The sequence below is a fragment of the Flavobacterium calami genome, from assembly GCF_038290035.1.
Classification (GTDB): Bacteria; Bacteroidota; Bacteroidia; order Flavobacteriales; family Flavobacteriaceae; genus Flavobacterium; species Flavobacterium calami.
Window position 1 is genome coordinate 173,015 of record NZ_JBBYHS010000007.1, and the last position, 57,671, is coordinate 230,685.

A 57,671-nucleotide genomic window follows, 5' to 3' on the forward strand; every position below is an offset into this window, starting at 1 on the left:
ATAATTTCACATTTGGCAAAATTATATCTGGATGGAATTGATATTGACACAAGCCAATTTATTTCTGACAATGAAGTTGAACAATTACAAAAAGCCAAAATTGAACTTGAAAATCCAAACGCCTTAAAACCTTATTTTGAACATTTTGAAGAAAAAATGGGTTACGAAAAAATTAGATTTGGTCTTGCTATCCTGGAAAAAAACAAACAATAAAGTTAAAAAACAAACAATAAAAAAAACCAAATTCCAAACTGATTGTTTCAGTTTTGAATTTGGTTTTTATATTTTAAAATTTAAGCTTTGAAGTTTACTTCAAAGTTTTAGCATTCTTCACATTCTGATCTGTCAAAGCAAGTGCTAAAACTTCACTCATTTCTTTCACATAATGAAAACTCAGACCTTCTAAATATTCTGCTTTAATTTCATCAATATCAGATTTGTTTTCATGGCACAAGATAATTTCTTTAATACCTGCTCTTTTTGCCGCTAAAATTTTCTCTTTAATTCCACCAACCGGCAAAACTTTTCCACGAAGTGTAATTTCGCCAGTCATAGCGAGACTTTTCTTCACTCTCTTTTGCGTTAACAAAGAAACAAGAGAAGTCAGCATTGCAATACCTGCACTTGGACCATCTTTTGGTGTAGCGCCTTCAGGAACATGAAGGTGAATATTATATTTTTGAAATAAGGTTGAATCAAGCCCAAGTTTTTTAGCATTTGCTTTAATATATTCTAAAGCAATTGTAGCCGATTCCTTCATTACAGTACCAAGATTTCCTGTAATGCTCAAAGCTCCTTTACCTTCAGAAATTAACGATTCTATAAACAAAATATCTCCACCGACACTTGTCCAGGCAAGACCTGTAACTACTCCGGCAACATCATTATTTTCATATTTATCACGTTCTAATCTAGGAACACCTAAAACTTTTACAATATCCTCGTCAGTAACTTTCTTGTTGTATTCCTCTTCCATCGCAACTGCTTTTGCAGCGTTACGAATTACCTGAGCAATTTTAGTTTCCAGATTACGAACTCCTGATTCACGTGTATATCCTTCTACAATTTTTTCTAATTGTTTTTTACCAATTGTCAAATCTTTAGCCGTTAATCCGTGAGCTTCTAATTGTTTTGGAAAAAGATGTCTTTTAGCAATTTCTACTTTTTCTTCAATAGTATAACCTGACATTTTGATTACTTCCATTCTGTCACGCAATGCTGGCTGAATGGCTGCCATGTTATTTGAAGTGGCAATAAACATTACTTTAGACAAGTCATACCCCATTTCAAGAAAATTATCATAAAAAGCATTGTTTTGTTCCGGATCTAAAACTTCTAATAAAGCTGAAGATGGATCACCGCTGTTTCCGTTTGATAATTTATCGATTTCATCCAGAATAAAAACCGGATTTGATGTTCCTGCTTTTTTCAAACTTTGAATGATTCTTCCCGGCATTGCACCAATATAGGTTTTTCTGTGTCCGCGAATCTCTGCTTCGTCCCGTAAACCACCTAATGAAATACGAACGTATTCACGTCCAAGAGCTTCTGCTACAGAGCGTCCGATAGATGTTTTACCGACACCCGGAGGGCCTGTTAAACATATAATTGGTGATTTCATATCATTTCGCAATTTTAAAACTGCTAAATGTTCAATCATTCTTTTCTTCACTTCATCAAGTCCGAAATGATCTTTATCTAATACTTTCTGAGCGAATTTTAAATCAAATTTGTCTTTAGAATATTCGCCCCAAGGCAATTCTAAAAACAATTCTAAATAGTTTCGCTGAATTCCAAAGTCAGGAGACTGCGGGTTCATACGACGCATTTTTGACAATTCTTTTTCGAAATGTTTCTGCGTTTTTTCGTCCCATTTTTTGGTTTTCGCCTTCTGCCCCATTTCGTCCATTTCTTCCTCCTGCGAAACACCTCCCAGTTCTTCCTGAATGGTTTTCATTTGCTGGTGCAGAAAATACTCACGTTGCTGCTGATCTAAATCAAAACGAACTTTCGACTGGATATCATTCTTCAGTTCTAATTTCTGAAGCTCAATATTCATATAACGCAATGTTTCTAAAGCACGTTCTTTCAATCCATTTATCGATAAAAGACCTTGTTTTTCTTTTACGGATAAATTCATATTTGAAGAAACAAAATTGATTAGAAACGATTGGCTTTCAATATTTTTAATCGCAAATGTAGCTTCAGAAGGAATATTTGGGCTTTCCTTAATAATCTGAATTGCCAATTCCTTTACAGAGTCGAGAATCGCTGTAAATTCAGTATCATCTTCTGTTGGGCGTTCTTCTGAAACTTCTTTAATTGTAGCTGTCAGATAAGGTTCTTCAGAAACAACTTCATCAATTTCAAAACGTTTTTTTCCTTGTAGAATAACGGTTACATTTCCGTCAGGCATTTTTAAAACGCGTAGAATTCTGGCAACAGTACCAATTTTATGGATATCATCTTTTGAAGGATCTTCGTCTTCTTCATTAATTTGAGAAACTACCCCGATAATTTTTCCTCCGGCATTCGCATCGTTAATCAGTCTTATCGATTTATCTCTCCCTGCCGAAATCGGAATAACAACACCTGGAAACAGAACCGTATTTCGTAAAGGCAAAATTGGAAGCGAAACAGGAAGTTCTTCATTGTTCATTTCCTCCTCATCTTCCGGAGTTAATAATGGAATTAATTCTGCTTCTGAATCCAATTCCTGAAGTGACAGATTGTCAATAGTAAGTATTTTATGATTTGACATAATAATATATAAGTCGTTTTGTCATTAAATGATTTGTTCTAATCTCAAACACAAGCTAAGAAAGCCGTATTTTAAACAAAAATATGCTAAAAATTGCCTTTGAAAATCAGGTCATAAAAATAGACAATCATTGTGCCAAAAACAAAGACAATTAATTTGAAATTTAATTTCAACAATGATCCTACATAAGAATTACGGTGATTTCTAAAAAAAAACACATTTAATTTTACAAAAACTGTAACAAACCAAAAAAAGCAAAGTCATTATAAGAAACCAGCAATCATTAATTGAATATAACCAGTCAAAATATCGAAGAATTAATCACACTTTGTAAAGAGAATAATCAAAAAGCACAATTTGAAATTTACAATCGTTACTGCAAGGCTATGTATAATGTAGCTTTCAGAATTGTAAAAGACGAACATTTTGCACAAGACGTCATGCAGGAAGGCTTCCTGAGAGCTTTTACAAAAATTAACGATTACAAACAGGAAGTTGCATTTGGAGCCTGGCTCAAAAAAATCATTGTGAATTACAGCATCGATTTTTATAAAAAAAACAATGCTTTTCAGATGGAGGATCTGAACAAAACACTTTACAAAATGGAAGAAAATGATACTTTGTTTTCTGAAAGCATCGATTTGAATTCACTCAAAGTAAGACAGGTTTTGGATGCTATATCGGTTTTAAAAGATAGTTACCGTATGGTGTTGACTCTCTTTTATATTGAAGGTTATGATCAGGAAGAAATTAGCGAAATCTTAAATATCAGTTATGCCAATTGCAGAACTACATTGAGCAGGGCTAAAGAAAGTTTGCGAAAAAAATTAGAAGAAGATATATGAAAAAGGAAAATGACAACTTAGACGAGTTATTTAAAAAATTTGAGAATCAATGGGATATTGAAGAAATAAATACAGACCATCAATTAAATTTTTTAAACAAACTAAACAAAAAACAGCCTAAGAAAAAAAATTATGCTGTTTGGGCAATTGCGGCTTCAATAGTCCTATTATTAGGTGTATCCGTTTTTTACAATAACAACGAAAAACCTAAGGAATTTAAATTTGCATCCAAAGAAACCAAACAAACAGATTCTATTTTCAGCATTTTAATTGAAAATGAACTAGTTAAATTGAAAGAGAAAAGTTCTCCGGAGAATGAGCAAATTATAAACGACGCCTTGAAACAAATGAAAGTTTTTGATGCCGATTATGAAAAAATTATAAAAGAAGTTCAGAAAAACGGTGAAAACAAACAAATTATTTATGCAATGATTAGCAATCTGCAGACACGAATATCTTTTTTACAAACGGTTTTGCAGCGTATTGAAGAAAATGAAAACTTAAAAAATACCACACATGAAGAAACCTTATAACATACTCATTTTATTTATTTTAATTCCTTTTTTAGGATTTTCAAATGATGACACTTTCATTTCAAAACAAAAAAGCATCAAGAAAACCTATATCGTTAATTCGAATGCAGGAATAGATATAGACAACAAATACGGAAACATAACCGTATCGACATGGGATGAAGACAAAATCGACCTCGACATTACTATAAAAGTTACCGGAGCAAATGAAAATTGGGTAAACGAAAAACTAAACAGCATTGATGTTGATATCACAGCCCTTAAATCGATGGTTACAGCGATTACTAAAATTGGAAGTTCATCTTTAAAAGGAAAAGGAAGTAGTAACAGCTTCGAAATTAATTATGTAATTAAAATTCCTAAAAGCGGAACAGTAAAACTCAATAATAAATATGGTAACATTAGCACTCTTGCTTTAGAATCTACAACAGATATTTCCTGCAAATACGGAAAAATTACACTGGGAAAACTAAACGGACCAAGCAATCGTATTCAAATTGAATATTGCCAAAATTCAGCTATTGATTATATTAAAAACGGAATCATTCAGGCGCATTATTCAGGTTTAAAAATAACTGATTCGGGAAATTTAACTTTAGATACAAATTACACAGATTTAGTTATTTCTGATGGTCAAACCGTTAAATACGACTGTAATTACGGAAATTTTAAATTTCAAAAAATAAATTCTCTCTCAGGATCTGGTAATTACCTCACAATCAATGTAGCCGAAATTTCAGACAACATCAATATTGATGCTAATTATAGCAAGATAAATGTTGGAATTATTACAGAAAAAGCTAATAATGTAAATATTAATACCGGTTATTCTGATGTTCATCTGGGGTATGACACCAATTATACATTTGATTTTAATATAAATACCAAATACGGAAATATCAAAAAAGACAATTCTTTAGATATTTCATTAACCGAAAATAAATCCACTTCAAAAAAAATTAGTGGTTATAACAAAAGAAAAGGCCAAAATAAAGTCACTGTCAATTCTAATTACGGAAATGTAAGCTTAATCAAAAAACAATAATATTTTTAGAACAGTTTTCAATCATTAAAACACTGGTAAATAAATACAGGTGTTTTTTTTTGACAGAATGCCATATAAAATTTTAGTTTGCATGAACTGGTTCAGCTTTTGCCATTCCTTTAAAAATTACTATTTTTGCACTCTAAATTTTATGTCATGCCGAAAAGAAAATATAAAATAGCCGTTATTCAGTTAAACCTAAATGACGTTGCCGAAAATAATCTTAAAAAATGCATCAGTTGGGTAAAAGATGCCGCTGCTAAAGGTGCAGAAGTTATTCTTTTGCCAGAATTATATAGCAGCCATTATTTTTGCCAAAGCGAAGATGTAGAAAATTTTGCACTGGCAGAACCACTTTACAGCACTTCATTCATAGCTTTTAGCGAACTGGCAAAAGAATTAGGAGTAGTGATTATTGTTCCTTTCTTCGAAAAAAGAATGGCCGGTATTTATCACAATAGCGCCTACATTATTGATACTGATGGAACTGAAGCCGGTTTATACCGTAAAATGCACATTCCTGATGATCCGCATTTTTATGAAAAATTCTATTTTACCCCGGGCGATCTAGGTTTTCAGGCAATCGAAACCAAAAAAGGCACTATAGGTACACTTATCTGTTGGGATCAATGGTATCCGGAAGCAGCCCGTATTACAGCCTTAAAAGGTGCCGAAGTATTATTCTACCCTACAGCGATTGGATGGCATCCAAAAGAAAAAGAACAATACGGTGAAAATCAATATGGGGCATGGATGAACGTAATGAAAGGACACGCTGTTGCAAACGGGGTGTTCGTAGCAGCAGCAAACCGAATTGGTTTAGAAAAATATATTGAAGGAACTGAAGGAATTCAGTTTTGGGGAGCATCATTTATTGCTGGACCTCAGGGTGAAATTTTAGCTCAGGCTTCACACGATCAGGAAGAAATTTTAATTGCAGAAGTTGATCTGGATTTACAGGAGAATGTACGTCAGAACTGGCCATTTTTCAGAGACAGAAGAATTGATGCTTTTGGAGATATTACAAAAAGAGCAATTGATTAGATTTAATTGAATTTCTTATAAAACAAAAAGGCTGTTTCAGATATCTGAAACAGCCTTTTTTAGTATTTTTTATCTTTTTAGTTGACCTTGAAAGCAACTCTTCTTACGATTTGACGCGCCTCTTTTGAGTCTTTATTTACAGTAGTGTCTTCACCGTTAGCAATCACATTAAGTCTTGAAGCATCAATTCCTGCATTTACAGCGATATTTTTCACAGCTTCAGCTCTTTTTCTTGACAAGTCAACATTGTAGGATGAACTTCCAATTTCATCAGCATATCCAACTACATCTGCAGTTTTATTTGGATTATTTTTCAAATATTTTACCAAAAAGTCAATACCTGACAAAGAAGCATTTGTTGGTTTTGAAGAGTTAAAATCAAAATATACATTTACATAACCATCGTTAATCAATTGTTCTACAGTAGTATTAGTATCAATTGCACCACTTTTTTGACCGTATGTTTTTTCTAAGTAACTTTCTAATTCATCAGGTACTCCATTTTGGTTATTATCAATTGATTGTCCTTTTGTATTTACCGCTACACCAGCAATAGAATTTGGTTCCAAATCATACAAATCAGCCACACCATCTTTATCTGAATCTAAAAGACCCGTTTCTACTAATCCTAGTCTTCGTTCTAAGTCATCATATCTGTCTTCTTCTCCAACCCAATCAGCATGTGTTTTATTTTTACCCAGATAAAAAGTAAGTCCAATCGAAGTGTTTACAAGAAAACCGTCTAGAGGACGACCCTCAGGAGCAAACCCCATACCATCAAAGTTGAAGTTTTGCAGAGTATTAACAATTCCTGACACATCTGCAGTTAATGCTACTCTGTTTCCTAATCTTACCTGGCCTGTAATCCCCAATATTCCATGAAGAATATAATCTTCACCATCTAAGCCATTTTTACTACTTAATTGTGAAGCACCGGCACCTCCATGAACCAATATACCAAAAGTATTTGTCCAAGTTTCAAAATTCAAAGCCCTGCCTAAATTAATTACACCCTGAAGACTGGTTCTTATTATCCTGCTTTCAAACTCTGGAGTATTATCACGTTCAGTGAACTGATCATATCCAAAATCAAGTTTTAATCCAAACTTAGGGTTAAACATATATCTTGCCCCCAAATCAGCATGAAAAGGATTGAAAGATTCTGTTGAATAACCTGATGTAAAGTTTCTCATAGGTGTGTTAAAACCACCATTTAATTCGATAGACCATTTGTTATAAGCAGAATTATCTATAGAAGGTTCAGTAGAAACTACTGTTGCATTTTGCGCATTTACTGCAAATGACAACAATAAAAATGTTAAGGAAGCTAATTTTTTTTTCATGATATCTAAGTGTTTTAAATTTACATTTTGGTTTAAAAAATTATGAGTGTAAAAAAACTCATAACAAACTTATGTTAATGATTTAGTAAAAGCTTTCTATTCATTTTATATTATTTTATATAATTCCCATAAAATGGGTATTATTTAAGAATAAAATGAATTTTAAGACTTTTCTATTAAAACAACTTGGGGCGATATATTTTTAAATTACTTGCTAAATCTTATAATAAAAAGGAATAATTAATTGAAAAACTATAACAATATTTATTTTCTAAAAAATAAAATTAATATTTTTTTTTGCGAATACTATTTTTTGTAAAAAAATCATCTTTAACCAAATGAAATCTTAGTAAAAAAGACTAATGAGATAATTATTTACAACTTTATTGGCACTAAGATACTTTTTTTTAAATTATTTTCAGAATTTAAAGCAACTTTCTTTTCTTTTTTTTTAATCCTAAACGAATGATTATCTTTGTGACTTTAAAATTTTAGATACTTTTATGACACCAAATAATAGAAGATTCCCCGCTGAGTGGGAAAAACAACAAGGAATCGTGTTATGTTTTCCTCATAACGGAAACGACTGGCCTGGAAAATATGAAGCTGTCCAATGGGCTTTTGTTGAATTCATAAAAAAGGTGGCCACTTTTGAAACTGTTTTTTTGGTTATAGCTGATGAAAAATTAAAAGAAAAAGTTACCGATATGCTTGAAAGAGCTCGTGTAAACATTAAAAACATTTCCTTTATCGTTCATAAAACCAATAGAAGCTGGATGAGAGATTCTGGACCAATTATTGTAAAAAACGGATCGAAAAGAGAAGCATTAAACTTTAATTTTAACGGCTGGGCAAAATATAAAAATTATCAACTGGATAAATTTGTACCTGGCAAAATAGCTGATCATATAGATGTCCCTTTGACACAGGTTATGTACAAAGGAAAACCAGTTATAGTAGAAGGCGGCGCAATTGATGTTAACGGAAAAGGAACATTGCTGACTTCTGAAGAATGTCTGATGCACCCTACAATTCAGGTTAGGAATCACGGTTTTACCAAAGAAGATTATGAAGCCGTTTTTAAAGAATACCTTGGAGTTACTAATGTTATCTGGCTCGGGGACGGAATTGAAGGAGACGACACTCATGGACACATTGATGATTTGTGCCGATTTGTAAATGAAGATACTATTGTAACTATAGTTGAAACCAATAAAAACGATTCAAATTACAAACCATTGCAGGACAATTTAAAACGTCTTCAAAACGCTAAATTAGAAGATGGAAAATCACCTACAATTGTGGCCCTGCCAATGCCAAAACGTGTTGATTTTGAAGATTTACGTTTACCTGCAAGTTATGCCAATTTCCTAATCCTTAATAATTGTGTTTTAGTACCTACATTCAATGACAGCAACGATCGTGTCGCTTTGAATATTTTAGCAGAATGCTTCCCGGACAGAGAAGTAATTGGTATAAGCTGTATTGATTTTATTTGGGGGTTTGGAACTTTACATTGTTTGAGCCAGCAGATTCCTGCATAAAAAATATTGTCCACCGATTAAAGGGTTTCATAACTTTACAAAATTATTTTTAACCTTTCTAATCATCCGGCAAAATCATAAAAAAACCTTGTTAGATTACTCTTAACAAGGTTTTTTTATTAATACGTATTGAGATGATCTTTATTTTCTCTTCATTGTCTGATGAATGGAGGTAAAAGCTGACTTGCAACTTCTCCAAAACCGATACGAACTTCATTATTTTCACAAAATCCTCTCATGATAACTGTATCATTATCTTCAATGAACTTACGCTCACTTCCGTTTTTTAATTTTAAAGGATTTTTTCCTCCCCAGGTTAATTCCAGCATCGATCCAAAACTATCCGGAGTTGGTCCTGAAATAGTACCTGAACCCATCATATCACCCGAATTTACACGACATCCGTTTGAAGTATGATGTGCCAGTTGCTGGCTCATCGACCAATAAAGATATTTAAAATTCGATCTCGAAACAATTGTTTCTTCCTGATCTTCTGTCTGAATTGAAACTTCAAGATGAATATCAAACGCTTTTTTTCCTTTTGTCTGTAAATAAGGAAGCGGTGTTGGATCCTGCTTTGGTCCTTTTGTTCTAAAAGGTTCCAGTGCATCCATAGTTACAATCCATGGAGAGATTGATGTAGCAAAGTTTTTTGCCAAAAATGGCCCAAGCGGTACATATTCCCATTTTTGAATATCTCGTGCACTCCAGTCGTTCAGTAAAACCATTCCGAAAATATAATCTTCTGCTTCGTAAGTTGAAATATTTTCCCCCATTACATTAACATCAGTTGTAATAAAAGCAGTTTCTAATTCGAAATCAACTAAACGTGACGGTCCAAAAACAGGATATTTTTCACCTGCCGGTAAAATCTGTCCCATTGGTCTGTGTACCGGAATCCCGGACGGAACAATTGTAGAACTTCTCCCATGATATCCTACCGGAATGTGTAACCAGTTTGGCAGTAAAGCATTTTCGGGGTCACGAAACATTTTACCAACATTTGTAGCATGTTCTTTACTCGAATAAAAATCAGTATAATCACCAATTAAAACCGGTAACTGCATCTCTACATCTTCAATCTTAAAAATAACAACATCACGGTCTTTTACTGAATCCCTAAGTTGAGGATTGGTTTCGTCAAAAATATCAGCAATACGGTTTCGTACAAGACGCCATGTTTTTTTTCCGTCAGAAATAAAATCATTAAGCGTATCCTGCATAAACATATCATCAGTTAAATCTATCCCCTCAAAATAGTTTAATTGTTGTAAAGCACCTAAATCTATAGCATAATCGCCAATTCTAGTTCCTACAGTCACGACATTTTCTTTGGTAAGAAATACACCGAAAGGAATATTTTGAATAGGGAAGTCGCTATGCTCTGGTACTTCTAACCATGATTTTCTTTTAGTATCGTTGGCGGTTATTGGCATGTTGAATGTTAATTATTTGTTGAAAAAATCTATGTCAAATATATCATAATCTAACAGTTTCACAAACGTTTTTTTGTATTTTTGCAGGAAATTAACGAAAAACGAAAAAATGCAACGCGACGAACAAATTTTTGACCTTATACTAGAGGAACAAGACAGACAAATTCACGGATTAGAGCTAATTGCTTCAGAAAACTTTGTAAGTGATCAGGTAATAGAAGCTGCCGGTTCAGTATTAACGAATAAATATGCAGAAGGATACCCTGGCAAAAGATATTATGGCGGGTGCGAAGTAGTTGACGTTATTGAGCAGATTGCAATTGACAGAGCTAAAGAATTATTTGGAGCTGAATATGCAAACGTACAGCCTCACTCAGGCTCTCAGGCAAATGCTTCTGTTTTTCATGCTTGTTTACAACCTGGAGATAAAATTTTAGGATTCGATTTATCACATGGTGGTCACTTAACTCACGGTTCTCCTGTAAACTTTTCAGGACGAGTTTACAATCCTGTATTTTATGGTGTAGACAAAGAAACTGGAAAATTAAATTACGATAAAATTCAGGAAATTGCCACTAAAGAACAACCAAAATTAATCATCGCAGGAGCTTCTGCTTATTCTCGTGATATGGATTTTGAACGTTTCAGAGTAATTGCTGACAGCGTTGGTGCAATTTTAATGGCTGATATTTCTCACCCTGCGGGTTTAATTGCAAAAGGATTATTGAATGACCCAATTCCACATTGCCATATCGTAACTACTACAACTCACAAAACATTACGCGGACCAAGAGGTGGTTTGATTTTGATGGGGAAAGATTTTCCAAATCCTTGGGGACTAACTACTCCAAAAGGAGAAATCAGAATGATGTCTGCTTTATTAGATTTAGCTGTTTTTCCAGGAAACCAAGGAGGACCTTTAATGCACATTATCGCTGCTAAAGCTGTAGCATTTGGCGAAGCACTTAAAGACGAATTCTTTACTTATGCAATGCAATTACAAAAAAATGCAAATGCAATGGCAGATGCTTTCGTAAAAAGAGGCTACAACATTATCTCTGGCGGAACTGACAACCACATGATGCTAATTGACTTAAGAAACAAAGGAATTTCAGGTAAAGATGCTGAAAATGCATTAGTAAAAGCTGAAATTACTGTAAATAAAAACATGGTTCCTTTTGATGACAAATCACCATTTGTAACTTCAGGAATCCGTGTTGGAACAGCTGCAATCACTACTCGTGGTTTAGTTGAAAAAGATATGGAAACTATTGTAGCTTTAATTGACAAAGTTCTTGTTGATCATACCAATGAAGCACTTATCGAAGAAGTAGCTAACGAAGTAAATGAAATGATGAGCGAAAGACCAATTTTCGTATACTAAAATTAGTCCTAAAGTCTTAAAGTCGAAGGTCGAAAGTCTTTAAATGGAATGTAAAATTCTATTTTAGTTTTGATCTTCGACTTTTTTGACTTTATAACTTTCGACTTTCTAACTTTAAGACTTAAAAACATGGGCGTACTAAGATTACAATTGCCAACTGACCCAAGATGGGTAAATATTGTTGAGAAAAACATAGAGGAAATCCTGACTGATCATGCATGGTGTGAGCAAAAAGCCGCTACTAACGCCATTACCATTATCACAAACAACCCGGAACATCAGGATTTGGTGCAGGATTTACTGGCTTTAGTCAAAGAAGAAATCGATCATTTCGAGCAGGTTCATAATATTATCATCAAAAGGGGATTAAAATTAGGGCGTGAGCGTAAAGATGACTATGTGAATGAACTATACCAGTATATGAAGAAAAGCGGAGACGGCAGCCGTGTTTCTGGTCTTGTTGAAAGATTATTGTTTTCGGCAATGATTGAAGCCAGAAGCTGCGAACGTTTTAAAGTGCTTTCTGAAAATATTCAGGATGAAGAACTGGCCGTTTTTTACAGAGAATTAATGGAAAGTGAGGCTGGACATTATACTACTTTCATCACATACGCGCGTAAATACGGAACCGGAATTGATGTTGAAAAACGCTGGAGAGAATGGCTGGCTTTTGAGGAATCCATCATTACAAATTATGGCAAAGGCGAAACGATTCACGGATAATTTTATTTCTGCTATTCTTCTAAAATAAATAATTAGAACTGACCCTTTAATTTTATACAATTTTTAATACTTTTTAAGTTATAGACTTTTAAATTGCAGTAAAATTAAAGTCAATTATGATTATGGATAAAATAAAAATACTTTGGGTCGATGATGAAATCGATCTTTTAAAACCACATATATTATTTCTGGAGAAAAAAAATTATTCGGTAACTACCTGTAATAACGGCCTTGATGCTATTGCCCTTTTTGAAGAAGAAAATTTTGATATCGTTTTTTTAGATGAAAATATGCCGGGAATGAGCGGCCTTGAAACGCTTTCGGAAATGAAAGAAAAAAAATCCGCCACTCCAATGATTATGATTACCAAAAGTGAGGAAGAATATATCATGGAAGAAGCAATCGGATCTAAAATTGCCGACTATCTGATAAAACCGGTAAATCCGAATCAGATTCTTTTAAGTTTAAAGAAAAACCTGGATCATTCAAGATTAATTTCCGAAAAAACTACTTTAGATTATCAGAAGGAATTCAGAAAAATTTCCATGGAATTGGCTATGGTAAATTCTTATGAAGACTGGGTCGAATTATACAAAAAACTTTTATTCTGGGAATTAGAGCTTGAAAATATCAATGATCAGGCTATGATTGAAATCCTTGAATCACAAAAAGTTGAAGCCAACTCACAATTTGGAAAATATATTGAACGAAATTACGAAGACTGGTTTGCTCCAAAAGCAGACAAACCTGTTCAGTCTCATAATTTATTTAAAGAACTTGTTGTTCCCGAAATTAAAAAGAAAGACAAACCTATATTATTTGTTGTAATTGACAATCTACGTTACGATCAGTGGAAATCTTTTGAAACTGTAATTTCCAATTATTATAAATTAGAAAAAGAAGTTCCTTATTTCTCCATACTTCCAACAGCTACACAATATGCTAGAAATGCTATCTTCTCAGGATTATTGCCTGTAGAAATGGAAAAACAGTTTCCCGAATATTGGAAAAATGATGTGGAAGACGGAGGGAAGAACCTTTATGAAGCCGAATTCCTTAGTGCTCAATTGAAACGCCTGGGATTGAATATCAAAGAAGATTACTTCAAAATCACCAATTATGCAGGTGGTAAAAAGCTGGCAGAAAATTTCAAAGCGCTAAAAGGCAATGACCTTGTAACTGTCGTGTACAATTTTGTTGACATGTTATCGCATGCCAAAACCGAAATGGAAGTAGTAAAAGAACTTGCTTCAGATGATAAAGCTTATCGCTCCCTTACTCTAAGCTGGTTCAAAAACTCCCCATTACTTGAAATTATTCAACAGGCACAACTTTTAGGTTTCAAATTAATCCTGACTACTGACCACGGGACTATAAATGTAAAAAACCCATCGAAGGTGGTTGGAGACAAAAACACAAGTCTTAATTTACGATACAAAACCGGTCGTAGCTTGACTTACGAACAAAAAGATGTCTATGTTGTAAAAGAGCCCAAAACCATTGGTTTGCCAGCTATAAATATGAGCAGCTCGTTTATTTTTGCAAAAAATGATTTGTTTTTAGCATACGTAAACAATTACAATCACTATGTAAGTTATTACAAAAACACCTATCAACACGGCGGAATTTCACTTGAAGAAATGATTATTCCGTTTTTGGTGTTTAACCCAAAATAAAGAACATTTCAGTCCTGATTTCCGTATTTGATTTCGGGACTGATTTTTAAATTAAAGAAACACAAACAATGAATATCGTTTTTTCATTAGATCAGATTCAGGAAACAGCCGAACAAATTATTGCTCAAAACCCTAAAAAAATTATTCTTTTTAATGGAGAAATGGGGGTCGGAAAAACTACTTTAATAAAACACTTGTGTAAAGTTTTAGGAGTTGAAGACGCAACAAGCAGTCCTACTTTTTCTTTAGTCAATGAATATTACGCTTCTAATAATCAAATCGTTTATCATTTTGATTTTTACCGGTTAAATAAAGAAACTGAAGCCCTGGATATGGGCGTTGACGACTATTTGTATTCCGGTAACTGGTGTTTTATTGAATGGCCTGAAAAAATCGCCAATTTACTTCCTGAAGAAACTTCTACAATTACAATTGAACTTTTAAATGACGGACAAAGAAAACTGGAGTTGCTATAAACCTCTGAACCCCTATTGAACAGTTCTTATAAATCTCTGTAAAAATATACCTCACTATTAGCAGAATTTATACATTGATTTTAAAACTTTTTACGTAATTTGTACTCTTAATTATTTCGTATACCCCATGTCAATAACTTTAACTCCATTTACGAAACAACAACTATTGCCACAAGAGGAAAAACTTGAAATTGGCCGATTTAAAAGAGAGCTTTTCATAGGAATCCCAAAAGAAACAAGCTATCAGGAACGTCGTATTTGCCTGACTCCCGACGCAGTAAACTCTCTGACATACGAAGGTCACCGCGTTATGATAGAATCAGGGGCTGGAGAAAGTTCGAGTTATACAGACAAGGAATATAGTGATGCCGGAGCAGAAGTTACCAAAGACACTAAGAGGGTTTTTGGCTGTCCTTTATTGCTAAAGGTTGAACCCCCTACTCTGTCTGAAATTGAGATGATTAGCCCGGAAACAACCATTATATCTGCTATCCAGTTAAAAACCAAAAAGAAAGCTTATTTTGAAGCTTTGGCTCAGAAAAAAATCACTGCTCTGGCTTTTGAATATATTAAAGATGAGGATGGCTCCTATCCTGCCGTAAAATCATTAAGTGAAATTGCAGGCACAGCATCGATTCTTATTGCTGCCGAACTAATGATTACTGATGAATTTGGAAAAGGACTTTTGTTCGGTAATATTACGGGCGTACCTCCTACCGAAGTCGTAATTTTAGGCGCAGGAACAGTTGGTGAGTTCGCTGCCAAAACCGCAATTGGTCTGGGTGCAAACGTTAAGGTTTTTGACAATTCGATTACAAAGCTTCGTCGATTACAGAACAATCTTAGTCAAAGGATTTTTACTTCAACCATTCAGCAGAAAGCATTATTGAAAGCACTAAGACGTTGTGATGTTGCAATTGGAGCCATGCGCGGAAAAGAACGCTGCCCAATTGTGGTAACAGAGACTATGGTGGAGCACATGAAAAAAGGCGCTGTTATTGTTGATGTCAGCATTGATACTGGCGGTTGTTTTGAAAGTTCTGAAGTAACCACTCACGAAAAACCTACCTTCATAAAAAACAATGTTTTACACTATTGTGTTCCAAATATTCCTTCCCGTTATTCTAAAACCGCTTCACTTTCTATAAGTAATATCCTGACGCCATACCTTCATCAAATAGCCGAAGATGGCGGACTGGAAAGTGCCATTAGATGCAATAAAGGCTTAAAAAACGGTATTTATCTTTATCACGGAATTTTAACCAACAAAGCTATTGGCGAATGGTTTGATTTACCAGATAACGATATTAATTTACTTGTTTTCTAAAGTAACTTTAGCGTACCTTTGCAAAAAAATTAATTCATGAAATTCGTACATCGTTTTGCTTATTATTTGGTTGGTTTAGTTATGGGGTGCTTTGTTGTGGCGCTTGTTTTTAGTGGAAAAGATACCCGCTGTAATTACTTTCCGAATGCGAGGGTTTTGAATAGTTTGAGAACCAAACCTTTTCAGTATTCCGAAAAAGCTGTCCAGACTCTGAACGAAAAATGGATTGATACTGCTGATATCAAAAATACACTCCAATTTGGTGATGTAGATTTTGACCAAAGCAACATCCCTTATAAAAAAGGGAAATTATACGTTATTGAAGGTAAAACGGTAAAAAATCAGGCAATTATTCTTAAAGTAACCAATTACGAAAACAAAGCTGTTTTAGAAGAAATCATTAAAAAATAATGCTTTTATAAGTTGATGAAAAGGATAGCAAAAAAAATGCTATCCTTTTTTTATGTCTAAAAATGATTTAATCGTTTATTAAAAAAATCTAAAGTTTAGTCAAAAGTTTTAACTAAAAAAGGGCTTCGACTCCGCTCAGCCTGACACATGTTTGTTATTATGAAAACTGAGTTCCTAGCCCTGATGGAAACGGCATCCTTTTGTAGCGGGGTTCGCTACAAAAGATATAGTGGACAGCAGGAATAAGCTCCTAATTCTCCAACTAATCTATTTTATTCAAAATTTATTAAAACAAAAAAAAGGTTCAACTCTTCAGCTGAACCCTTCTTCGAATTATTTTTTCACTTGTTTTTTATAATATCTTTGATATTTAGGATAAGTTATAGCACCTATTACTGAAATTCCAGCTAATGAATAATATATCCAGTCCAGAGATTTTGCCTCCCCGCTGGCGTAGGAGTGCAACCCTACCAAGTGGAAATTTACTCCATAATAAGTAAACAAAATCGATACAAAAGCAAACATACTCATTAAGTTAAAGAACCATTTTCCTCTTAATGCAGGAACAAAACGAGCGTGAATTACAAAAGCATAAATCATTATTGAGATTAAAGCCCAAGTCTCTTTTGGATCCCATCCCCAATAACGTCCCCAGCTTTCGTTGGCCCACTGCCCTCCAAGGAAGTTTCCTATCGTCAACATAATCAAACCAATTGTCAATGCCATTTCGTTGATATATGTGATTTCCTTTATATTCAAATCCATTTTAGCTTTGTTTTTTTCATTAGTAAAGAAAATTAATAACAATGAAACGAAACCTAAAATAAATCCTAATGCAGTCGGTCCGTAACTACCTACAATTACTGCTACGTGAATCATTAACCAATAGGAGTTCAAAACAGGCTGCAGATTAGCAATTTCCGGATCGATCCAGTTCATGTAAGCAGCCATTAAAATCATAGCTGTGACAAAAGCTGATGATGCAACTGTTAATTTAGATTTTCGGTCAAAAGCCAATCCAAAGAACATGGTTGACCATGCTACATAAATAATCGATTCGTAAGCATTACTCCATGGTGCATGTCCTGAAATATACCAGCGGGCAATCAAGCCAAGTGTATGTAAACCGAATAAAATTCCGATGATAATATGAAAACCATTAATAGTAATTCGAAGCCATTTCTTTTCAAAGAAGATGTTTATAATCGTAAAAATAAACATCAAAATAGAAGCCATAATGTACCAATAAGGTAATTTCTTAAATACATCATACTTATTGTATGCGATTTCAGCATCTATTTTTTCTTCGCTTGGGCGAACTTTGGCTCCAAATTTCTTTTGGAAACCATTAATACTTTCTACTAAATCATCAGCAGATTTAAAATCTTTAGAAATAGCACCATTGTTTAGGGCATTAAAATAAAGCGGCAGAATCTGCTTGGTATAAGTTGCTTCCATTCCTTTTAAACCCGCATGATCCAATTCCATATATGAAATCCACTTATCTCCAGGATGATTTGGAACCGGAAATATTTTTAAAATACTTCCCATTAAAGCAGACTCCATCAGATTCACTTTTTTATCTGTTTCAATAAAATCTTTTTCAAACTGATTTGGGTTTGCTGCTTTGTAGGCGGCATCTAAATAAGGAGACAATTTGTAATTTCCGTTTTCATCAAAAAACTTTACGAAAGGTGCTTTTTGAGCATCCTTTTCTACCCCAATAATTTTTCTGATACTATCGTTTCCTGCTCTTAAATGAATAATAGGAACCTGAATCCAAACCTGACCATATTGTGTCATCGACAAAAATACCTGATCAGAATTCATTCCGTTGTATTTATCATCATGACTTACTTTACGAAGCAATTCAGAAGAAAAAGTATTTATAGGCTTCATTCTTCCTCCTGCATCCTGAATAATCAAACGTCCGAATTTAGCTGCATGAGCTTCCGGAGCTTTGTAAATATTCAGCAATGAATCTATTTGCTTTTGGCTTGGAGGACGTGTAACATGATTTGCATGATCATTAGGATCTTCGTCATGTGTATGAGTGTGAGTGTGCTTGTGTCCGGGAGTGTGAACATGAGGTTCTTGTGCAAAACCGTTAAAACTTAGCATTAAAACTAAAATAGTAATCAATTTTGTTTTTTTCTCTTTTACTTTTTCAAGTTTACGTTTTAAATCACCAAAACGAGAATTTTTGGTAAACATGATGGCCATTAAACCCAAGTAAAGCATAAAATATCCTAAATATGTGATATTAGTTCCCCAGAAATCATGATTTACAGACAGGATTGTCCCTTTTTCATCCGGATCAAACCCTGATTGAAAAAAACGATATCCTTTATAATCTAAAACGTGGTTCATATAAATTCTGGCATCAAAAGTTTCGGATGAATCCTGAACCGTTACTTTACTTTCAAAAGAAGCATAACTATTCTCTGTACCAGGATATTTAGTAGCTATAAAATCATTTAGCTTAATTTTAAAAGGTGCAATATAAGCCTTACTACCGTAAAATAAACTGTATTCAACTTTTCCAATTTTAACGGTTTGTGGCTCTCCTACACTTCCTTTAGACCCAAAAAGTCTTACTTCTTTTTCCTGACCATCAGCTTTAACTTTCACGATTAATGCATCTTTATGAGATTTAGCTTTGAAGTCATTATTCGATTCATAATCTACAATTCCTCTTACTGCAGGATCAGGAAATACAATTCGGATATCACCAATACTGTATAGAGAACGCATCATCAAAGGCTGTACATTATCTTTTGTTACTTTTCCCTGAAATTTATCAGCCATTCGCATGAACTGTCCTTCAAAAGGCGTCTGAATGGTATATTTTTCACCAGTAGTATTGATGTTTATTGCTCCATCAGTTGGTTTATTCAAAGCAAACAAAACATTGTGGATATTTTGAACTTCTCCTTCTTTCAGGAAATGCTCTTCACGCCCACCGGCTCCGGCTTCAACTAATTTAATGTATAAAGTCCCTTTTGGATCGGGTTTAATGATTTCCTTCGCACCCATTATGTAATTCACATAAGTAACTTCAAAAGGAGTTTCATCAAATTTACCTGAAAGAGTAAAATCATTATTGGTAACCGGAGAAAACAAAAGATTTTTCTCAAAAGTCCTGCGTTTCATTTCTCCTTTATATTCTCCATCTGCAAAAACACTCAAATAAGTTTTTTCAGAAAGAATTTGGTTTTCTGAATTACCTTCACGAATTGGCATTACGCCTTCGTAACTAATATAGCGGGTTATAAATGCTCCTAAAAGAATGAAAATAAATGCAATATGAAGTAACAGAGTTGCCCATTTTTCTTTTTTCAATAATTGATAACGTTTGATATTACCGAAGAAATTAATCATAAAAAACACCATTATTGCCTCGAACCACCAGGTGTTATAAATTAAAATGCGGGCTGTATCTGTATTGTATTTACTTTCGATAAAGGTTCCAATACCCATTGCGAGTGCAAATGTTAAAAAAAGAACGGCCATTAATCTTGTAGAAAACAAAAAAGAGAATATTTTTTTATCCATTTTGAAGGAATTACTGTGTGTAAAAGTGGCACAAAAGTACTTAAAATTGTTGAGTTGTATTATTTGTCTTTTGTTAATTAAAACAAAAAAAAGACATTCGTTTTAAATGAATTCTCAATGTTATCTTACAATATTTGAAATATGTTAAAATCACAACTTTTTGCTGCCCTTTTTACGATGACTCAGTACTAAAATGATTTTAATCTGTAAAACCTGAAGCTATCACTTAAAAAATAATACTAATTTTGCGGTATGATTAAAATAAGTATAATTGGTTCCGGAAATGTCGCTGAGCATTTGATAAAAGCTTTCGCTAAAAGTGAGAAGGCAGAAATTGTACAAGTATTTTCAAGAAAAAAAGAGTCTTTGACGCACCTTATTGATTCAGATAAAATTGTAACTGATTTTTCTGTTTTAAAAGAAGCTGATTTGTATATTATTTCAATATCTGATAATGCAATTTCTGAAGTTTCCGGGCGTTTGCCTTTTCAAAACAAACTTGTTGTTCATACTTCAGGAACTACATCGGTAAAAGCTTTGGATTCTAAAAACCGAAAAGGAGTTTTTTATCCGTTACAAACTTTTTCTAAAGCGAAAACGCTTGATTTTTCTGTAATTCCGATTTGTCTGGAAGCTGAAAATGAAGCAGATTACAATACTCTGGAAACGGTTGCCAAAAGTATTTCTAATGTGGTTTTTCCAATTAGTTCAGAACAAAGAAAAGCACTGCATGTTTCGGCAGTTTTTGTAAACAATTTCACGAATCATTTGTATCAGATTGGGCAAAAAATTTGCAAAGAACACAATGTTCCTTTCGAAATTTTAAAACCTCTGATTTTCGAAACTGCAGAAAAGATAAAAACCCTTACCCCTGTTGAAGCGCAAACAGGTCCTGCAAAACGAAATGATTCGGCAACAATACAGGCTCATCTTAATTACTTAACAGATGAAAATCAAAAAAATATCTATAAACTCTTAACACAATCTATACAAAATAATGGCAAAACACTTTAAAGAAATAATGAATGACATCACAACATTTGTTTTTGATGTCGATGGCGTACTTACCGACAGCTCAGTTTTTGTAACCAATGAAGGAGAAATGCTCCGTACAATGAATATCAGAGATGGTTATGCTATGAAAGCTGCTGTAGAAAGCGGTTTTAACATTTGTATTATTTCCGGCGGAAGCAATGAAGGTGTTCGTATAAGATTACACAATTTGGGTATAACCGACATACATTTAGGAACTCCGGATAAAGTAAAAACTTTTAAGGAATACACTAATATTCATAATATAAAACCTGAAAATGTGTTGTACATGGGCGACGATATTCCTGATTTTCACGTTATGAAACTGGTAGGCTTACCAACCTGCCCACAGGATGCTAGCCCTGAGATCAAGAATATTTGCCGTTATGTTTCGCACGTAAAAGGCGGAAGAGGTGCTGTACGTGACGTAATCGAACAAGTTATGAAAGTACAGGGCAAATGGATGGAATACTTTAACGGAAAACATGATTAAGCAATATTTTATGAATTATGAGTTATATATCTAACTCTAAAAAACGCATTTTCAATTAAAAAACTTAGTTATCTCAGCCCCTTAGAATCTTAAAAATGAAATACCTCAAATTAATTCGCTATCAAAACCTTTTAATGCTTGCTTTTATGCAGGTTTTATTTCGTTATTCCTTCCTAAAAGGACAAAACATTCCTTTGGCTTTATCAGACTGGCAATACGGTTTATTAGTTTTAAGCACTGTTTTACTGGCAGCTGCCGGATATGTAATTAACGATGTTTTTGATACTGAAACCGATCAGATTAATAGACCCGAAAAAGTTATAATTGGCAAAAGCGTTTCAGAAACGTCAGGCTATAACATTTATATTGCTTTAAATATTACCGGTGTTGCAATTGGTTTTTATCTTTCAAATGTTATAGGAAGACCAGGATTTGCTACTATTTTTATACTAATGGCATCTTTGCTTTACTTTTATTCCACAACTTTAAAACAAATTATGATTTTAGGAAACTTTGTGGTAGCTTTATTATTAGCGATGAGTGTACTGCTTATTGGTATTTTTGATCTTTTTCCGGCAACAGTAGCCGAAAATAAGGCTCAGATGGCCAGTCTGTTTTCTATTTTAACGGATTATGCATTATTTGCATTTATGATTAATTTTATCCGTGAAATCGTAAAAGACATTGAAGACGTTAACGGAGATTATAATCAGGGAATGAATACACTGCCTATTGCCATTGGTATTAGCAGAACTGCTAAAATTGTATCGATACTTTCTATTATTCCTTTTATTGTATCACTGCTTTACATTAAACAATATTTTCTGGAGAACAGTCTTTATATAGCAACTCTGTATGCTTTTGCTTTGGTTTTGGCTCCGCTTCTTTACTTTATGGTAAAAGTTTTTTCTGCTAAATCACAAAAAGAATTTAACCATTTAAGCAACGTCCTGAAACTAATTTTACTTTTCGGAATTTTATCAATTGTGGTTATTACCTTAAACATTCATTATAATGCTTAAAGAAAAACTAAAAAAATACAGCTTAATTCTGGCTTCGGGTTCACCGCGAAGACAACAGTTTTTTAAAGATCTGGATTTAGATTTTGAAATCAGGTTAAAAGATGTGGAAGAAATTTTTCCACCTGAATTAAAAGCTGCAGAAATAACCGATTTTTTAGCCCTGTTGAAAGCAAATGCTTTTGAAGGTGAGCTAAAAGAAAATGAAATTTTAGTAACCAGTGATACCATTGTCTGGCACAATAACAAAGCGCTGGGCAAACCCAAAAATGCTGAGGAGGCTTTTGAAATGATAAAATCAATGTCGGGCGCAAGCCACGAGGTAATTACATCGGTTTGCTTTAAAACAAGCAAAGCTTCTACCCTGCTGCATGATATTACAAAAGTAACTTTCAACCCTTTATCAGACGAAGCTATTTTATATTATATAGAAAATTACAAACCCTATGACAAAGCTGGTGCTTACGGTATTCAGGAATGGTTTGGTTTTATGGCCGTTTCCAGAGTCGAAGGTTCGTATACGAATGTTATGGGACTGCCAACTGCGAAAGTTTATGAATATTTGAGTACATTAGAGTAAAAATTAATTTATGTTTTCATTTAAAGAATATAGCCAGGAAATATTAACCACTATAATTCTCCTAATTGTATTATTCGCACTGCGAATTATTATCGCACAATTAGTACGAAGATATGCCAGTACTAGTCATTTATTAGAACATCGTACTAATTTGGTTATTAAATACATTCATATCTTAATGAATATTTTGGTAACTATAAGCCTGATTGTAATTTGGGGAGTAGATACTAAAGACATTTTTATTACCGTATCCTCAATTGCTACTGTGATTGGTGTTGCTATGTTTGCCCAATGGTCTATTTTAAGCAACATTACCTCAGGAATGATTTTGTTTTTTTCGTTCCCTTTCAGGATTGGCGACACCATAAAAATACATGACAAAGATTTTCCTATTGAAGCCGAAATTGAAGACATCAGCGCTTTTCATGTTAATTTAAAAACAAAAGAAGGGGAGAAAATAATATTCCCAAACAATCTTTTACTGCAAAAAGGAATTTCTATTATTACACCTACGTATGAAGAAAAGGAATTCTTTGATTAATGGGAATTTTATAAACTAATAAAAATAAGTTAGAACGAAATAATTTGATTTATGCAGCAATTTTGTATAACAAAAATTAGTTATCAAAATTCAAAAAAATGAATGAATCAATAAAACTACCACTTTACGTAAAATTAACCTGTATTCTATTAATTCTGATTTGTATTGGTTTAGTAATATATATTGGAAGTAATATTATTACACCTGTAATGCTGGCATTTTTATTTACAGTTCTACTTTTACCAATACACACTTTTTTATATACAAAATTACGTTTTCCAACCTACCTCGCTTCTTTTGTAACCGTAGTCATATTTGTATTAAGTATTGCAGCCATTCTGGCTTTCATCTCTTTTCAGATAACAGATATTGCAGATGATTTTGATATTATTAAAAAAAATGCTATTTCTTTCTTCAATAATACGCAGTCTTATATACATGAAAAATTTCAAATTAGCATTTGGGAACAAAAAAAGTATATTGAAAAAGTAACCAACGACTCCGTACAAAATGGGACCGGAACAATTGGAGCGGCAATTGGTTCTTTGAGCGATGTCTTATTCAATAGTATGCTTGTAGTTGTATTTACCTTTTTGTTTCTTCTATACAAGACTCACTTTATTCTTTTTCTGGCAAAATTATTTCGCTATGAAAATCATCCAAAATTAAAAGAAATCATTACTCAGATTAAAATTTCTATTAACAATTATATTTTGAGCCTCATTTTCGAAATGTTTGTTGTTTCTATCCTGACCGGACTTGGTTTATGGATCATAGGTGTCAAATATTTTATATTACTAGGGCTTATTACAGGAATTTTAAACCTTATTCCTTATATCGGAATTATGATTGCGGGTATTTTAACCGTTCTTTCTTCACTCACAGCAACACCCGAAATTTCTATTATTTTAAGCATACTTATCGTAAACATAATTGTACAGCTTATTGACAACAATGTACTTGTCCCTTTAATTATTAATTCAAATGTAGAAATCAATGCATTCGTATCTATAATAGGAATTATTGTTGGAGGATCAGTTGCTGGCATTGCCGGTATGTTCCTGGCCATTCCTCTTCTGGCTATTTTAAAAATTATTTTTGACAGAATTGAATCATTAGAACCCTGGGGATACCTGATGGGCAATCACATGCCTAAAAAATTTACATGGAGGATTAAAAAACTAAGGGCTAAAGTTTAAGTACTTGAAGTATTAAATTAAAAATTGAATCCATCATAATTTATAGCTAACTTTATTAGCATGTATCGAAACTTTCTTAAAATAGTTTTTCTTTTTCTTTTCCTTTGGAATTTTTCCCAAAGCGCATTTTCACAAGAAAAACAAACTAAAAATGATAGTCTCGAAAAATACCATAAAATTAAAAAGTTCTCTGAAAAAGGAAAATTCACCACTTTTTTAAAGAAAATAATTTTCAAACCTGCAAAAATTAAAAAGAAAAACGAAACTTTAGTTACTAAGGAACATCTTCCGGATATTGACGGCAAAATTATTCGCAAGATCAGAATCATAACTTTGGATCCTTTTGGACGCTCTGATACTGATTCAACTATGGTTCCAAAAAACTGGGGAGAACGAACAGGAAATAAACTGCATCTCAAAACCAAAAAATTTGCTATCCAAAATTTATTGCTTTTTAAAAGAAATTCTGCATACGACAGTTATAAAATAAAAGAAACCGAACGTATTATCAGGTCACAAAGATTTGTAAATAAAGTCAGTATAACTGAAGAACTGGTCCCGAATAGTACTGATTCTGTTGATGTAACGGTTCGTGTTTTAGACGCATGGAGTTTAATTCCGAAATTTTCAATATCAAGTTCAAGAGTTGGAGTCGGATTCAATGACCGCAATATTGCAGGAACAGGTCAGCAACTCGAATACAAATTTACAAATAGGTTTGATGACGGACATAATGGTCACGATGCTTTATACACAATTCCAAACATCAAAAATACATTTATCACTACAAAGTTTAGATATTACAGGGATTTAGATGACAATTACAACAAAAGTATTTCTATAGAACGTCCATTTTACTCTCCATTGGCCAAATGGGCAGGTGGAGTTCTTTTAGGACAACAGTTTAGACGTGACACCTTACAAGATGCAACTCTTAAATATGAATTTCAGCCTTTTAAATACTATTTTCATGATTTTTGGGCTGGAAAATCTTTTAACATTACGGGAGAAAATCCAAAAAAAGAAAGAACAACCAACTTCATAGTTACGGGGCGTTTTTTAAATGTTGATTATACAGAAAAACCCAGTGTTGCATTTGACACAATTAATTTTTTTTCAGATGAAAAACTAATGTTAATGGGATTGGGGGTCAACACCAGAGAGTTCGTAAAGGATAATTACATTTTTAGAAACGGATATACTGAAGACGTTCCAATTGGAAGAATCTACGGAATTACTGCAGGATATCAGTATAAAAATAAAATGTGGAGGCCTTACATAGGAGCCCAGGCATCATTTGGAGACTATTACAAATGGGGATTCCTGAGTACCAACTTTGAAATAGGTACTTTTTTTCATCAGGGCAGAACGTACCAGACTTCAATTTCAGCCAAAGCAAATTATTTTACCAGTTTACTAACAATTGGAGACTGGAAATTGCGACAATTCATCAAGCCGGAAGTAATTATAGGAATCAACAGGGAGGCTTCCATCGGAGATCAGCTTACCATAAACGAAAATTACGGAATCCAGGGATTTAATGCCGCTCATTACGGAAAAAGCAAAATGGTTTTAACACTGCAAACCCAAACCTACGCCCCCGAAGAGGTTTTAGGTTTTAGGCTAAATCCCTATTTTAATTATTCAATAGCCGTTTTAGGAAGCAGTAGTTCCGGTTTACTTCAAAATAAATATTATTCAAAATTCAGTCTGGGTCTGCTGATCAGTAACGACTATCTTGTTTTTAGTGCTTTTCAGCTTTCTATTTCATATTATCCAACAATTCCATTTCAGGGTGATAGCATTTTTAAAACAAATACTCTTGAAACTTCGGACTTCGGACTTCAGTCATTTGAATTAGGAAAACCCAGAATTGTTGAATATAAATAGTTATTTTTTTTATCTCAAAAAAAATAACAATAACATCCTAAACACCAGTGCTTTCAGGCAATAACAATCATTTTTACATTTTCGAAATATACTTTTTTTTAAAGAAAATCGTTTTGGTATATTATTTTGGCACAGTATATGGATATTCCTAAACAAGATTAACACTTAAATTTTTAAAGATGAAAACTATAAAAATCGCAATCGTTGGATTATTTTTAATCATTGCAAATACAGCTCAGTCACAAGTATCAATAAACGTAAATATAGGAACTCCACCAGTATGGGGACCTGTAGGATACACTGAAATGGAATATTACTATTTACCAGATATTCAATGTTATTATGATGTAAGAGCTTCACAATTCATCTATTTTGGAGGCAATACCTGGGTGAGATCTAGAAATTTACCAAGACAATACAGAAACTATGATTTGTACGGAGGTTACAAAGTAGTATTAAATGATTATCACGGAAGAACTCCATACGTTTATTTTGACAGACATAAAACGAAATATTACAAAGGATATCATGGTGCTCCTCAAAGACCTTACAAATCGAGACCTGTTTATGGCTATAATGACCGCAGACATGATGATTATAAAAACCATAAACATTATGATAAGCACCATAATAAACATGACAAACACGACAGACATGACGACGATCACGATCATGGTCATGGAAGAAGATAAAATGCCGCTTAAATTTCTACAAAAGAGAGTACCAAAGTTTGGTGCTCTTTTTTTTTGCAAAATGATAAAAAAAGCCAATACATCTAAAGCTAAATTACCGTAACCCAGCAATTTTAATTTTAAGATTTAACAAACCACCTGTATTGTGTTTCGCTTAATAGGATGCGACAATAACGATATACAACAAATAATAATCAGCCATTAAAATAACATTCCAATATCACTACAGATCAACCCTTTAAACCAAAAGACTTGATTAAACCAATTCTGGAGTAATTTCAATAGAAAATAACAATACCACACGAAAATGGTCTGTACTGCATCTGCAGCTCCTTGGTACAAATTGCAGAAATTAATCCCCGTTGAAAAAAAATCCGTTTTTATATTATAATTCTATTTTTAGCAAAACTCCATCAAACATTAATTCCATAAAAAAAGCTGTCTGAAAATATTTTCAGACAGCTTTAAAAATTTTGATATATTTAAGACTACATTGTAGCTTTCAATGCTTTTGCTTCTGCAGTCATTTCAAGTGCTTTATAAACTCCTAACAATGTTTTAGCAACATCCTGATTTTTAGGATCTAATTCATTTGCTTTCTTAAGATAAGGAATTACACTTTTAAATACACTTTCTCTTTGAGCTTTAAGTACATCGTAACGTTTCATATCTTTTGCAGAAGTACCTAATTTATTCATTTCATCGATAATTGGTTTTTCTGCTTCTAATTTTAACGCTGCCAGATTAAGATATGCGTTTGCATACTTAGGATCTATTTCGATAACTTTTAAATAGTATTTTTCGGCATCTGCTTCATTTTTAGCATTAGCACTAAGCACACCTAGATTAAAAAGTAATTCTGTATTATTTGGGTCTTTTTGCAAAGCTTCTCCAACTAATTTTTTATACGTTTCAAAATCTTTAGTTTCTAAATACAAATTGGCTTCAGAAATAATTAGAGAACTATCATCAGGATTTGTTTTTCTGGCATCAGCAATTGCTTTTTTTGCATCTTCTTTACGACCTTTTTGAAGCAAAATAAGAGCATAGTTTTTGTATATTTCACCTCTTTTGGACGGAATAGTTTCAGTTTTAGGTTTTTCGTGTGTTCCTAATTTTACAGCTAAATCTCTGTCTTTTGCATTACTAAAACCATCTTCATTACCTGAAATTTTATTTACAGCAGTGTAGCTGGTTCCTTTTCCAGAATAGTTGATGTTTTTCAACTCTTCATACATTGGCAAAGCAGCATCGTAATCTTGTGCGTTTACGTACGTCGAAGCAGCATAGTATAAATTAATAGTGTCTTTTTTATCCAATAAATAAGCATCATATAATTTTTTTGCCCCTGATGCTGACTTATTACTCTGAGTATCTGCAATAGCAGAGTTAATAAGCTGCCCTTTAATATTTGTGATTGATGTAGCTGCTTGTGTTGAGTACTTTTGCTTTCCTGAAGCTTTTTCAATATCAATCAACTTTTTATAACTCTCAGCAGCTAAAGAAAGATTTTTGCCTTCTTCTACTTTTTTATTAGCTAGATCCAAATAAGCATTTCCCTGGATAAAATAATATTGAGCTTGTTCAGTATCTTTTGCATTAACAATAAGATTCTCCGCATCCTTTAATTGTGCAATTGCCCCTTGAGCATCTCCACCTTTTAAGGCCTTTTCAGCATTTTTTATCTGATCTTTCTGAGCAAAAGTAGCTACCGAAATCAACAATGCTGATGCAAGTATTACATATTTACTTTTCATAATATTCAATTTGTATATTTAATTTAAATTTTGTGATTTAATTTTTATTCTTCAGATTCTTCTTCATCTGAATCATCTTCATCTTCTGGCTCTACATCAGAATCATCTTCGTCTTCATCTTCTGATGATCCATCGTCTTCAAGCACTTCCAGATCAGGCTTAACTCTTTCGATTACAGACTCAACAACATTTCCATCTTCATCTACAACAACTTCTTCTGCCTCGTCTTTCATTACAGTTGTTACGGCTGCAATAGAATCTTTCCCTTTTAAGTTAATCAATCTTACACCCTGCGTTGCACGCCCCATAACACGTAAATCCTCAATAGCCATTCTTATTGTCAATCCCGATTTATTGATAATCATTAAGTCATCAGAATCTGTAACGGCATTTATTGAGATTAATTTCCCTGTTTTTTCAGTAATATTAAGTGTTTTAACACCTTTTCCACCACGGTTTGTAATTCTGTATACATCTTCTCCATCTTCGTCGACTAATTTGGTACGTTTTCCATATCCGTTTTCAGTTACCACTAAAATTTGCGAATCGTTAATATCATTTTTATCAACAGTAACCATACCAATTACTTCATCAGTTTCATCTTTCAAAGTAATTCCACGAACTCCTGAAGCTGTTCTTCCCATCGGGCGAGTTTTTGTTTCTTCAAAACGAACCAGTTTACCGGATTTTACGGCTAAGATAATTTGACTTTCACCATTCGTTAATTTTGCTCCCATTAACTCATCCCCCTCTTTAATTGTGATAGCTGCAACACCATTTACACGTGGTTTAGAATATTTCTCCAAAGAAGTTTTCTTCACCTGCCCTTGTTTTGTTACCATCACAAGATTATGGGTATTGATATAATCTTTATCTTTAAGGTCCTGCGTACAGATAAAAGCTTTTACTTTGTCGTCACTTTCAATATTTACAAGGTTCTGAATTGCTCTTCCTTTTGCTGTTTTGCTTCCTTCAGGAATTTCATAAACACGCATCCAGAAACATTTTCCTTTTTGGGTAAAAAACATCATATATTGATGGTTGGTTGCAACGAACATATGCTCAAGGAAATCCTGATCTCTTGTTCCTGCACTTTTTTGACCAACTCCTCCTCTGTTTTGAGTTTTATACTCTGTAAGATTTGTACGTTTGATATAACCTGCATGCGAAATTGTAATAACCACATTTTCATCTGCAATCAAATCTTCTATACTTACATCCCCTCCTGAATATTCAATTTGCGAACGTCGATTATCACCATATTTATCACGAATCTCTGTAAGCTCTTCTTTAATTAAATCAATTCTCAAATTAACATCTGCTAATAAAGCTTTCAAATGCTCAATTAACTTCATTAATTCGTCAAATTCAGCTCTTAATTTATCTTGCTCCAGACCTGTTAACTGACGCAGACGCATCTCTACAATTGCACGAGCCTGAATATCTGATAATTTAAATCTCTCAATTAATTTTTCTCTGGCTTCATCGGTATTTTTAGACCCTCTAATTAACGCAATTACTTCGTCGATATTGTCAGAAGCAATAATCAATCCTTCTAAAATATGCGCTCTTTCTTCTGCTTTACGCAATTCAAATTGAGTTCTTCTAACTACTACATCGTGACGATGCTCAATAAAGTAGTGAATCATATCTTTCAGATTCAACAATTGAGGACGTCCTTTTACTAGTGCAATATTATTTACACTGAAAGAAGATTGCAATGAAGTGTACTTATATAAAGTATTCAAAACTACGTTTGGAGTAGCATCACGTTTAAGGATATAAACGATACGCATACCGCTTCTATCTGACTCATCACGGATATTTGCAATACCTTCAATTTTTTTCTCGTTAACCAAATCAGCCGTACGCTTGATCATTTCGGCTTTGTTTACCTGATAAGGAATCTCTGTAACGATAATGCATTCTCTGCCATCCACTTCTTCGAAACCAACTTTAGCACGCATTACAATACGCCCTCTACCTGTTTTAAAAGCTTCACGAACGCCTTCATATCCATAAATAATACCTCCCGTTGGAAAATCAGGAGCTTTGATATGAGTCATTAATTCGTCTACTTCAATATCATTATTATCAAGATACGCCAAAGTACCATTGATAACTTCAGTTAAGTTATGCGGCGGCATATTTGTCGCCATACCAACTGCAATACCTGTTGCTCCGTTTACTAATAAAGTAGGAACTCTTGTTGGCATTACTTTAGGCTCGTAAATTGTATCGTCAAAGTTTAGTTGAAAATCAACTGTTTCTTTTTCGATATCGGCCATAATCTCTTCTGAGATTTTACGCATTCTGGCCTCAGTATAACGCATTGCCGCAGGACTATCACCATCTACAGAACCGAAGTTACCCTGACCATCAACTAATAAATATCGCATACTCCATTCCTGCGCCATACGTACCATTGCATCATAAACAGAAGTATCTCCATGCGGGTGATACTTACCAAGAACCTCCCCCACAATTCTCGCAGACTTTTTGTGGGCAGATCTTGATGTTACACCTAAATCATACATTCCGTAAAGAACTCTTCGATGCACTGGTTTCAAGCCATCTCTAACATCCGGAAGTGCTCTCGATACGATTACCGACATCGAATAATCGATGTAAGCTGATTTCATTTCATCTTCGATGTTAATAGGAATTAACTTTTCTCCTTCAGACATAAGTTGTTATATTAAATATTATATTTTAGTTTCAAAGCGTGCCAAGATACGTTTTTTTGAAATTTTTTCAGCTATTTCCTTACAGTTATTTCAATGATTTATTAACAACTTTTTTTTACCATTTGGTTAATAAATTAAGCCTTTTTTAACTGTTTTATTACCTTTTTTTTTGTCACTTAGCTGACAGGTCTTCTGAAAGGTACGATTTTTGTTTTTCAAACAGTAATTCATTAAATTTACAATACCAATTATATATTATGGATGATAATTTTTCACCAAGAGTAAAAGATGTTATTACATACAGTAAAGAAGAGGCCCTTCGTTTAGGACACGACTTTATTGGTACTGAACATCTCATGCTGGGCATTTTAAGAGATGGTAACGGAAAAGCTATTCATATACTTAATAACCTGGCAGTTGATTTAGACCATTTACGCAGGAAAGTAGAAATACTGAGTCCGGCCAGCCATAGCGTTGAAGTAAATGCAGAAAAGAAAAATCTTCATCTTACCCGGCAGGCCGAAAGAGCTCTGAAGACAACCTTTCTGGAAGCAAAAGTATTTCAAAGTTCATCAATCAGTACGGCTCATCTGCTTTTATGCATCTTAAGAAACGAAAACGATCCAACAACCAAGTTATTGAATAAGCTAAAAATAGATTATGACATAGCTAAAGAACAGTATTTAAATATGACTCCAAACGAAGAAGAATTCTTAGATAACTTGCCAAAAAACGAATCATACAATGATGATTCAGGACAAGATGACAGTTTAAAAGAAAGTAGTTTTAACAATCCAGCCAATAAGTCAAACAAAAAATCTAAGACTCCTGTTTTGGATAATTTTGGGAGAGATTTAACAGAAATGGCAGAAGAAGGAAAACTAGATCCGGTTGTAGGACGCGAAAAAGAAATTGAACGTGTTTCGCAAATTCTTAGCCGTAGAAAAAAGAACAATCCACTTTTAATAGGTGAACCAGGTGTTGGTAAATCTGCTATTGCGGAAGGACTTGCTTTGCGTATTATCCAAAAGAAAGTATCTCGTATTCTTTTCCATAAACGTGTTGTTACTTTAGATTTAGCCAGCTTAGTTGCCGGAACTAAATACAGAGGACAATTTGAAGAAAGAATGAAAGCCGTAATGAACGAGCTTGAAAAAAATGATGATATCATTCTTTTCATTGACGAAATTCACACTATCGTAGGAGCCGGAGGAGCAACAGGTTCACTTGACGCTTCGAACATGTTTAAACCAGCTTTAGCAAGAGGTGAAATCCAATGTATAGGCGCTACTACTCTTGATGAATACAGACAATACATTGAAAAAGATGGTGCTTTAGAAAGACGTTTTCAAAAGGTAATTGTAGAACCAACTTCTGTTGAAGAAACTATTGCGATTTTGAACAACGTTAAAGACAAATACGAAGATCACCATAATGTAACATATACTCCGGAAGCAATCGAAGCTTGTGTCAAGCTAACAAACAGATATATGTCTGAGCGTTTCTTACCGGATAAAGCGATAGATGCTATGGATGAAGCCGGTTCACGTGTACACATCACTAATATTGACGTACCAAAGCAAATTTTGGATTTAGAGCGTCAATTAGAAGAAGTACGTGAGAACAAAAATATGGTAGTTAAAAAACAAAAATATGAAGAAGCTGCCAAACTTCGCGATGACGAAAAACGTATAGAAAAAGATTTAGCACTTGCTCAGGAACAATGGGAAGAAGATTCTAAAAACAACCGAATAGAAGTTACAGAAGATAACGTAGCGGACGTTGTTTCTATGATGACCGGAATTCCTGTAAACCGAATTGCACAAACAGAAAGCAACAAACTAGCTAAATTACCAGAATTAATTCAGAATAAAGTAATCGGACAAAACGATGCTGTTCTTAAAATTGCACGTTCTATTCAACGAAACAGAGCCGGACTTAAAGATCCAAATAAACCAATTGGTTCGTTCATTTTCTTAGGTCAGACCGGAGTTGGTAAAACACAATTGGCAAAAGTATTAGCAAAAGAATTATTTGATTCTGAAGATGCGTTAGTTCGTATCGACATGAGCGAATACATGGAGAAATTTGCGATCTCTCGTTTAGTTGGAGCGCCTCCGGGATATGTTGGTTACGAAGAAGGCGGGCAATTGACCGAGAAAGTTCGTAGAAAACCTTACTGTGTGGTCCTTTTAGACGAGATCGAAAAAGCGCATCCGGATGTATTCAATATGATGCTTCAGGTTTTAGATGATGGGTATTTAACAGATAGTTTAGGTCGTAAAATTGACTTTAAAAACACCATCATTATCATGACATCTAATGTTGGTGCGCGTCAGTTAAAAGATTTCGGACAAGGCGTTGGGTTCGGAACTGCTGCTAAAGTAGCCCAGGCTGATGAAAATTCAAAAAGCATAATCGAAAATGCATTGAAGAAAACATTTGCCCCAGAATTCTTAAACAGAATCGACGACGTAATAGTATTTAACGCTTTAGAAAAAGCTGATATCGATTTGATTATCGAAATTGAACTTAAAAAACTTTACAGCCGTATTGCTGAATTAGGTTATAATTTAAGTCTTACCGATAAAGCAAAAGCATTTATCGCTGAAAAAGGATTTGACAGACAATTTGGTGCAAGACCTCTAAAAAGAGCCATCCAGAAATATGTTGAAGATTTGTTAGCAGAAGAAATCATAACTTCAAAAATACATTCTGGTGACGAAATATTAATGGATTTGAAAGATGACGCTCAGGAACTTTCAGTAGAAATCCATAAAGCCGAAGAGCCAACAAATCAATAAAATAATTTAAATTTATAACACAAATAACTTACCCGTTACGTTTTCATAACATAACGGGTATTTTTTTTAGATAAATCACTATCTTTAGTAAAAGCAAATAGCTATTTTTGGATATTAAATTTTATAATAAAAACAACGTATGCTTCAAAACAAAGTCATTTTAGGCAGTGAAGAATGGTGCTCATTTCCAGAGCTTGGAATCCCTACAATCAAGGCTCGCGTGGATTCAGGCGCAAAAACTTCAGCAATGCACGCTATAAACATAGCTCCTTTTATAAAAAATGATGCCAATTGGGTGAAATTTGATATCAATCCGATTCAAAATAACATAAAAACCATAATCCATTGTGAAGCTCCGTTGGTGGATAAAAGAATTGTAAAAAGCTCCAGCGGTTTTAGGGAACATCGTTACGTAATACAAACGAGTCTGAAAATAGGAGATACAAAATGGCCAATCGAAATGACTTTGACCAATCGTGACTCAATGGGTTTCAGAATGCTTTTAGGTCGCGAAGCTATGAGCGGACGCGTATTGGTTGATCCTGAACAAAAATATTTATTGGGCCAGCCAACCACAGAAGCTTTAAAAGAATTATACCAAAATTCCGAAAAAGCCACTTCAGGTTTACGCATAGGTCTTTTAGCCAGCAATCCCGAATTATACAGTAACAAAAGAATCATGGAAGCCGGCGAAATGCGCGGACACGAAATGCATTTCCTAAACATTAAGGAATGCTATATGAAACTGGATGCCAAAACTCCCGAAATTCATTACAGAGGCGGAAAAATTTTAAATCAGTTTGACGCCATTATTCCGAGAATCCGTCCAAGTATTACTTTTTATGGTTGCGCTTTGACTCGTCAATTTGAAGCTTTGAAAGTTTTTTGTTTAAACTCGGCTACAGCCATAACACAGTCTCGTGACAAACTATATTCGCTACAATTGCTTTTAAATAGCGGGATTGATATTCCAACTACTGGTTTTGCTAATTCTCCTTTGGACACTGATAATTTAATTAAAATGGTTGGAGGTTCTCCTTTAATCGTAAAATTACTTGAAGGAACACAAGGAAAAGGTGTTGTTTTAGCCGAAACTAAAAAAGCAGCAGAGAGTGTAATCAACGCTTTTAAAAGCCTGAATGCAAACATTTTGGTTCAGGAATTTATCAAAGAAGCTAACGGAAAAGATATTCGCTGTTTTGTAATTGATGGTAAAGTAGTAGCAGCTATTCAGCGTGAAGCAATGCCGGGTGAATTTAGAGCTAATATCCACCTTGGTGGTACCGCATCAATAATCAAAGTTACTTCAGAAGAAAAAAAGATTGCCATTAAAGCTGCAAAAGCAATGGATTTGAAAGTAGCTGGTGTTGACATTATTCGTTCTTCAAAAGGACCTTTATTGCTTGAAGTAAATTCTTCTCCAGGTCTTGAAGGAATTGAAGGCGCTACAAACAAAGACGTTGCCGGAGAAATGATCAAAGCAATTGAAAAGAATTTTAAATTATAGACTAAAATCAGTCTTTTATCACCATTATTTAATTAAAAAGCTTCATCGAAATACAGATTTGATTAAGCTTTTTAATTAACTTTAAAATAAAAAATATGTCTTTCCCTTATTTAGATATCATTTTAAGAAGTGCTGCCGTCTATTTTTTTATGACTATTGCTTTGCGAATATTCGGTAAAAAAGAACTTTCTCAGTTAAATACCGCAGATATTATTCTGATTTTACTGATTAGCAATTCGGTTCAAAATGCAATGGTTGGTCCTGACACAAGTCTTTGGGGAGGTTTAGTTGCTGCATTAGTACTATTTGTAATTAATTTTACAATTAAAAAGCTGACACATAAATACAAAGTTCTAAATGATTTATTTTTAGATAAACCTGAAATTCTTATTCATAATGGAAAACTAGAATTTAAAACCCTCAGCAAACTGGATATCTCCAACGATGAACTAAAAGAAGCAATGCGAGAACACGGTTTAGAACATTTTACAGAAGTAAAACTTTGCATGCTTGAAATTGACGGTACAATTAGTGTAATTTCAAAAGAAAAAAATCAACTAAAACAAACGCATTATAAACGAAAACATAATCATAAGAATTTTAGAAAATAACATCATTTGATACAATCTTATAAAACAAAAAGGCTATACAGAATCTGAATAGCCTTTTAAATTATTTTTTTTAGCAAATTACTTTTGGAATAATTTATTAATCTGATCTTTTACAAAAGGTTCAGAAACACTACTTGCACCAGAAGAAGGATCTTTGCTTGAAACCATAAACTGAACTGTAGCTTTGTCCGGAAGTGTATTTCCTGTATAATGCAACCAGATATAATTATTTGGTAATTCTAATTTTATATCATACAAAGGGCTTGCATTAAAACCATTCATAATAATACTGTAAAGACCTGCATAATCATTATTTACGTTTTTGAAAGAGAATTTTCTTAAACTTGAAGTATCATCATCATCACTTACAATGCTTGTATAATAAACAGTATATTCATCTCCAATTTTTTGAATATAGTTATTGTTTACTTTTCCTAATTTTTCAACTGGTACAGTTTCAATAACTTTAATCTGAGCAACTGAAACAAAACTAAAGAACAAAATGGCAAGGGTAATAATTTTTTTCATACTTAATTTGGGGTTAATTTTTACTACTATTAATGAACGCCGAAATTATGAAAAATTACTTCTAAAATTACGCTTCTATCAACATTAAATTGTGAATTTTATATAAAATCCGATTATTGAATAATAGACGAAATGTATTTTATTCAAAATCAACAAAATACAAAAACAAATCAATCCAAACATACAGTTATTTTTTTGTCAGAGATTAAAAAAAATATAAGAATATTATTTATAATCTTCTTTTTTTACCACCTTTCTGGCAACTTCAATTTTAAATTTTCTTCCTTTCATCTTCTCATCTTTTATATTCTGAAGCAAATCTTTTACTTTATTATATCTTACGGCAGCAAACGAAATAAAGTCCTTTACTTCAATCAGACCTAAATCTTCTTTTTCTAGTTTTCCTTTTTGAGAAAAGAAACCGACTATATCAAACTTATTGAGTTTTGTTTTCTTTCCTCCGCTAATATAAATAGTTTGAAATTCAGGCGGTTTTGGCAAAACTACTGCGTTTTCGATATTTAAAACTTCCATATCATAATTGATATAATCCAGTTGTTTTTCGCTTTCATGAACAATTACATAAGCAGTACCCGAAGCCTGCATACGTGCTGTACGTCCATTTCGGTGAGTAAACTCATCTTCTTTCAAAGGCAGATGATAATGAATCACATGCTTCATCTCCGGAATATCCAGACCACGAGCTGCCAAATCAGTTGTAATCAAGTAACTGATACTTCCGTTTCTAAACTGAATCAAAGCACGCTCACGTTCCTCCTGATCCATTCCTCCGTGATAATAAACTGAATAAATTCCTTTTTCATTCAGAGTATCACTAATTCGTTCAGCTGCATCACGATGATTACAAAATACAATTGCCGACTGAGATTTTAAAGAACAAATCAAATGAAACAAACTCTGTAATTTATCTTTGGATGATGAAATCACCATTTTCATTGAAAGATTTTCTTTTTCCTCTTCTTCCGGAATAAAATCTAAAACTGTTGGATTAACTACTCTGGTATATTTTGGAATTTCAATCTCTGAAGTTGCCGAAACCAAAACTCGCTTATTCACTTTTGGCAATCTTCCGATGATAAAAGACATTTGTTCATGAAAACCTAATTGCAGAGATTTATCAAACTCATCTAAAATCAGTGTTTGAATCTTATCGGTTCTGAAAGTTTCTCTATCAATATGATCTGCAATCCTTCCTGGAGTTCCAATTAAAATAGCAGGCGGATTACTTAAATTTTTAATTTCAGTATCAATTGAATGTCCTCCATAACAAATGTTTACTTTGTATGGCGTTCCCATTTTTTTCCAGACCTGTTCAATCTGTAATCCAAGCTCTCTGGACGGTACCAAAATCAGACACTGTACTGATAAAATTTCTGGCTGTAATAGTTCTAAAACTGGAAGCAAGAAAGCTAATGTTTTTCCTGAGCCTGTTGGAGAAAGCAATAAAACATTGTTTTCGTTTAAAACAGCATCATGTGCCATTTCCTGCATTTCATTTAGGTTCTGAATTCCTAAATTCGAAAGTATATTATTGGAATGTTGTTTTTTATTCATTTTGCAAAAGTAATTAAAAGGTTTCAAGTTTAAGATTTTCTTTATTCAAGTTGCTTTAACCGAAATATTGAGTTGCCAACAGATTTTATATATTAATTTGCCTGATCTTCGTGAGACAAACAACCACAAAAACATATAATCTTGAAATCTGAAACTAAAAACAAATAAAAAACAAGCTGCCAAAGTAGTACAGATGGCGCTACCAATAAGTTAATCTGTATGTGTAAGGTAATTGCACTCTTACCGGAATATGGTACAAAAATTAAACATGAATCTTTAATTTAAGAGAGTCTAAACCAATAGTAATTAATTAGAATTTGGAATCTTAAATATTGGTTTTTCCTCCTCTTCAAACAACAATTTGATGTTTTCGTATGAATTTTTAAGTGCTTCTTTAATTTGTTCCGGATTAAGCCAGGCTACTTTTTCGATGCCTTCTTCCAATTGCCCTTGTGGAGTACCTTCAAAATCAGTGTACATTTCGAACCAATGCGTGATTTTGAGTTTGTATTTTCCGTTTCGTTTAAATATATGATACGTTTTTTGAAGCTTATTGGTAATTCGCAAACCATTTACACCAGTTTCTTCTTCAACTTCACGCATAGCTGTAGTTTCAATCTCCTCCCCTTTTTCGATTCCGCCTTTTGGCAGATCCCACTTTCCATTTCTGAAAATAAACAAAACTTCACCTTTTTTATTATAAACAAAACCTCCGCCTGCTTTATTTACAGGGATCTTAGCTTTTAAGGTCTTCATAATTTCTTTTTCATCCGGATGGTACAAATAAGCCTTCTGAATTTTATTCTGAAAAATTTTAACTATGATCTGCTCAATATCAATACTTTCCAACAAGAATAATTGAAAATTAGTCTCTCTTGAGATTTCATTTGTCAAAAAAAGTGGTTTGTCGTTCACAAAAACTTTATACATTTGTACTATGATTTTTAATAAAGATACCGCCGAAAAAACAGCAGAATTGCTTTTGCAAATAAATGCAATTAAATTGAATCCTGAAAATCCTTTTACCTGGGCTTCAGGATGGAAATCACCTATTTATTGTGATAATAGGTTAATTCTTTCATTTCCAATTATCCGAAACTATGTTCGTGATGAATTTGCTAAAAATATTGAAAAACAATTTGGCAAACCAGATGTTATAGCCGGAGTCGCTACCGGAGCTATTGGAATTGGAATTCTTGTTGCAGAAAGCCTTGGATTGCCATTTGTATATGTGCGCCCGGAACCCAAAAAGCACGGAAGACAAAATCAGGTTGAAGGCTTTTTACAAAAAGGTCAGAATGTTGTTGTTGTTGAAGATTTAATCAGTACAGGAAACAGCAGCCTCATGGCTGTAGAGGCTTTACGTAATGAAGGGGCTAATATTAAAGGTATGGCAGCTATTTTTACCTACGGTTTTAGCGTTGCTGAAGAAAACTTCAAAAAAGCAAATATTGATTTATTCACTTTAAGCAACTACGATAACTTACTCAATTTAGCAGTTCAGAAACAATACATTAGTGAAGACCAGCAAACCGCTTTACAGGATTGGAGTGTGAGTCCGTCAACCTGGAGACAGGAATAATTTAAAATTTAATTAATATTTTCATCACTTTCCCTGAAAAACAATAAAAAAAAATAAATATATGAACTTAGAAAGTCCAAAAGTTACTGTTCAGAAATCAGCTCAGGAATTATTTGATTTACTGTCTGATGTAAAGAATTTTGAAAAATTAATGCCGGATAATATTGCTAAATTTGAAGTGACTGGCGAAGATGCTTTTATTTTTGGACTAAAAGGGATGCCTGAAATAAAACTTAAAATGAAAGATAAAGTAGCTCCAAATAAAATTGTTTTGGGCGCTGCAAGTGATAAACTTCCTTTTACTTTAGTTTCAAATATTGATAGTGTTTCTGATTCAGAAAGTGCTGTTCAGTTATTTTTTGAAGGAGAATTTAATGCTATGATGGCAATGATGGTTAAAGGACCAATAAGTAAGTTTATTGAAACTTTAGCTAATAATATGAACAAACTATAATCATTAGTATTGTAAATTATAAAGTCCGATTTAACCATCGGACTTTTTTTATTTCAATAAAATTCGAGTTGTTTTGATTTTTCTCAATTCTGAGAACTTCAGTTTGAGAATTTAAAAGATCAAAAAACTTTACCTTAAATCACCTAAACTCTTCAAAAAACAATTCATCTTGAAAAAAATACAATTCAGAAACATAAATTATTATCTGGCGGGATATTAATCTAAGTTTGATCCATCAAAACTAAAACGTATCAGATGGAACAAACAATTAAGATTTTAATTTACATTCATGCATTTTTTGGAGGAATTGGGCTAATTACAGGAATCGGAAGTGTCGCTGTTAAAAAAGGTGGTAAATTACATAAAAGAATGGGTAAATTATTTTCCATCGGAATGTTAACGAGTTCAATTATTTCACTGATTATCTGTTGGATGCCAAATCATCAAAACATTTTTTTATTTCTGATTGGATTGTTTACTATCTATCTTGTTATCTCAGGAAATAGAGCATTGGCTTTTAAACACAAACTAAAAGCCGATTTAACAGATAAAATAATTTCAGGAAGTATATTGCTTTTTTCTGTAATAATGATCTTGTTGGGGATTTATTGCCAGTTAAATAATATCACAAATGGAATATTGTTTATTTTCTTTGGAGGATTTGGTTTTTACATGAGCTATAAAGACTTTATCTTTTTCAAAAAATTATCAGAGATCAACAAAATCTGGTTATCAAAACATATAGGAAAAATGGTTGGTGCACTAATCGCATCTATTACAGCTTACATTGTTGCCGGATTAGGAATTGGTAGTGTGATTGCATGGATTACACCATCAATTTTAGGAACATTCTATATCATTTACTGGAATCGAAAAATAGAACCAAAAACTAAAACCGAATCAATTCATCAAATTTAGAAAGATTGATTTGCAACTTTGAAACAATGAATCTTTCTCTTTAATAGAGCATCTGTATTTCCTTAATATCAAATTCTGAAACCGAATCATCTTCAAGTAAAACTTGTAACTTTCCAATAGCTGAAACTCCCTGAATAATTCCCATGAAGTTTTGATTTTCCAGATTTTTAAAAGGCATCGGAACGCCTCTTCTGAATAACGTATTGTAATATTTTTTCCAATAACATAATGATTCTGTTTGCCAGGATTCTATTTTTTGTTGGATATTTTCAATAATTAATTTTGGAAAAATATCTTTATCAAACAGGTTTCCAGAAATTACTGCCAACGATGACGCATGTGGTAAATATTCAAAATTTGTCTGATTAACATTTAGACCTAATCCAACTACTGACACGATTCTGCCATCACTTTTGATGGTGTTTTCGATAAGTATGCCACCAATTTTCTTATTGTATGACATAATGTCGTTTGGCCACTTTATGCTTAAATCAGGAATATCGAGCGATTTTAATACTTCTACAACAGCTAATGAAACTATTATACTCATATTAAAAACCTGTTCATTATTAAACAAAAAATCCTTAACCAAGACACTCATAATTAAGTTTTTACCTGATTCCGACTCCCATTTAGACCCCATCTGACCTTTTCCTTTTGTCTGATTTTCAGCTGTTACGACTGTAAAATTATCCAGTTCATCCTGATTAGATAATGCCTTAAGAAAATCGTTTGTTGAATCTATGGCATCGAGTTTGATTAGTTTCATTTAAGTAATTTAAATAACTTAATTTAATATTTTGTTAAGGTTCAAAAATAATCACAAATTTTGGTAACTTTACAAATTCATATAAAATAATACATGGCGAAAAAGACTATTAATAATGATGTTCTACTGGCGAACATAATCAAAGGGATTGAAGAAGTAAAAGGAAATGATATCGATATTCTTGACTTAAGAGAAATAGACACGGCAGTTTGTGACTATTTTGTAATTTGCAACGGAAGTTCAAATACACAGGTTAACGCCATTGTAAACTCAATTCAAAAAACAGTCTCTAAAGACTTAAAAGATAAACCCTGGCACGTAGAAGGTACCGATAACGCAGAATGGGTCCTTATGGATTATGTGCATATTGTGGTACATGTTTTCCAAAAACACATTCGCGAATACTACAACATCGAAAGCCTTTGGGGTGACGCCAAAATAACTACAATCGAAAACAAATACTAAAAGAAACTTTCTCTACTGATGGCTAAAGATAATAATCCAAATCCGAGTAAATTTAAATTAAGTCCCTGGTTAATATACACCGCAATACTTTTGGTTTTTTTATTTATAAGTTTTGCAACTGGAGGTTCTAACTTAAGCGAACCTGCACAGCTTAAATCATCTGACATAGACAATATGTTGGCCAAAGGGCAAATTAAAAATGTTATTATTTTTAACAATAAAGACGCTGAAATCTACTTAACAGAAGCAGCTCTGAAAGACCCTTCAAATAAAAAAGTTGCCAAAGATATGTTTGACAGACTTAATAAAGGTCCTCATTACACAACTAAATTTGGTGACCTTAAGTCTTTTCAGGAAAAATTAGACAAAGCCAAAGCTGAAAAAAAATTAGTTGATTATGATTTTAAGGAAGCTAACAACTGGAGCGATATTTTTGTCAGCCTTCTTCCTATTATTATCATCATAGGAGTCTGGATTTTCATCATGCGAAAAATGTCCGGTGGCGGAGCTGGCGGAGGTGGTCAGATTTTTAATATTGGAAAATCGAAAGCTAAACTTTTTGACGAAAAAACGGACATCAAAACAACATTTAAAGATGTTGCAGGTTTAGAAGGCGCAAAAGAGGAAATTCAGGAAATTGTTGAATTTCTTAAAAACCCTGAAAAATACACTAATCTTGGAGGTAAAATACCTAAAGGTGCTTTACTTGTTGGCCCTCCAGGAACTGGTAAAACTTTATTAGCAAAGGCCGTTGCCGGAGAAGCACAGGTACCTTTCTTTTCACTGTCAGGTTCTGACTTCGTAGAAATGTTTGTTGGTGTTGGTGCTTCTAGAGTACGTGACTTATTCAAACAGGCAAAAGAAAAATCCCCTGCTATTATTTTTATTGATGAAATTGACGCAGTTGGTAGAGCGAGAGGAAAAAGCAATATGTCTGGCGGAAATGACGAACGCGAAAATACACTGAACCAATTACTAACTGAAATGGATGGTTTTGGTACAAACTCAAATGTAATCGTTTTAGCTGCAACCAACAGAGCTGACGTTCTTGATAAAGCGTTAATGCGTGCCGGCCGTTTTGACCGACAAATTTTTGTTGACTTGCCGGACATTCGTGAAAGAGCAGAAATTTTTGCTGTACACCTTGCTCCTATCAAAAAAGTTGAAGGTCTTGACTTAGATTTTTTAGCAAAACAAACTCCTGGATTCTCAGGAGCTGACATAGCAAATGTTTGTAATGAAGCAGCTTTAATTGCTGCCCGTAATAATAAAGCTGCAGTAGACAGACAAGATTTTTTAGACGCTGTTGACAGAATTATTGGTGGTCTTGAAAAGAAAAACAAAATCATCACCCCTGAAGAAAAAAGAGCAATTGCAATTCACGAAGCAGGTCATGCAACTGTAAGCTGGATGCTTGAACATGCCGCACCTCTTATCAAAGTAACTATAGTTCCTCGTGGACAAAGTTTAGGCGCTGCTTGGTACTTACCAGAAGAAAGACAAATCGTAAGAACAGATCAAATGTTAGACGAGATGTGTGCTACTATGGGCGGAAGAGCTGCAGAAAAAGTGACTTTTAACAGAATTTCGACCGGTGCGTTAAGCGATTTAGAAAAAGTAACACGCCAGGCAAGAGCCATGGTAACAATTTATGGATTGAATGATAAAATCGGAAACGTTACTTATTATGACTCAAGCGGACAAAGCGAATACAGTTTCTCAAAACCATATTCTGACGAAACTGCAAAAATTATTGATGCAGAAATATCAGAATTAATTGAAGGCCAATACCAAAGAGCTATTCAAATATTAGAAGAAAACAAAGACAAACTAAATCAACTTGCCGATATATTGATTGAAAAAGAAGTTATTTTTAAAGATGATCTGGAAAACATCTTTGGAAAACGCTCTTTTGATAAAAATTTAGGAGAAGTAGTTTCGTAAAACTTCAGCAAAATATTTAATATTTTTTAAAATCTTAATTCAAAAGCCTCTTTTGAATTAAGATTTTTTTATCTTTGAACGTTTTCAATTAACATGTAAAGTATTTCATATATAATGAGTTTTTTCAAAAAAATATTTGGCTCAGCCAATGCTTCATCTGACGAAGAAAACGAAAGCGAGTACGCAAACAAACCTGCTCCTAATAGTCATTTATCCATAGATGAACAATTCATTTTTAATTTTAAGAAAAATGGAGGAAAATTTTTGTATTGTGAAAACAGACAGGAAGTTGAAGAACAATTTGAAAATATCCTGGAAGAAAATGACTGGTTTGAAAATGAAGTATTATGTTATGAGCCGGCACTTTTCAGTTTATTAGAAGAAAACAAACTCCCTTATCATTCTCCTGCACAGCCAAAATTTCTTTTTGCCAGCTGCGAAAATTTAATTGCTGATGAAGGATCTATTTTATTTTCATCTAAACAAATAAAACAAAACAAACCTAACGAATTACCCGCTAACATTGTAATAATTGCAACAACAAGTCAAATTCTCCCAATGAAAAGCGATGGATTAAGTGCAATTAAAAGAAAATACGAGAGAGACTATCCTACGAATATTACCACGATCAAATATTTCGAAAAAGCTAAAGAGGAAGATTTTACACAATACGGAAGTGTTGCAAAAAATTTATACTTATTGCTCTTAGAAGACCTTTAAGATGAATGAAACCCTTAAGAGGAGCATTTCTGGTGCTGTTTACATTGCTTTATTACTAACTTCTATTCTGTTTTCTACCGAAAGCTTTATCATTCTTTTTGGCATTTTTCTAATTATTGCTATTTATGAATTTTGTAGTCTGGTAAACTTAAATAAAATATTTTCAATTCTTTTTGGAACTATTTTGTATTCAGGTATTATACTAGTAAGTCATTATAATAAAGAAACAACTGCATTCTTAGAAAACTCCTTTAATTCAGAAATAAATCTCAATACCAATATACAGCAACTTGACTTAATACTCCTCGCTGTTACTATTGTCATATCTGTTAAATGTGTTTTGTTTTTATTTTACGACAGTGTTCAGAAAGTCAGTATTTCATCAAAATATTTATATTTACTGGGTTATATTACACTCCCTTTTGTATTCATTATTAAAATTTCTTTTGGCACCAATGACTACAATCCAAAAATCATTACCGGATTATTCATTTTAATCTGGACCAATGACACATTTGCTTATTTAGTTGGAAAATCAATTGGAAAACATAAATTATTTGAACGTATTTCGCCTAAAAAAACCATTGAAGGTTTTCTAGGAGGGGTTGTTTTCGCAGCTTTTGCAGGTTTCTTAATTTCAAAATTATACATTCAGCCCAATCCTGATTTCAGCAGCAGGTCTATTTTAATTTGGACAATTATTGCTTTAATTGCCAGCGTTTTTGGAACAATTGGTGACCTTATTGAGTCTAAGTTTAAAAGAATTGCAGGAGTAAAAGACAGCGGGGCAATAATGCCAGGACACGGAGGTATTTTAGATCGATTAGATAGTGTTATATTTGTAGCACCAGTTATATTTTTATTTTATCAAATTTTATATTATGTTTCATAAAGAAGGAGGCCCATCCATTTTATTAGGTACCGTATTTGCGGTTGCTGTACTTTTAATTGCTGAAAGATTTATTGGTATCAATTGGCTGAGAACACTTGTTCAGTTAGCTGGTTTACTTGTATTGATTATCATTTTGCAATTTTTTAGAAATCCTAAAAGAATTGCAATCAGAAATAGTGACCAAATCCTTGCTCCTGTAGATGGAAAAGTTGTGGTTATTGAAGAAGTTTATGAAGGAGAATTTTTTAAAGACAAGCGTTTACAGGTTTCTATTTTTATGTCTCCTATAAACGTACACGTAACACGCTATGCAATGGATGGTATTATAAAATTCAGTAAATATCATCCTGGAAAATTTTTAGTTGCCTGGCATCCAAAAGCAAGTGAAGAAAACGAAAGAACGACTGTGGTAATTGAAAACGAAACTTTCGGACAGATACTTTACAGACAAATTGCCGGTGCATTGGCGCGTCGAATTGTAAATTATGCTCAGGAAGGAATGCAGGTTGTTCAGGGAACTGATGCTGGCTTTATTAAATTTGGCTCGAGAGTAGATTTATTTTTACCTTTAGGTACTCCAATTAATGTAAGCTTAGGCGAAAAAGCTATTGGAGGCAAAACAATTATCGCTACAAAAGCTTAATGACAAAAAAAGATTTAGATATTCGTTTTTCTGAGGCCGTAGAAACTGCTATGAAAATGACTCAGGCCTCTTTGCCGCAAGATGTGCAGTTAAGACTTTATGCCTACTATAAACAGGCTACATTTGGAACTGCAGTATACAATCAATCTGAAAACTTTGGTTTGCGCGATGCATTTAAAACAAATGCGTGGATGCAAATCAGCCATATATCCATTGAAGAGGCAAAAGAGAATTATATTGAAATAATCAATTCACTAACATCAAAATAATTAAATTATGAAACAAAACATCATCTGTTTTTCTTTCACAGCTTCGTTACTGATGTTATTTTCCTGTAATGACAATAAGCTAACCGAAGTTGTTGAAGTTCCTTTACCTACAAAGGAAGAAAAAATTATAATTGGCACTCCTGCCGATGTAAAAGCTGAAGAAGGTTCATTTGCACTGACAAAATTACCTTTTGGCTACGATGCTTTAGCTCCTGCAATACGCTCATTGACTTTAGAAACTCATTATTCTAAACATTATTTAACGTATACAAATAATTTAAATAAAGAAATTGTATCAACCGAATTTGAAAATGCTCCTATTGAAGATATTCTAAAAAAAATGGATATGAACAATGCGAAACTTCGTCAAAACGCAGGTGGTTATTACAATCACACTCTTTATTTTGATATTTTAACACCAAAAGAACAGACTCCAAAAGATACTTTGGCAGGTTCAATCAATAAAGAATTTGGATCTTTCAACAACCTTACTACTCAATTTAAAAATGAAGCGACTAAACAATTCGGTTCAGGGTGGGTTTGGCTGGTTGTTGACAAGGCTGGAAAATTACAAATTACAACTACCGAAAATCAGGATAATCCTTTAATGAGAAATGCTTTGATTCCAGGAACTCCAATTTTAGGAATTGATTTATGGGAACATGCCTATTATCTGGATTATCAGAATAGAAAAGGAAGTTATATTGATGCTTTTTACAAATTAATCAATTGGGAGAAAGTAAACGAAAATTACAAAGCGGCCCTGTCCAAGGTTAAAAAATATTAAAAAAAAATATTAAAAAAAAAAATATGAAATAAAAAAAGTTTGATGATCTCATCAAACTTTTTTTATTTCATACAATCCAGATATTTAATTCTTAAATACCTGCAATTGCTTTTATTTCATCAATTATTCTAAGTGCCAAAATATCTGCTTTTTCCTGAGAAGGAGCTTCTGTATAAATACGAATAATAGGCTCTGTATTTGATTTTCTCAGATGAACCCATTCTGTTGCGAAATCAATTTTAACTCCATCTATTGTTGAAATGTCTTCATTTTTATATTTATCAGTCATCGCTACTAAAATTGCATCAACATCAATTTGCGGTGTCAGTTCAATTTTATTTTTACTCATGTAATACTCCGGATAAGAGGCACGTAAAGCAGAAACCGATATCTTTTTATTTGCCAAATGTGTCAAAAACAAAGCAACTCCTACCAAACTGTCTCTCCCATAATGCAATTCAGGATAGATAATTCCACCGTTACCTTCACCTCCTATAACAGCATTATTTTTTTTCATCAATTCTACCACATTCACCTCTCCTACTGCACTTGCTTCGTAGCTTCCACCTTGATTTTGAGTTACATCTCTTAAGGCACGGGAAGAAGACATATTAGAAACAGTATTTCCCGGAGTTTTGCTCAAAACATAATCAGCACAGGCGACCAAAGTATATTCTTCTCCAAACATTTCACCATCTTCACTTATAAAAGCCAGACGATCAACATCGGGATCTACAACAATACCTAAATGAGCCTTTTCTTTTACAACTAATTCAGAAATATCAGTCAAATGTTCTTTTAATGGTTCCGGGTTATGAGGAAAATGTCCGTTTGGTTCACAATATAATTTTACCACTTCAACCCCCATTTGTTCTAATAGTTTCGGTATAACGATTCCGCCAGACGAATTTACTCCATCTACCACTACTTTAAATTTAGCCGCTTTTACTGCTTCAATGTCTACTAATGGTAAATTCAACACTTCGTCAATATGAATATCCATATAAGCGTCGTTCGGCGTGATTTCTCCTAAACTATCAACATCAGAGAAATCGAAAGCTTCAGCTTCAGCAATTTCAAGAATTTTCGCACCATCAGCACCGCTTAAGAATTCACCTTTTGCATTTAATAATTTTAAAGCATTCCACTGTTTTGGATTATGAGAAGCTGTCAGAATTATTCCGCCGTCAGCTTTTTCTAAAGGAACTGCCACTTCTACTGTTGGCGTCGTTGAAAGTCCAAGATCAATTACATTAATTCCTAAACCTATTAGAGTATTCACTACCAAATTATGAATCATTGGTCCTGAAATTCGGGCATCACGGCCAATTACAACCGTTAGTTTTTCTTTTTGAATATTATTTTTCAGGAAAGTTCCGTAAGCCGATGCAAATTTCACAGCATCAACAGGAGTCAGGTTATCTCCTACTTTTCCACCGATTGTTCCTCGTATACCTGAAATCGATTTTATTAAAGTCATTTGTATGAGTTATGGTTATTTAACTACAAATATAGAAAAGTTGCCGGGTTACTTAGTGACTAAGTTCTTAAGATTTTGAAATAATCTCTAAACATTAAGTTTAATACAACCTACGTTTTATAACAAAATGATTTAAAAAAGTTTTTATACATTTACTAAAGCAACCTGATCCATTACCACTTTACAGGATCGTAATAATTCCAAAAAACAATGAACTTCTTAGCCCATATATATCTTTCCGGTGAAAATGATTTAATTAAAATTGGCAATTTTATGGCCGACGGAATCCGTGGAAAACAATTTGAGCATTTTCCTGTCGATGTACAAAAAGGAATACTTTTACATCGTTTTATCGATACTTATACTGACTCTCATGACATCTTCAGACAAAGCACAAAACGTTTACACGAAAAATACCATCATTACGCCGGTGTTATTGTAGACATTATCTATGATCATTTTTTAGCAAAAAACTGGACCAAATACTCAGATGAAAAACTCGAAAATTTCATCCACAGATTTTACAGGTCACTTCATGAAAATTATTCTATTTTGACTGAAAAAACGCAAGATCTCATGCCATATATGATTGAAAGAAACTGGCTTTTGAGTTATCAGACAATTGAAGGAATTCATCAAATTTTGACTCAAATGGACAAAAGATCTAAAAACATATCCAAAATGCAGTTCGCAAGTGAGGATTTAAAAGAATTTTACACCGAATTTGAACAGGAATTTACTCTCTTTTTCGAAGACATACAATTGCAATCCAGAAAAAAACTATTTACCTTATAAAAATCAAACTGAGCCGTAAATAGTTATAAAAAAATCCCTTGCTAATGAAAAATCAGATTGTATTAAGTACTTTCAACCAATAATTTTGAAAGTGGCACCTCTTTTAGAAAAAAAATGGATTTTAAATTTTATACAGTTTCGTAAAAGAAAATTATACAATTTGATTTGTATAAACTAAATTTGTAACATCCCTTAATTTTCACAACAGCATGCTTAAAAAATATTTTAGAAAACTAGAAAGTATTATTGCCCTGGCGAAGTCCTTAATGACTCCAAAGCAATTTATATTTTTATCAAGTGTTCTAATTGGTATTTCATGCTCTTTGGCTGTAATTGTCTTAAAAACTTTTGCACACAGTGTATTTTCTTTTGCTACCTATATCAGCGGAATTTTAAAATGGAGTTTAATTCCCAGTATTCTTCCTATCGTTGGTATTTTACTTACTGTTTTTGTGGTAAACAAAATACTGAACGGCAGTATTGAAAAAGGAACTTCACAAATTTTGTATGCGGTTGCAAAAAAAGCCGGAATAATTCCGAAAAAGCAAATGTATGCGCAAATCATAACCAGCTCCTTAACAGTTGGCTTAGGAGGTTCTGCAGGTCTTGAAAGTCCTATTGTGATTACCGGAGCTGCCTTTGGATCAAATTTTGCGCAAAACTATAAATTAGCATATAAAGACAGAACACTCCTTATTGGGTGTGGAGTTGCAGCCGGTATCGCAGCAGCTTTTAATGCTCCAATTGCCGGAGTTCTTTTTGCAATTGAAGTTTTATTAGTTGATGTGAGTATTTCTGCCTTTACTCCTATCATGATATCTGCTGCAACAGGGGCTTTGGTTTCTGCGATTGTATTAGACGAAAGTATTCTGCTATCTTTCAAAAAACAAGAAGTTTTTGATTACCACAACATTCCTTTTTATGTGCTTTTGGGAATATTAACAGGGTTTATGGCGGTCTATTATGCACGAAATTTTCAAAGGGTCGAACATTATTTTTCGAGATTAAAAATGAATGCCTATAAAAAGGCTTTATTGGGTTCGTCACTTTTAGCATTACTCATTTTTATTTTTCCTACTCTTTTTGGTGAGGGTTACGAAAGCATTAAAACCTTATCAGAAACTGATCCCGGAAAATTACTGGATAATACTCTCTTTGAAAGTTTTAGGAACAATCAATTGGTTTTGCTTCTTTTTATAGGACTTACAATGATGCTGAAAGTCTTTGCATCCGGATTGACTATAGGAAGTGGTGGAAATGGTGGGAATTTTGCTCCATCCTTATTTCTAGGATCCTATTTGGGCTATTTTTTTTCAAAATCCATCAGTTTAACAGGTTTATCAAAACTCCCGATTACAAATTTTACAATGGTAGGAATGGCAGGTATTTTGAGCGGATTATTTCATGCTCCCCTGACAGCAATGTTCTTAATTGCCGAAATTACAGGAGGTTATAGTTTAATGATTCCGTTAATGATTGTTTCTTCTATAAGTTTCGCAATTTCGAAGCGTTTTGAAAGATATTCACTTGACGTAAAAAATCTTGCTAAAAAAGGACATGCTTTTACCAGCAATAAAGACTCCAATATTTTATCTACTCTGGATATTGATTCTATTATTCAATGCGATTATTTAACCGTTCATCCGGATGAAAATTTAAGCAAATTAGTCGACCTTATTTCACATTCTAATCAGGTTGTTTTTGCTGTTGTGAGTAATGAAAAAGAACTTGTGGGAATGGTGCATTTTAATGATATCAGAGAAATTATTTTCAACTCCTACCGCGTAAAATACACTTTGATTAAGGATGTAATGAAAACCCCTCCGGCTACTATTTCATCCTATGACAGTATGGAAATTGTTATGACTAAGTTTGAAAAAACCAAGTCTGCTTTTCTTCCGGTTATTAGAAATGACAAATACTACGGTTTCATTTCCAAATCTATAGCGCTTGAGGCCTACAGAATGAAATTGCGTTCTATGACGATTGAATAATTTTATCAGTAGAGGATAAAATTAATTCACACTACCGCTTTTTGTCACTTTTTATAACATAAACTTTTGCTATCGGGCACTAAAAGAACAAATCAAAGTGGTAACTTTGCGTTTTGCTCAAAATTATGCTAGATAAAGACAATACTATTGAAGTTCTTGGTGCAAGAGTTCATAATCTAAAAAACATTGATATATCTATTCCGCGTGAGAAACTGGTTGTAATTACCGGTCTATCAGGTTCGGGAAAATCGTCTTTGGCTTTTGACACGATTTATGCTGAAGGCCAGCGCCGTTATGTTGAAACATTTTCGGCTTATGCCAGACAATTCCTTGGAGGCTTAGAACGTCCTGATGTAGATAAAATTGACGGACTTTCGCCCGTAATTGCAATTGAACAAAAAACAACCAGTAAAAGTCCGCGTTCAACCGTTGGAACCATTACTGAGATATACGATTTTCTTAGGCTTTTGTACGCACGTGGTGCTGACGCATACAGTTATAACACTGGTGAAAAAATGGTTTCTTATTCTGATGAGCAGATTAAGGATTTGATTATTCAGGATTACAACGGAAAACGTATCAATATTTTGGCTCCCGTTATTAAAGCCAGAAAAGGTCACTATGCCGAATTATTCCAACAAATTACCAAACAAGGTTTTTTGAAAGTTCGCGTAAATGGCGACGTTCAGGATTTAACTGCCGGAATGAAATTAGATCGTTACAAAACACATGATATCGAGATTGTTGTAGACAGAATGGTGATTGAAGATAATCCCGATACGCAAAAAAGATTATCTGAAAGTATCAATACCGCCATGCATCACGGTGAAGATGTTTTAATGATTCTAGATCAGGATTCTAATGAAGTTCGTTATTTCAGCCGAAATTTGATGTGTCCTTCAACCGGAATTTCGTATCAAAATCCAGAACCGAATTTATTTTCGTTTAACTCTCCAAAAGGAGCCTGTCCACATTGTAACGGATTAGGAACTGTAAACGAAATCAACGTAAAAAAGATTATTCCAAACTCTAAATTATCTATAAAAGCTGGTGGTTTTGCTCCACTTGGCGAATACAAATCTTCCTGGATTTTCAAACAATTGGAAACCATTGGAGAAAAATTCGGATTTAAAATCACTGATCCGATTGAAAAAATTCCGGAAGAAGCCATGCAAATGATTTTGTATGGAGGAAATGATAAATTCAGTATCAGCTCAAAAGATCTTGGCGTTACAAGAGAGTATAAGATTGATTTTGAAGGAATTTCTAATTTCATCAAAAATCAATACGACGAAAGTGCCACGACCAGCATAAAACGCTGGGCAAAAGATTTTATGGACGAAATTAATTGTCCTGTTTGCGATGGCTCTCGTCTTAAAAAAGAAGCTTTATTTTTTAGAGTAAATGAAAAAAACATCACCGAATTGTGTGATATGGATATTTCAGATTTGACGGCATGGTTCTTAGATTTAGAAAATCATCTAACTGATAAACAGCTTTTAATTGCTTCTGAAGTTGTAAAAGAAATTAAAGATCGCCTGAACTTCTTAATGAATGTTGGTTTGAATTATCTGGCTTTAAGCCGAAGTTCAAAATCACTTTCTGGTGGTGAAGCACAGCGTATTCGTCTCGCTACACAAATTGGGTCACAATTGGTAGGAGTTTTATATATTTTGGATGAGCCAAGTATTGGTCTACATCAAAGAGACAACGAAAAACTGATTCAGTCTTTGGAACAATTACGAGACATCGGAAACTCTGTTATTGTGGTGGAACACGATAAAGACATGATTGAAACTGCCGATTATGTAATTGATATTGGACCAAAAGCCGGAAAATATGGAGGAGAAATCATTAGTATTGGCACTCCTGCAGAAACTTTAAAATCAGATACTATTACCGCTCAATATTTGAATGGTAAAATGAAATTTGACATTCCGAAAGAAAGAAGAAAAGGAAACGGAAAATTCTTAAAACTGACTGGAGCAACTGGAAACAATCTAAAAAACGTTTCGATTGAAATTCCATTAGGACAATTAACCTGCGTGACAGGGGTTTCAGGAAGCGGAAAATCAACATTAATCAACGAGACGCTCTACCCTATCTTAAACGCCTATTATTTTAACGGTGTAAAAAAACCACAGCCTTACAAAAAGATTGAAGGTTTAGAGCACATTGACAAAGTAATTGATATTGACCAAAGTCCGATTGGGAGAACGCCACGTTCGAATCCGGCAACTTATACAGAGGTTTTCACCGAAATCAGAAATCTGTTTACGATGACCTCTGAAAGTATGATTCGGGGTTATAAAGCGGGTCGTTTCAGCTTTAACGTAAAAGGCGGAAGATGCGAAACCTGCGAAGGTTCAGGAGTTAGAACTATCGAAATGAACTTCTTACCAGACGTTTATGTAGAATGTGAAACCTGTCAGGGAAAACGTTTTAACAGAGAAACTTTGGAAATTAGATACAAAGGAAAATCTATCTCAGATGTTTTGGATATGACCGTTGATGAAGCGGTTCCTTTCTTCGAAAACATTCCGAAGATTTACAGAAAAATCAAAACGATTCAGGATGTTGGTTTAGGATATATTACACTTGGGCAGCAAAGTACTACACTTTCTGGTGGTGAAGCACAGCGTATCAAACTAGCCGGAGAATTGTCTAAAAAAGATACTGGAAATACGTTTTATATCTTAGACGAACCTACAACCGGATTACACTTTGAAGACATTCGTGTTTTAATGGAAGTAATCAATAAACTAGTTGACAAAGGAAACACGATTCTGGTTATCGAACATAACATGGACGTGATTAAGCTTGCTGACTATATTATTGACATTGGTCCGGAAGGCGGAAAAGGCGGCGGACAATTGGTTGCCAAAGGAACTCCTGAAGAAGTCGCTCAAAACAAAAAAAGTTACACGGCTAAATTTTTGAAAAAGGAATTGATTTAAAAACCATATATAAATAAAAAACGGTAGCAGATTCAAATTTGCTACCGTTTTTTTTTATCAGTCAATTTTTTTTATAAAATGATTTAAAAATTTACTGTTGCATATAATGTGTTTTTGGTTAGGATTTTATTCCCAAATCATTTTCATCAAAACAAAGTTCAATATATGAAATCAGCTTTAAATTTTGCTAAAACTCCAATTTCTTAAAACTACTTTTTTGTAATGTGTTTTTTTTACAATATCATAACCGATTCCAAAAAGAATCAATGTGATACTTACCAGTGGTGAACTTACCATAACAGCCATTCCTGTTTGTCCATCGCTTTCACAATTATAGAGAGTTCCTATTTGAAAAATATAATATGGAATTTGCAATACATAAAATTGCAGCAACAAGAAAACTCCAAAAAATAAAATTCCCATCTTTTGAATAATTATCGATTTTATTTTAAAGCGAAAAAAATAAAAAAGAATTGCGATTACTATTGATATAGCTATGTAGATTGCACAAGTCCAAACTACTTCACTGTTACATTTATTCGCAGAATTTTGGTCAACAACATATTTTTTTACAAATCGATAAACGGTTCTGGATTTTGTCGCCTCAATTTGTAATACTGGAAAAAATAAAGCCGTTGGAACAGTAAGTACACATATAATTAATGACAGAAAAGTTCCTGACAGGTTTTTCATTTAGTTTAGGTTGCGTTTTTAATACATCTTTCTTGTTCTACAGTTTAAGACTAAAATGAGCTCCATTCAATTTTACAGACCCAAATTAGGCAATACAAAAGATTTAGTATTAGAATGTAACCTTATCCATAACCCCGGATTTGCATTTAATTGCTGTAAAGCTTCGTCTTTATCTGAACTTAGAGATGTATTAAGCACATTTGCATAAGTTCGAATTTTAGCAGGAGCAGAATCGGCATCTACTACAGACTGGACAATCTTTTTAGCTTGCAATATAGCAGCTGGTCCTAAAGTGAGAATATACTCAGCAGATCTACATTCCTTTTCATCATTTTCATTTACAAGGCTTCCACCTGCTTTAAATTTACTAATGTGGTGTTCCAGAATACTGTTGGATATTGGAATTATCCCTGCAATATGATGACTTTTCGCTCCGGAGAAAGGTTTAATGTACGCAAGATGTGATGCCTGATTTTCTTCCGGACCGTGACCAATAAAAAATATATCTAAACCTCCTAATTCTTCTAATTTAGTCAAATACTCTATAAGTGCGGACTCCAGATCTTTTGTATCTGTTCGCATTGGTGTAAAGCTTTTTATTTTTTTGAAAAAAGCATCCCCTAAAATACGCTCAAAATCCCTGACAAAACTAAAACCATTATTCATGCTCAAAGGAGCAAGTGCATCCTGAGTAAACACATTCAGCCTCGCTAACAGCTCATCCTGTTCTGTTGATTTAGCTAACTCCCCCAGCAAGCGGTGTAGCTCCTGAGCCCCTCTCCCACCAAGAAGCGCAATATTAATATCACCTTCTTTTGATGCTGCAGTACTGCAAAGTTCATTTAACATTGCCTGACCAACTTCAGCTTCACTGCTAAGGACAGTAGGTATTGCGCCATAATCAGTAAGATTAAATTTCTGGTTGTTCTTTTTAGACAACCATACATTATTGTTGTCTTCATCTCTTGTGAATTGTGAATTTTGCGGATTCATTATACTTATTGTATTTATTCTAATTTATTAACTGTTAACTGTGATTTTTATTTTATTGACATTGACACTACATCACTCTGCTACATTGGTTTTGGTGCTAAATTGAACCCATTCTTCGATTAAGGAAGCTTAAACCATGTTTTTTGCACTACCTTCAAAGATACAAACAAACTTTAAATTAAATCCAAATCTGTGTTGACATCAACCTTTATCTTTTCAAGGTAAAATGCCCTCGATATTCTTTACCATTTTCTCTCGTAACGACAAACCAATAATCACTTGAAGGAAGTTCATGACC

General features: G+C 33.5%; 50 protein-coding genes (2 of these 50 running past the window's edge). 36 read left to right on the forward strand and 14 right to left on the reverse strand.

The genetic code is table 11. The features are described from left to right. Positions 1-213, forward strand: the 3' portion of a protein-coding gene (gene recQ / locus AAEO57_RS08110; RefSeq protein WP_341691415.1) for a DNA helicase RecQ. 1,905 nt of this gene lie to the left of the window's left edge; the window shows 213 of its 2,118 coding nt (coding positions 1,906-2,118); its start codon lies off the left edge, out of view; it ends in the stop codon at positions 211-213. Positions 214-307: 94 nt separating this feature from the next. Here recQ and lon read toward each other — a convergent pair whose 3' ends face one another. Beyond that, entirely contained in the window at positions 308-2,761 is a 2,454-nt protein-coding gene (gene lon / locus AAEO57_RS08115) for an endopeptidase La (protein ID WP_341691417.1), read from the reverse strand. A 287-nt stretch (positions 2,762-3,048) separates the two neighbouring features. Between lon and AAEO57_RS08120 the strand changes: the two genes are divergently transcribed. From AAEO57_RS08120 to AAEO57_RS08135, 4 genes are all read left to right on the forward strand, one after another. Next, positions 3,049-3,606, forward strand: a complete 558-nt coding sequence (locus AAEO57_RS08120) for an RNA polymerase sigma factor (RefSeq protein ID WP_341691419.1) — start codon at positions 3,049-3,051, stop codon at positions 3,604-3,606. Then, the gene (locus AAEO57_RS08125) at positions 3,603-4,139 is read left to right on the forward strand and encodes an anti-sigma factor (RefSeq protein WP_341691421.1); all 537 of its coding nucleotides are present in this window, start codon (positions 3,603-3,605) and stop codon (positions 4,137-4,139) included. Before AAEO57_RS08120 ends, AAEO57_RS08125 begins: the two co-directional genes overlap by 4 nt. Further along, positions 4,123-5,184: a DUF4097 family beta strand repeat-containing protein gene (locus AAEO57_RS08130; protein WP_341691424.1), complete on the forward strand. Its 1,062-nt coding sequence runs from the start codon at positions 4,123-4,125 to the stop codon at positions 5,182-5,184. The genes AAEO57_RS08125 and AAEO57_RS08130 overlap by 17 nt, the downstream gene beginning before the upstream one ends. Before the next feature lie 156 nt (positions 5,185-5,340). Beyond that, on the forward strand, positions 5,341-6,228 hold the full coding sequence (locus AAEO57_RS08135; RefSeq protein WP_341691426.1) for a carbon-nitrogen hydrolase: 888 nt from the start codon (positions 5,341-5,343) through the stop codon (positions 6,226-6,228). A gap of 77 nt (positions 6,229-6,305) precedes the next feature. Here AAEO57_RS08135 and AAEO57_RS08140 read toward each other — a convergent pair whose 3' ends face one another. After that, positions 6,306-7,571 carry an OmpA family protein gene (locus AAEO57_RS08140; RefSeq protein WP_341691428.1) on the reverse strand — a complete coding sequence of 422 codons (1,266 nt, stop codon included), beginning with the start codon at positions 7,569-7,571 and terminating at the stop codon, positions 6,306-6,308. Between the two features lie 503 nt (positions 7,572-8,074). Between AAEO57_RS08140 and AAEO57_RS08145 the strand changes: the two genes are divergently transcribed. Next, the gene (locus AAEO57_RS08145) at positions 8,075-9,115 is read left to right on the forward strand and encodes an agmatine deiminase family protein (protein ID WP_341691430.1); all 1,041 of its coding nucleotides are present in this window, start codon (positions 8,075-8,077) and stop codon (positions 9,113-9,115) included. A gap of 152 nt (positions 9,116-9,267) precedes the next feature. Here AAEO57_RS08145 and fahA read toward each other — a convergent pair whose 3' ends face one another. Continuing rightward, entirely contained in the window at positions 9,268-10,551 is a 1,284-nt protein-coding gene (gene fahA / locus AAEO57_RS08150; RefSeq protein WP_341691432.1) for a fumarylacetoacetase, read from the reverse strand. Positions 10,552-10,660: 109 nt separating this feature from the next. Here fahA and glyA point away from each other — a divergent pair, with 109 nt between their 5' ends. The 6 genes from glyA to AAEO57_RS08180 all read left to right on the forward strand — a co-directional run bounded on the left by glyA (position 10,661) and on the right by AAEO57_RS08180 (position 16,548). Next, a complete protein-coding gene (glyA, locus tag AAEO57_RS08155; RefSeq protein WP_341691434.1) occupies positions 10,661-11,935 on the forward strand; it encodes a serine hydroxymethyltransferase in 1,275 nt (424 codons plus the stop codon). Positions 11,936-12,064: 129 nt separating this feature from the next. After that, a complete protein-coding gene (locus AAEO57_RS08160) occupies positions 12,065-12,658 on the forward strand; it encodes a MiaE family protein (protein ID WP_163398764.1) in 594 nt (197 codons plus the stop codon). A gap of 122 nt (positions 12,659-12,780) precedes the next feature. Continuing rightward, positions 12,781-14,334 (forward strand): T9SS response regulator signal transducer PorX, encoded by a 1,554-nt coding sequence (porX, locus tag AAEO57_RS08165; protein WP_341691440.1) that lies wholly within the window; start codon positions 12,781-12,783, stop codon positions 14,332-14,334. 68 nt (positions 14,335-14,402) lie between these two features. Continuing rightward, positions 14,403-14,810: a tRNA (adenosine(37)-N6)-threonylcarbamoyltransferase complex ATPase subunit type 1 TsaE gene (tsaE, locus tag AAEO57_RS08170; RefSeq protein WP_341691442.1), complete on the forward strand. Its 408-nt coding sequence runs from the start codon at positions 14,403-14,405 to the stop codon at positions 14,808-14,810. Positions 14,811-14,937: 127 nt separating this feature from the next. Further along, positions 14,938-16,137 carry an alanine dehydrogenase gene (locus tag AAEO57_RS08175; protein WP_341691444.1) on the forward strand — a complete coding sequence of 400 codons (1,200 nt, stop codon included), beginning with the start codon at positions 14,938-14,940 and terminating at the stop codon, positions 16,135-16,137. Positions 16,138-16,173: 36 nt separating this feature from the next. Continuing rightward, a complete protein-coding gene (locus tag AAEO57_RS08180; protein WP_341691446.1) occupies positions 16,174-16,548 on the forward strand; it encodes a DUF4258 domain-containing protein in 375 nt (124 codons plus the stop codon). Between the two features lie 333 nt (positions 16,549-16,881). Here AAEO57_RS08180 and AAEO57_RS08185 read toward each other — a convergent pair whose 3' ends face one another. Beyond that, entirely contained in the window at positions 16,882-20,103 is a 3,222-nt protein-coding gene (locus AAEO57_RS08185) for a cytochrome c biogenesis protein CcsA (RefSeq protein ID WP_341691448.1), read from the reverse strand. A gap of 252 nt (positions 20,104-20,355) precedes the next feature. Here AAEO57_RS08185 and AAEO57_RS08190 point away from each other — a divergent pair, with 252 nt between their 5' ends. The 8 genes from AAEO57_RS08190 to AAEO57_RS08225 all read left to right on the forward strand — a co-directional run bounded on the left by AAEO57_RS08190 (position 20,356) and on the right by AAEO57_RS08225 (position 27,549). After that, a complete protein-coding gene (locus AAEO57_RS08190; protein WP_341691450.1) occupies positions 20,356-21,117 on the forward strand; it encodes a Rossmann-like and DUF2520 domain-containing protein in 762 nt (253 codons plus the stop codon). Next, positions 21,101-21,628: a KdsC family phosphatase gene (locus AAEO57_RS08195; protein WP_341691452.1), complete on the forward strand. Its 528-nt coding sequence runs from the start codon at positions 21,101-21,103 to the stop codon at positions 21,626-21,628. The genes AAEO57_RS08190 and AAEO57_RS08195 overlap by 17 nt, the downstream gene beginning before the upstream one ends. 95 nt (positions 21,629-21,723) lie before the next feature. Next, complete coding sequence (locus AAEO57_RS08200) at positions 21,724-22,650, forward strand: geranylgeranylglycerol-phosphate geranylgeranyltransferase (protein WP_341691454.1); 927 nt, start codon at positions 21,724-21,726, stop codon at positions 22,648-22,650. After that, positions 22,643-23,227, forward strand: coding sequence for a Maf-like protein (locus AAEO57_RS08205; protein WP_341691456.1), 585 nt, complete (start codon positions 22,643-22,645; stop codon positions 23,225-23,227). The genes AAEO57_RS08200 and AAEO57_RS08205 overlap by 8 nt, the downstream gene beginning before the upstream one ends. 10 nt (positions 23,228-23,237) lie before the next feature. After that, positions 23,238-23,768, forward strand: coding sequence for a mechanosensitive ion channel domain-containing protein (locus AAEO57_RS08210; RefSeq protein ID WP_341691458.1), 531 nt, complete (start codon positions 23,238-23,240; stop codon positions 23,766-23,768). Positions 23,769-23,866: 98 nt separating this feature from the next. Next, positions 23,867-24,967, forward strand: a complete 1,101-nt coding sequence (locus AAEO57_RS08215; protein ID WP_341691460.1) for an AI-2E family transporter — start codon at positions 23,867-23,869, stop codon at positions 24,965-24,967. 60 nt (positions 24,968-25,027) lie between these two features. Further along, positions 25,028-26,857 (forward strand): BamA/TamA family outer membrane protein, encoded by a 1,830-nt coding sequence (locus AAEO57_RS08220; RefSeq protein ID WP_341691461.1) that lies wholly within the window; start codon positions 25,028-25,030, stop codon positions 26,855-26,857. Positions 26,858-27,036: 179 nt separating this feature from the next. After that, on the forward strand, positions 27,037-27,549 hold the full coding sequence (locus AAEO57_RS08225; protein ID WP_341691463.1) for a hypothetical protein: 513 nt from the start codon (positions 27,037-27,039) through the stop codon (positions 27,547-27,549). A gap of 488 nt (positions 27,550-28,037) precedes the next feature. Here the strand turns inward: AAEO57_RS08225 and AAEO57_RS08230 are convergent, their stop codons facing one another. Both AAEO57_RS08230 and gyrA read right to left on the reverse strand, forming a co-directional pair. Continuing rightward, positions 28,038-29,306: a tetratricopeptide repeat protein gene (locus AAEO57_RS08230; RefSeq protein ID WP_341691465.1), complete on the reverse strand. Its 1,269-nt coding sequence runs from the start codon at positions 29,304-29,306 to the stop codon at positions 28,038-28,040. A gap of 44 nt (positions 29,307-29,350) precedes the next feature. Next, on the reverse strand, positions 29,351-31,993 hold the full coding sequence (gene gyrA, locus AAEO57_RS08235; protein WP_341691467.1) for a DNA gyrase subunit A: 2,643 nt from the start codon (positions 31,991-31,993) through the stop codon (positions 29,351-29,353). A 257-nt stretch (positions 31,994-32,250) separates the two neighbouring features. Between gyrA and AAEO57_RS08240 the strand changes: the two genes are divergently transcribed. The 3 genes from AAEO57_RS08240 (at position 32,251) to AAEO57_RS08250 (ending at position 36,915) form a co-directional block, all read left to right on the forward strand. Further along, positions 32,251-34,797, forward strand: coding sequence for an ATP-dependent Clp protease ATP-binding subunit (locus tag AAEO57_RS08240; RefSeq protein ID WP_341691469.1), 2,547 nt, complete (start codon positions 32,251-32,253; stop codon positions 34,795-34,797). A 139-nt stretch (positions 34,798-34,936) separates the two neighbouring features. Then, a complete protein-coding gene (gene rimK / locus AAEO57_RS08245) occupies positions 34,937-36,304 on the forward strand; it encodes a 30S ribosomal protein S6--L-glutamate ligase (protein ID WP_341691471.1) in 1,368 nt (455 codons plus the stop codon). A 95-nt stretch (positions 36,305-36,399) separates the two neighbouring features. Next, on the forward strand, positions 36,400-36,915 hold the full coding sequence (locus tag AAEO57_RS08250; protein ID WP_341691473.1) for a DUF421 domain-containing protein: 516 nt from the start codon (positions 36,400-36,402) through the stop codon (positions 36,913-36,915). A gap of 78 nt (positions 36,916-36,993) precedes the next feature. On the opposite strand, the gene AAEO57_RS08255 is transcribed toward AAEO57_RS08250, so the two are convergent. The 3 genes from AAEO57_RS08255 to AAEO57_RS08265 all read right to left on the reverse strand — a co-directional run bounded on the left by AAEO57_RS08255 (position 36,994) and on the right by AAEO57_RS08265 (position 39,948). After that, positions 36,994-37,443 (reverse strand): hypothetical protein, encoded by a 450-nt coding sequence (locus AAEO57_RS08255; RefSeq protein ID WP_341691475.1) that lies wholly within the window; start codon positions 37,441-37,443, stop codon positions 36,994-36,996. A gap of 225 nt (positions 37,444-37,668) precedes the next feature. Next, entirely contained in the window at positions 37,669-39,018 is a 1,350-nt protein-coding gene (locus AAEO57_RS08260) for a DEAD/DEAH box helicase (protein ID WP_341691477.1), read from the reverse strand. A 306-nt stretch (positions 39,019-39,324) separates the two neighbouring features. After that, complete coding sequence (locus tag AAEO57_RS08265; RefSeq protein WP_341691479.1) at positions 39,325-39,948, reverse strand: NUDIX hydrolase; 624 nt, start codon at positions 39,946-39,948, stop codon at positions 39,325-39,327. A gap of 7 nt (positions 39,949-39,955) precedes the next feature. Between AAEO57_RS08265 and pyrE the strand changes: the two genes are divergently transcribed. From pyrE to AAEO57_RS08280, 3 genes are all read left to right on the forward strand, one after another. After that, complete coding sequence (gene pyrE / locus AAEO57_RS08270; protein ID WP_341691480.1) at positions 39,956-40,600, forward strand: orotate phosphoribosyltransferase; 645 nt, start codon at positions 39,956-39,958, stop codon at positions 40,598-40,600. Between the two features lie 61 nt (positions 40,601-40,661). Beyond that, entirely contained in the window at positions 40,662-41,054 is a 393-nt protein-coding gene (locus AAEO57_RS08275) for an SRPBCC family protein (RefSeq protein WP_341691481.1), read from the forward strand. Between the two features lie 255 nt (positions 41,055-41,309). Next, the gene (locus AAEO57_RS08280) at positions 41,310-41,972 is read left to right on the forward strand and encodes a hypothetical protein (RefSeq protein WP_341691482.1); all 663 of its coding nucleotides are present in this window, start codon (positions 41,310-41,312) and stop codon (positions 41,970-41,972) included. Positions 41,973-42,012: 40 nt separating this feature from the next. On the opposite strand, the gene AAEO57_RS08285 is transcribed toward AAEO57_RS08280, so the two are convergent. After that, complete coding sequence (locus AAEO57_RS08285; protein ID WP_341691483.1) at positions 42,013-42,741, reverse strand: biotin--[acetyl-CoA-carboxylase] ligase; 729 nt, start codon at positions 42,739-42,741, stop codon at positions 42,013-42,015. Between the two features lie 93 nt (positions 42,742-42,834). Between AAEO57_RS08285 and rsfS the strand changes: the two genes are divergently transcribed. The 7 genes from rsfS (at position 42,835) to AAEO57_RS08320 (ending at position 48,461) form a co-directional block, all read left to right on the forward strand. Continuing rightward, a complete protein-coding gene (gene rsfS, locus AAEO57_RS08290; protein WP_007809313.1) occupies positions 42,835-43,206 on the forward strand; it encodes a ribosome silencing factor in 372 nt (123 codons plus the stop codon). An 18-nt stretch (positions 43,207-43,224) separates the two neighbouring features. After that, positions 43,225-45,150 (forward strand): ATP-dependent zinc metalloprotease FtsH, encoded by a 1,926-nt coding sequence (ftsH, locus tag AAEO57_RS08295; protein WP_341691484.1) that lies wholly within the window; start codon positions 43,225-43,227, stop codon positions 45,148-45,150. Between the two features lie 114 nt (positions 45,151-45,264). Continuing rightward, complete coding sequence (locus tag AAEO57_RS08300) at positions 45,265-45,870, forward strand: lactate utilization protein B/C (protein ID WP_341691486.1); 606 nt, start codon at positions 45,265-45,267, stop codon at positions 45,868-45,870. Position 45,871: 1 nt separating this feature from the next. After that, positions 45,872-46,762 carry a phosphatidate cytidylyltransferase gene (locus AAEO57_RS08305; protein WP_341691488.1) on the forward strand — a complete coding sequence of 297 codons (891 nt, stop codon included), beginning with the start codon at positions 45,872-45,874 and terminating at the stop codon, positions 46,760-46,762. Continuing rightward, complete coding sequence (locus AAEO57_RS08310) at positions 46,752-47,405, forward strand: phosphatidylserine decarboxylase family protein (RefSeq protein ID WP_341691490.1); 654 nt, start codon at positions 46,752-46,754, stop codon at positions 47,403-47,405. Before AAEO57_RS08305 ends, AAEO57_RS08310 begins: the two co-directional genes overlap by 11 nt. Beyond that, positions 47,405-47,674 (forward strand): acyl-CoA-binding protein, encoded by a 270-nt coding sequence (locus tag AAEO57_RS08315; RefSeq protein ID WP_341691492.1) that lies wholly within the window; start codon positions 47,405-47,407, stop codon positions 47,672-47,674. The genes AAEO57_RS08310 and AAEO57_RS08315 overlap by 1 nt, the downstream gene beginning before the upstream one ends. A 7-nt stretch (positions 47,675-47,681) precedes the next feature. Then, positions 47,682-48,461, forward strand: a complete 780-nt coding sequence (locus AAEO57_RS08320) for a superoxide dismutase (RefSeq protein ID WP_341691494.1) — start codon at positions 47,682-47,684, stop codon at positions 48,459-48,461. 91 nt (positions 48,462-48,552) lie between these two features. On the opposite strand, the gene glmM is transcribed toward AAEO57_RS08320, so the two are convergent. Continuing rightward, a complete protein-coding gene (glmM, locus tag AAEO57_RS08325) occupies positions 48,553-49,941 on the reverse strand; it encodes a phosphoglucosamine mutase (protein WP_341691496.1) in 1,389 nt (462 codons plus the stop codon). Positions 49,942-50,151: 210 nt separating this feature from the next. Here glmM and AAEO57_RS08330 point away from each other — a divergent pair, with 210 nt between their 5' ends. The 3 genes from AAEO57_RS08330 (at position 50,152) to uvrA (ending at position 55,687) form a co-directional block, all read left to right on the forward strand. Then, complete coding sequence (locus tag AAEO57_RS08330) at positions 50,152-50,736, forward strand: acyl carrier protein phosphodiesterase (RefSeq protein ID WP_341691498.1); 585 nt, start codon at positions 50,152-50,154, stop codon at positions 50,734-50,736. A gap of 209 nt (positions 50,737-50,945) precedes the next feature. Then, a complete protein-coding gene (locus AAEO57_RS08335) occupies positions 50,946-52,730 on the forward strand; it encodes a chloride channel protein (RefSeq protein WP_341691500.1) in 1,785 nt (594 codons plus the stop codon). Positions 52,731-52,855: 125 nt separating this feature from the next. After that, positions 52,856-55,687 (forward strand): excinuclease ABC subunit UvrA, encoded by a 2,832-nt coding sequence (gene uvrA / locus AAEO57_RS08340; RefSeq protein WP_341691502.1) that lies wholly within the window; start codon positions 52,856-52,858, stop codon positions 55,685-55,687. 177 nt (positions 55,688-55,864) lie between these two features. Here the strand turns inward: uvrA and AAEO57_RS08345 are convergent, their stop codons facing one another. From AAEO57_RS08345 to AAEO57_RS08355, 3 genes are all read right to left on the reverse strand, one after another. Then, complete coding sequence (locus tag AAEO57_RS08345; RefSeq protein WP_341691504.1) at positions 55,865-56,380, reverse strand: hypothetical protein; 516 nt, start codon at positions 56,378-56,380, stop codon at positions 55,865-55,867. Positions 56,381-56,452: 72 nt separating this feature from the next. Continuing rightward, positions 56,453-57,373: a hypothetical protein gene (locus AAEO57_RS08350; protein ID WP_341691506.1), complete on the reverse strand. Its 921-nt coding sequence runs from the start codon at positions 57,371-57,373 to the stop codon at positions 56,453-56,455. A 208-nt stretch (positions 57,374-57,581) separates the two neighbouring features. Next, positions 57,582-57,671 carry the end of a T9SS type B sorting domain-containing protein gene (locus AAEO57_RS08355; protein WP_341691508.1) on the reverse strand. It continues 3,261 nt past the right edge of the window, so 90 of the gene's 3,351 nt are visible here — the last part of the coding sequence; the start codon falls outside the window, past its right edge; the stop codon is at positions 57,582-57,584.

What these genes read in the sequence shown, in the direction of transcription:
- lon (WP_341691417.1), bottom strand. Translation starts at nt 2,761, where the DNA reads ATGTCAAATCATAAAATACTTACTATTGACAATCTGTCACTTCAGGAA.
- AAEO57_RS08125 (WP_341691421.1), top strand. Translation starts at nt 3,603, where the DNA reads ATGAAAAAGGAAAATGACAACTTAGACGAGTTATTTAAAAAATTTGAG.
- AAEO57_RS08130 (WP_341691424.1), top strand. Translation starts at nt 4,123, where the DNA reads ATGAAGAAACCTTATAACATACTCATTTTATTTATTTTAATTCCTTTT.
- AAEO57_RS08135 (WP_341691426.1), top strand. Translation starts at nt 5,341, where the DNA reads ATGCCGAAAAGAAAATATAAAATAGCCGTTATTCAGTTAAACCTAAAT.
- AAEO57_RS08140 (WP_341691428.1), bottom strand. Translation starts at nt 7,571, where the DNA reads ATGAAAAAAAAATTAGCTTCCTTAACATTTTTATTGTTGTCATTTGCA.
- AAEO57_RS08145 (WP_341691430.1), top strand. Translation starts at nt 8,075, where the DNA reads ATGACACCAAATAATAGAAGATTCCCCGCTGAGTGGGAAAAACAACAA.
- fahA (WP_341691432.1), bottom strand. Translation starts at nt 10,551, where the DNA reads ATGCCAATAACCGCCAACGATACTAAAAGAAAATCATGGTTAGAAGTA.
- glyA (WP_341691434.1), top strand. Translation starts at nt 10,661, where the DNA reads ATGCAACGCGACGAACAAATTTTTGACCTTATACTAGAGGAACAAGAC.
- AAEO57_RS08160 (WP_163398764.1), top strand. Translation starts at nt 12,065, where the DNA reads ATGGGCGTACTAAGATTACAATTGCCAACTGACCCAAGATGGGTAAAT.
- porX (WP_341691440.1), top strand. Translation starts at nt 12,781, where the DNA reads ATGGATAAAATAAAAATACTTTGGGTCGATGATGAAATCGATCTTTTA.
- tsaE (WP_341691442.1), top strand. Translation starts at nt 14,403, where the DNA reads ATGAATATCGTTTTTTCATTAGATCAGATTCAGGAAACAGCCGAACAA.
- AAEO57_RS08175 (WP_341691444.1), top strand. Translation starts at nt 14,938, where the DNA reads ATGTCAATAACTTTAACTCCATTTACGAAACAACAACTATTGCCACAA.
- AAEO57_RS08180 (WP_341691446.1), top strand. Translation starts at nt 16,174, where the DNA reads ATGAAATTCGTACATCGTTTTGCTTATTATTTGGTTGGTTTAGTTATG.
- AAEO57_RS08185 (WP_341691448.1), bottom strand. Translation starts at nt 20,103, where the DNA reads ATGGATAAAAAAATATTCTCTTTTTTGTTTTCTACAAGATTAATGGCC.
- AAEO57_RS08190 (WP_341691450.1), top strand. Translation starts at nt 20,356, where the DNA reads ATGATTAAAATAAGTATAATTGGTTCCGGAAATGTCGCTGAGCATTTG.
- AAEO57_RS08195 (WP_341691452.1), top strand. Translation starts at nt 21,101, where the DNA reads ATGGCAAAACACTTTAAAGAAATAATGAATGACATCACAACATTTGTT.
- AAEO57_RS08200 (WP_341691454.1), top strand. Translation starts at nt 21,724, where the DNA reads ATGAAATACCTCAAATTAATTCGCTATCAAAACCTTTTAATGCTTGCT.
- AAEO57_RS08205 (WP_341691456.1), top strand. Translation starts at nt 22,643, where the DNA reads ATGCTTAAAGAAAAACTAAAAAAATACAGCTTAATTCTGGCTTCGGGT.
- AAEO57_RS08210 (WP_341691458.1), top strand. Translation starts at nt 23,238, where the DNA reads ATGTTTTCATTTAAAGAATATAGCCAGGAAATATTAACCACTATAATT.
- AAEO57_RS08215 (WP_341691460.1), top strand. Translation starts at nt 23,867, where the DNA reads ATGAATGAATCAATAAAACTACCACTTTACGTAAAATTAACCTGTATT.
- AAEO57_RS08220 (WP_341691461.1), top strand. Translation starts at nt 25,028, where the DNA reads ATGTATCGAAACTTTCTTAAAATAGTTTTTCTTTTTCTTTTCCTTTGG.
- AAEO57_RS08225 (WP_341691463.1), top strand. Translation starts at nt 27,037, where the DNA reads ATGAAAACTATAAAAATCGCAATCGTTGGATTATTTTTAATCATTGCA.
- AAEO57_RS08230 (WP_341691465.1), bottom strand. Translation starts at nt 29,306, where the DNA reads ATGAAAAGTAAATATGTAATACTTGCATCAGCATTGTTGATTTCGGTA.
- gyrA (WP_341691467.1), bottom strand. Translation starts at nt 31,993, where the DNA reads ATGTCTGAAGGAGAAAAGTTAATTCCTATTAACATCGAAGATGAAATG.
- AAEO57_RS08240 (WP_341691469.1), top strand. Translation starts at nt 32,251, where the DNA reads ATGGATGATAATTTTTCACCAAGAGTAAAAGATGTTATTACATACAGT.
- rimK (WP_341691471.1), top strand. Translation starts at nt 34,937, where the DNA reads ATGCTTCAAAACAAAGTCATTTTAGGCAGTGAAGAATGGTGCTCATTT.
- AAEO57_RS08250 (WP_341691473.1), top strand. Translation starts at nt 36,400, where the DNA reads ATGTCTTTCCCTTATTTAGATATCATTTTAAGAAGTGCTGCCGTCTAT.
- AAEO57_RS08255 (WP_341691475.1), bottom strand. Translation starts at nt 37,443, where the DNA reads ATGAAAAAAATTATTACCCTTGCCATTTTGTTCTTTAGTTTTGTTTCA.
- AAEO57_RS08260 (WP_341691477.1), bottom strand. Translation starts at nt 39,018, where the DNA reads ATGAATAAAAAACAACATTCCAATAATATACTTTCGAATTTAGGAATT.
- AAEO57_RS08265 (WP_341691479.1), bottom strand. Translation starts at nt 39,948, where the DNA reads ATGTATAAAGTTTTTGTGAACGACAAACCACTTTTTTTGACAAATGAA.
- pyrE (WP_341691480.1), top strand. Translation starts at nt 39,956, where the DNA reads ATGATTTTTAATAAAGATACCGCCGAAAAAACAGCAGAATTGCTTTTG.
- AAEO57_RS08275 (WP_341691481.1), top strand. Translation starts at nt 40,662, where the DNA reads ATGAACTTAGAAAGTCCAAAAGTTACTGTTCAGAAATCAGCTCAGGAA.
- AAEO57_RS08280 (WP_341691482.1), top strand. Translation starts at nt 41,310, where the DNA reads ATGGAACAAACAATTAAGATTTTAATTTACATTCATGCATTTTTTGGA.
- AAEO57_RS08285 (WP_341691483.1), bottom strand. Translation starts at nt 42,741, where the DNA reads ATGAAACTAATCAAACTCGATGCCATAGATTCAACAAACGATTTTCTT.
- rsfS (WP_007809313.1), top strand. Translation starts at nt 42,835, where the DNA reads ATGGCGAAAAAGACTATTAATAATGATGTTCTACTGGCGAACATAATC.
- ftsH (WP_341691484.1), top strand. Translation starts at nt 43,225, where the DNA reads ATGGCTAAAGATAATAATCCAAATCCGAGTAAATTTAAATTAAGTCCC.
- AAEO57_RS08300 (WP_341691486.1), top strand. Translation starts at nt 45,265, where the DNA reads ATGAGTTTTTTCAAAAAAATATTTGGCTCAGCCAATGCTTCATCTGAC.
- AAEO57_RS08305 (WP_341691488.1), top strand. Translation starts at nt 45,872, where the DNA reads ATGAATGAAACCCTTAAGAGGAGCATTTCTGGTGCTGTTTACATTGCT.
- AAEO57_RS08310 (WP_341691490.1), top strand. Translation starts at nt 46,752, where the DNA reads ATGTTTCATAAAGAAGGAGGCCCATCCATTTTATTAGGTACCGTATTT.
- AAEO57_RS08315 (WP_341691492.1), top strand. Translation starts at nt 47,405, where the DNA reads ATGACAAAAAAAGATTTAGATATTCGTTTTTCTGAGGCCGTAGAAACT.
- AAEO57_RS08320 (WP_341691494.1), top strand. Translation starts at nt 47,682, where the DNA reads ATGAAACAAAACATCATCTGTTTTTCTTTCACAGCTTCGTTACTGATG.
- glmM (WP_341691496.1), bottom strand. Translation starts at nt 49,941, where the DNA reads ATGACTTTAATAAAATCGATTTCAGGTATACGAGGAACAATCGGTGGA.
- AAEO57_RS08330 (WP_341691498.1), top strand. Translation starts at nt 50,152, where the DNA reads ATGAACTTCTTAGCCCATATATATCTTTCCGGTGAAAATGATTTAATT.
- AAEO57_RS08335 (WP_341691500.1), top strand. Translation starts at nt 50,946, where the DNA reads ATGCTTAAAAAATATTTTAGAAAACTAGAAAGTATTATTGCCCTGGCG.
- uvrA (WP_341691502.1), top strand. Translation starts at nt 52,856, where the DNA reads ATGCTAGATAAAGACAATACTATTGAAGTTCTTGGTGCAAGAGTTCAT.
- AAEO57_RS08345 (WP_341691504.1), bottom strand. Translation starts at nt 56,380, where the DNA reads ATGAAAAACCTGTCAGGAACTTTTCTGTCATTAATTATATGTGTACTT.
- AAEO57_RS08350 (WP_341691506.1), bottom strand. Translation starts at nt 57,373, where the DNA reads ATGAATCCGCAAAATTCACAATTCACAAGAGATGAAGACAACAATAAT.